Source organism: Asaia astilbis JCM 15831 (assembly GCF_000613845.1).
GTDB classification, from domain to species: domain Bacteria; phylum Pseudomonadota; class Alphaproteobacteria; order Acetobacterales; family Acetobacteraceae; genus Asaia; species Asaia astilbis.
Genome location: NZ_BAJT01000005.1, coordinates 1 through 57671, shown reverse-complemented (window position 1 = coordinate 57671; position 57671 = coordinate 1). Strand labels below are relative to the sequence as shown.

General features: G+C 58.1%; 43 protein-coding genes and 10 pseudogenes (1 of these 53 running past the window's edge). 20 read left to right on the top strand and 33 right to left on the bottom strand.

Translation table 11 applies throughout. From position 1 onward, the window contains the following. The 13 genes and pseudogenes from bamA to rpoZ all read right to left on the bottom strand — a co-directional run. Positions 1–2339, bottom strand: partial view of an outer membrane protein assembly factor BamA gene (gene bamA, locus JCM15831_RS04945; protein ID WP_025823179.1) — the 5' portion only. Its footprint begins 100 nt before the window's first position; 2339 of the gene's 2439 nt are visible here — the first part of the coding sequence; the start codon lies at positions 2337–2339; the stop codon falls past the left edge of the window. A gap of 222 nt (positions 2340–2561) precedes the next feature. Further along, a pseudogene (gene rseP / locus JCM15831_RS16740) lies at positions 2562–3646 on the bottom strand (RIP metalloprotease RseP). Then, positions 3639–4841, bottom strand: coding sequence for a 1-deoxy-D-xylulose-5-phosphate reductoisomerase (gene dxr / locus JCM15831_RS04935; protein WP_025823176.1), 1203 nt, complete (start codon positions 4839–4841; stop codon positions 3639–3641). Before dxr ends, rseP begins: the two are co-directional and overlap by 8 nt. A 19-nt stretch (positions 4842–4860) precedes the next feature. Continuing rightward, entirely contained in the window at positions 4861–5736 is an 876-nt protein-coding gene (locus JCM15831_RS04930; protein ID WP_373277611.1) for a phosphatidate cytidylyltransferase, read from the bottom strand. Beyond that, positions 5730–6418: pseudogene (uppS, locus tag JCM15831_RS16735) on the bottom strand (polyprenyl diphosphate synthase). Before uppS ends, JCM15831_RS04930 begins: the two are co-directional and overlap by 7 nt. A gap of 87 nt (positions 6419–6505) precedes the next feature. Beyond that, positions 6506–7072 (bottom strand): ribosome recycling factor, encoded by a 567-nt coding sequence (gene frr, locus JCM15831_RS04920; RefSeq protein WP_025823172.1) that lies wholly within the window; start codon positions 7070–7072, stop codon positions 6506–6508. A 50-nt stretch (positions 7073–7122) separates the two neighbouring features. After that, a pseudogene (pyrH, locus tag JCM15831_RS16730) lies at positions 7123–7850 on the bottom strand (UMP kinase). 87 nt (positions 7851–7937) lie between these two features. Continuing rightward, positions 7938–8826 (bottom strand): annotated as a pseudogene (gene era, locus JCM15831_RS16725) (GTPase Era). Continuing rightward, positions 8823–9572 carry a ribonuclease III gene (gene rnc, locus JCM15831_RS04905; RefSeq protein WP_025823170.1) on the bottom strand — a complete coding sequence of 250 codons (750 nt, stop codon included), beginning with the start codon at positions 9570–9572 and terminating at the stop codon, positions 8823–8825. Before rnc ends, era begins: the two are co-directional and overlap by 4 nt. 9 nt (positions 9573–9581) lie before the next feature. Then, positions 9582–10376: a signal peptidase I gene (lepB, locus tag JCM15831_RS04900; protein WP_025823168.1), complete on the bottom strand. Its 795-nt coding sequence runs from the start codon at positions 10374–10376 to the stop codon at positions 9582–9584. 43 nt (positions 10377–10419) lie between these two features. Continuing rightward, positions 10420–10830, bottom strand: coding sequence for a holo-ACP synthase (gene acpS / locus JCM15831_RS04895; RefSeq protein WP_025823166.1), 411 nt, complete (start codon positions 10828–10830; stop codon positions 10420–10422). Positions 10831–10838: 8 nt separating this feature from the next. After that, entirely contained in the window at positions 10839–13094 is a 2256-nt protein-coding gene (locus JCM15831_RS04890) for a RelA/SpoT family protein (protein ID WP_025823164.1), read from the bottom strand. A 75-nt stretch (positions 13095–13169) separates the two neighbouring features. Continuing rightward, positions 13170–13568, bottom strand: coding sequence for a DNA-directed RNA polymerase subunit omega (rpoZ, locus tag JCM15831_RS04885; RefSeq protein WP_025823162.1), 399 nt, complete (start codon positions 13566–13568; stop codon positions 13170–13172). Between the two features lie 281 nt (positions 13569–13849). Between rpoZ and JCM15831_RS04880 the strand changes: the two genes are divergently transcribed. The 4 genes and pseudogenes from JCM15831_RS04880 (at position 13850) to JCM15831_RS04865 (ending at position 16671) form a co-directional block, all read left to right on the top strand. Then, the gene (locus JCM15831_RS04880; RefSeq protein WP_025823160.1) at positions 13850–14458 is read left to right on the top strand and encodes a LabA-like NYN domain-containing protein; all 609 of its coding nucleotides are present in this window, start codon (positions 13850–13852) and stop codon (positions 14456–14458) included. Between the two features lie 39 nt (positions 14459–14497). Then, positions 14498–14959 carry a hypothetical protein gene (locus JCM15831_RS20010; protein ID WP_025823158.1) on the top strand — a complete coding sequence of 154 codons (462 nt, stop codon included), beginning with the start codon at positions 14498–14500 and terminating at the stop codon, positions 14957–14959. 41 nt (positions 14960–15000) lie between these two features. Then, positions 15001–15951, top strand: a pseudogene (locus tag JCM15831_RS04870) (NAD(P)-dependent oxidoreductase); the annotation flags it as partial. Between the two features lie 111 nt (positions 15952–16062). Continuing rightward, complete coding sequence (locus JCM15831_RS04865) at positions 16063–16671, top strand: superoxide dismutase (RefSeq protein ID WP_025823154.1); 609 nt, start codon at positions 16063–16065, stop codon at positions 16669–16671. Between the two features lie 73 nt (positions 16672–16744). Here JCM15831_RS04865 and yajC read toward each other — a convergent pair whose 3' ends face one another. Continuing rightward, a complete protein-coding gene (gene yajC, locus JCM15831_RS04860) occupies positions 16745–17059 on the bottom strand; it encodes a preprotein translocase subunit YajC (protein ID WP_025823152.1) in 315 nt (104 codons plus the stop codon). A gap of 122 nt (positions 17060–17181) precedes the next feature. Between yajC and JCM15831_RS16715 the strand changes: the two genes are divergently transcribed. Continuing rightward, positions 17182–18024 (top strand): ATP-binding protein, encoded by an 843-nt coding sequence (locus JCM15831_RS16715; protein ID WP_035773926.1) that lies wholly within the window; start codon positions 17182–17184, stop codon positions 18022–18024. A gap of 42 nt (positions 18025–18066) precedes the next feature. On the opposite strand, the gene JCM15831_RS04850 is transcribed toward JCM15831_RS16715, so the two are convergent. Then, positions 18067–20583, bottom strand: coding sequence for a TonB-dependent receptor plug domain-containing protein (locus tag JCM15831_RS04850; RefSeq protein ID WP_025823150.1), 2517 nt, complete (start codon positions 20581–20583; stop codon positions 18067–18069). 433 nt (positions 20584–21016) lie between these two features. Here JCM15831_RS04850 and JCM15831_RS16710 point away from each other — a divergent pair. Together JCM15831_RS16710 and JCM15831_RS04840 are read left to right on the top strand one after the other, a co-directional pair. Continuing rightward, positions 21017–22071, top strand: a pseudogene (locus JCM15831_RS16710) (Rieske 2Fe-2S domain-containing protein). Continuing rightward, positions 22068–23024, top strand: a complete 957-nt coding sequence (locus JCM15831_RS04840) for a bifunctional GNAT family N-acetyltransferase/(deoxy)nucleoside triphosphate pyrophosphohydrolase (protein ID WP_025823149.1) — start codon at positions 22068–22070, stop codon at positions 23022–23024. Before JCM15831_RS16710 ends, JCM15831_RS04840 begins: the two are co-directional and overlap by 4 nt. Here JCM15831_RS04840 and JCM15831_RS16705 read toward each other — a convergent pair. Next, positions 23010–23905, bottom strand: a pseudogene (locus JCM15831_RS16705) (SMP-30/gluconolactonase/LRE family protein). The gene JCM15831_RS04840 and the pseudogene JCM15831_RS16705 overlap by 15 nt on opposite strands. Positions 23906–24014: 109 nt before the next feature. On the opposite strand from JCM15831_RS16705, the gene JCM15831_RS04830 reads away from it, so the two are divergent. Beyond that, positions 24015–24767, top strand: coding sequence for a competence/damage-inducible protein A (locus tag JCM15831_RS04830; protein WP_025823148.1), 753 nt, complete (start codon positions 24015–24017; stop codon positions 24765–24767). 78 nt (positions 24768–24845) lie between these two features. On the opposite strand, the gene JCM15831_RS04825 is transcribed toward JCM15831_RS04830, so the two are convergent. From JCM15831_RS04825 to JCM15831_RS04815, 3 genes are read right to left on the bottom strand one after another with little or no spacing between them, the layout of a single operon-like run. Then, complete coding sequence (locus JCM15831_RS04825) at positions 24846–25802, bottom strand: acetyl-CoA carboxylase carboxyltransferase subunit alpha (RefSeq protein WP_025823146.1); 957 nt, start codon at positions 25800–25802, stop codon at positions 24846–24848. A gap of 45 nt (positions 25803–25847) precedes the next feature. Next, entirely contained in the window at positions 25848–26774 is a 927-nt protein-coding gene (locus tag JCM15831_RS04820) for a tyrosine recombinase (protein WP_025823144.1), read from the bottom strand. A 1-nt stretch (position 26775) separates the two neighbouring features. Beyond that, positions 26776–27006, bottom strand: coding sequence for a hypothetical protein (locus tag JCM15831_RS04815; RefSeq protein ID WP_051528319.1), 231 nt, complete (start codon positions 27004–27006; stop codon positions 26776–26778). 141 nt (positions 27007–27147) lie between these two features. On the opposite strand from JCM15831_RS04815, the pseudogene aroB reads away from it, so the two are divergent. Both aroB and JCM15831_RS16690 read left to right on the top strand, forming a co-directional pair. Next, positions 27148–28844: pseudogene (aroB, locus tag JCM15831_RS20875) on the top strand (3-dehydroquinate synthase). A gap of 311 nt (positions 28845–29155) precedes the next feature. After that, a pseudogene (locus tag JCM15831_RS16690) lies at positions 29156–30303 on the top strand (OmpA family protein). A gap of 417 nt (positions 30304–30720) precedes the next feature. Here the strand turns inward: JCM15831_RS16690 and JCM15831_RS04795 are convergent. Next, positions 30721–32283 (bottom strand): peptide chain release factor 3, encoded by a 1563-nt coding sequence (locus JCM15831_RS04795; RefSeq protein ID WP_025823140.1) that lies wholly within the window; start codon positions 32281–32283, stop codon positions 30721–30723. 103 nt (positions 32284–32386) lie between these two features. Continuing rightward, a complete protein-coding gene (gene rpsD / locus JCM15831_RS04790) occupies positions 32387–33004 on the bottom strand; it encodes a 30S ribosomal protein S4 (RefSeq protein WP_025823138.1) in 618 nt (205 codons plus the stop codon). A 340-nt stretch (positions 33005–33344) separates the two neighbouring features. On the opposite strand from rpsD, the gene JCM15831_RS04785 reads away from it, so the two are divergent. Beyond that, positions 33345–33815 (top strand): LysM peptidoglycan-binding domain-containing protein, encoded by a 471-nt coding sequence (locus JCM15831_RS04785; RefSeq protein ID WP_025823136.1) that lies wholly within the window; start codon positions 33345–33347, stop codon positions 33813–33815. 16 nt (positions 33816–33831) lie between these two features. Here JCM15831_RS04785 and JCM15831_RS04780 read toward each other — a convergent pair whose 3' ends face one another. Next, on the bottom strand, positions 33832–35259 hold the full coding sequence (locus tag JCM15831_RS04780; protein ID WP_025823134.1) for an MATE family efflux transporter: 1428 nt from the start codon (positions 35257–35259) through the stop codon (positions 33832–33834). 96 nt (positions 35260–35355) lie between these two features. Between JCM15831_RS04780 and cysS the strand changes: the two genes are divergently transcribed. From cysS to gloA2, 3 genes are read left to right on the top strand one after another with little or no spacing between them, the layout of a single operon-like run. Next, entirely contained in the window at positions 35356–36711 is a 1356-nt protein-coding gene (gene cysS, locus JCM15831_RS04775; RefSeq protein WP_025823132.1) for a cysteine--tRNA ligase, read from the top strand. Beyond that, entirely contained in the window at positions 36708–37505 is a 798-nt protein-coding gene (locus tag JCM15831_RS04770; RefSeq protein ID WP_025823130.1) for an RNA methyltransferase, read from the top strand. Before cysS ends, JCM15831_RS04770 begins: the two co-directional genes overlap by 4 nt. Beyond that, on the top strand, positions 37498–37878 hold the full coding sequence (gene gloA2 / locus JCM15831_RS04765) for an SMU1112c/YaeR family gloxylase I-like metalloprotein (protein WP_025823128.1): 381 nt from the start codon (positions 37498–37500) through the stop codon (positions 37876–37878). Before JCM15831_RS04770 ends, gloA2 begins: the two co-directional genes overlap by 8 nt. A 23-nt stretch (positions 37879–37901) precedes the next feature. Here the strand turns inward: gloA2 and JCM15831_RS04760 are convergent, their stop codons facing one another. The 10 genes and pseudogenes from JCM15831_RS04760 to tkt all read right to left on the bottom strand — a co-directional run bounded on the left by JCM15831_RS04760 (position 37902) and on the right by tkt (position 51476). Beyond that, on the bottom strand, positions 37902–39284 hold the full coding sequence (locus JCM15831_RS04760) for an MFS transporter (protein WP_025823126.1): 1383 nt from the start codon (positions 39282–39284) through the stop codon (positions 37902–37904). A gap of 218 nt (positions 39285–39502) precedes the next feature. Then, positions 39503–40219, bottom strand: a complete 717-nt coding sequence (locus JCM15831_RS04750) for a DUF4349 domain-containing protein (protein ID WP_198024245.1) — start codon at positions 40217–40219, stop codon at positions 39503–39505. Positions 40220–40670: 451 nt separating this feature from the next. After that, complete coding sequence (locus tag JCM15831_RS04745; protein ID WP_025823122.1) at positions 40671–41195, bottom strand: gluconokinase; 525 nt, start codon at positions 41193–41195, stop codon at positions 40671–40673. Beyond that, positions 41192–41866, bottom strand: a complete 675-nt coding sequence (gene rpiA / locus JCM15831_RS04740; RefSeq protein ID WP_035773924.1) for a ribose-5-phosphate isomerase RpiA — start codon at positions 41864–41866, stop codon at positions 41192–41194. The genes JCM15831_RS04745 and rpiA overlap by 4 nt, the downstream gene beginning before the upstream one ends. A gap of 42 nt (positions 41867–41908) precedes the next feature. Continuing rightward, positions 41909–42649, bottom strand: coding sequence for a 6-phosphogluconolactonase (gene pgl, locus JCM15831_RS04735; RefSeq protein WP_025823119.1), 741 nt, complete (start codon positions 42647–42649; stop codon positions 41909–41911). Positions 42650–42666: 17 nt separating this feature from the next. Next, entirely contained in the window at positions 42667–43530 is an 864-nt protein-coding gene (locus tag JCM15831_RS04730; protein WP_025823117.1) for a Cof-type HAD-IIB family hydrolase, read from the bottom strand. A 33-nt stretch (positions 43531–43563) separates the two neighbouring features. After that, on the bottom strand, positions 43564–45111 hold the full coding sequence (gene zwf, locus JCM15831_RS04725) for a glucose-6-phosphate dehydrogenase (protein WP_025823115.1): 1548 nt from the start codon (positions 45109–45111) through the stop codon (positions 43564–43566). Positions 45112–45244: 133 nt separating this feature from the next. Next, positions 45245–46240, bottom strand: a complete 996-nt coding sequence (gene gnd / locus JCM15831_RS04720; protein ID WP_025823114.1) for a phosphogluconate dehydrogenase (NAD(+)-dependent, decarboxylating) — start codon at positions 46238–46240, stop codon at positions 45245–45247. A gap of 93 nt (positions 46241–46333) precedes the next feature. Beyond that, positions 46334–49155 (bottom strand): annotated as a pseudogene (locus JCM15831_RS16685) (bifunctional transaldolase/phosoglucose isomerase). Between the two features lie 200 nt (positions 49156–49355). Then, positions 49356–51476, bottom strand: a complete 2121-nt coding sequence (gene tkt, locus JCM15831_RS04710) for a transketolase (RefSeq protein ID WP_025823112.1) — start codon at positions 51474–51476, stop codon at positions 49356–49358. Between the two features lie 837 nt (positions 51477–52313). Here tkt and JCM15831_RS04700 point away from each other — a divergent pair. The 5 genes from JCM15831_RS04700 to JCM15831_RS04680 all read left to right on the top strand — a co-directional run bounded on the left by JCM15831_RS04700 (position 52314) and on the right by JCM15831_RS04680 (position 56101). Then, positions 52314–52829, top strand: coding sequence for an ankyrin repeat domain-containing protein (locus JCM15831_RS04700; protein WP_025823108.1), 516 nt, complete (start codon positions 52314–52316; stop codon positions 52827–52829). Further along, on the top strand, positions 52826–53866 hold the full coding sequence (locus tag JCM15831_RS04695) for a pyridoxal phosphate-dependent aminotransferase (RefSeq protein ID WP_025823106.1): 1041 nt from the start codon (positions 52826–52828) through the stop codon (positions 53864–53866). Before JCM15831_RS04700 ends, JCM15831_RS04695 begins: the two co-directional genes overlap by 4 nt. A gap of 154 nt (positions 53867–54020) precedes the next feature. Beyond that, positions 54021–54305: a hypothetical protein gene (locus JCM15831_RS04690; protein WP_025823104.1), complete on the top strand. Its 285-nt coding sequence runs from the start codon at positions 54021–54023 to the stop codon at positions 54303–54305. Between the two features lie 60 nt (positions 54306–54365). Beyond that, positions 54366–55607: an aminopeptidase gene (locus JCM15831_RS04685; RefSeq protein WP_025823102.1), complete on the top strand. Its 1242-nt coding sequence runs from the start codon at positions 54366–54368 to the stop codon at positions 55605–55607. Further along, on the top strand, positions 55607–56101 hold the full coding sequence (locus JCM15831_RS04680; protein ID WP_025823100.1) for a hypothetical protein: 495 nt from the start codon (positions 55607–55609) through the stop codon (positions 56099–56101). The genes JCM15831_RS04685 and JCM15831_RS04680 overlap by 1 nt, the downstream gene beginning before the upstream one ends. Positions 56102–56653: 552 nt before the next feature. Here the strand turns inward: JCM15831_RS04680 and JCM15831_RS20000 are convergent. After that, on the bottom strand, positions 56654–57028 hold the full coding sequence (locus JCM15831_RS20000) for a hypothetical protein (protein WP_156938742.1): 375 nt from the start codon (positions 57026–57028) through the stop codon (positions 56654–56656). A gap of 434 nt (positions 57029–57462) precedes the next feature. Here JCM15831_RS20000 and JCM15831_RS16675 point away from each other — a divergent pair. After that, positions 57463–57671: response regulator (locus JCM15831_RS16675; RefSeq protein ID WP_232228003.1), on the top strand; the 209-nt coding region annotated here is incomplete at its 3' end.

The following is a 57671-nucleotide window of genomic DNA, read 5'->3' as shown; positions in this document are numbered from 1 at the left end:
CTCTTCCACGAGATACCAAGACCCGTCGTCACACGCGGCGTTAGGGTGTCACCCGAGACAGGCGTGTATTTCTCCTTGTCCTGAGCCGCGTTGGTATAGAGATTTTTCACACGCAGGCCGGCAAGACTACCCGCATCGACGAAGTAGCGCCCCGAGATTCCAACATCATCTCCCATGGGCAGCGGGAAGTTAAGCTGAGCAGAGGCCGTGTAGATGAAACGGCCACCGATCAGATCTTCCTGACCCGGCAACGGCGTGGTGGCGTTGGTATGGGCGGAGCGAGGGCCCGCGCCACCCTGCAAGAAGCCGCGCAGGTTCTCACCACCGAGGTAGAAGTTATCGATGATGCTGACGTTGCTGCTCTTGGACCAGTCGCCCATGTAGCCTGCACCGCCCTTGAATTGCAGACCCCAATCATGCGAGCCCGTAATGGAGTCGAGCGGGACGTAGTACTGGGCATCGAGCTTGGCGCGGAGATATTTCACATCGCCGCCAAGACCGGCGAAATCGCCGCTGACATTGATCACGAAGCCCTTGCGCGGGCGCATCCGGTTGTCACGACGGTCATATGTCAGCGTCGTACTGAGCTGAGAAAGTAGCGACCAGCCAGCAGAGTCCTGCACGTAATAAGAGGGCACATAATCGTAACCATAACTACTGATCTCACTCTGGCTGAAGATATTGCCCACGCGACGATCGATCAGCGAGTAGCTCCAAGACTGCGACAGGTAATTATTGTACGAATAACCTAGACGGAAGGTCGCACCGTACCGCCCTTCTTTATAGGACTGATAGGTCTGGTAGTTGTTTTCGACGCCAAAAATATCGATGCCGGCAACGATATTCCGGTCGAGGAAATAAGGGTCGGTCAGGGAGAGATCGACCTGCTTCTGATAGTAGGCAACCGTTCCCGAAATACCGGCATCCATGCCTGTACCCAGCAGGTTATGCTGCTTGACGGAGCCATTACCCAGGATACCGACGTCAGTCGAATAGCCGCCACCGAGCGAGAATTCGCCCGTGGGCTTCTCAACCACGTTAGCAGCCACGTTGACCTTGTCGGGAGCCGAAGCCTGGGTCTGATCGACCGAGACTGAGCTGAAATAGCCAAGATCCTGAAGAGCTGCCTTGGAGTATTTACGGTCGAACGGAGTGTACGGGTCGCCCTCGGCCATCGGCAGCGCGCGACGGATGACCTTGTCCTTCGTCACCGTGTTGCCGTTGATGTCGATACGCTCGACATAGACGTGAGGGCCTTCATTCACATCGAACAGCAGATCGACGATATGCTTCTCAGGATTACGGGCAATTTCCGAGCGCACCATCGCAAAGGGATGGCCTGTCGCCTGAAGACGCTCCTGCATGCCCGTGACGTTGTTCTGAATTGCGGTGCCATCATACCATTGATGGGGAAACAGCTCGATATACTGCTTGAGGTCTTTCGATTCCACATGACGCAGGCTCGACCGGACCTCAGTCTTGCCCAGTCGGTAACGCGGTCCTTCATCGACGGTAAACGTGATGATGAAGTTCTTGCGATCAGGCGAGAGCTCGCCCGTCGCATTGATCATGTGGAAATCGACATAGCCGTTATGCAGATAAAAGCGACGCAGAAGCTCGGCGTCATATTTTATGCGTTCGGGATTATATTCGTCCGATGACGAGAAGAAGCGATACCACTCCGTCTCTTTCGACGAGATGACCGATGCCAGTCGTGCTTCGCTGAAAGCCTTGTTTCCGACAAAAACGACCTTGTTAATCAGGGTCTGACGCGCCTCATTGATCTTGAAGATCACATCGACACGGTTATGCGATAGCTTGATGATCTGCGGCGTGACCGTTGCGCCGAAGCGCGCCTTGGAGGCGTAAAGATCGAGCAGCTTCTGGCGATCGGCAGCGGCAGCCTGCGATGAAAAAACCGCGCGTGGGCGCATGGCCACTTCCTTGCGGAGGTCCTCATCCTTGACCGCGTGGTTACCTTCGAAGGCAATACGATTGACAATCGGATTCTCAACCAGATCGACGCTCAGCGTGCCACCGGCACGGCGCATGGTGACGTCCTTGAACAGACCCGTCGCGTAGAGGGTCTTGAGCGAACGATCCAGATCGTCCTGATTAAAGCGATCCCCCGGCTGCACCACCATGTAAGACAGGACAGTGCTGGTTTCGATGCGCGTATTCCCCTTCACATCGATCGCTTCGATGACCTGGCCATCGCCAGCTCGCTCGTGCGCAGCATGATGGGAGGGAACACGACGGGTCTTCTGCGCTTCGGCGGTCCCTGTCCAGACGGGGAGAATGCATGCCGAAGCAAGGAGAACGAGACGTTTACCTGACAAGACGGACGTTCCTTAACTTCATCAAACCAGCGTGAAGGTTTATTTCAGACAATTTAGTTTTGCGCAACGAAGCCGAAGCCGCCAGCCGCGTTCATCCTCATCGGACCTATCCGACTTATACCCTGCGAGGCAAGCTCTCCGCCGCATGAAGTGTCGTAACACTCTGTATCAGGCAGCGGAATAGGCAGAGTTTTTCAATGTCTCCATCGAAGGACGGCAGCCCTAGTGAAAGAGCCCGAGATTGGAGAGATCGTTGAAGGTGGAGAACAGAAACAGAGCCGCGATAAGAGCAAACCCGGCCTGATAGCTGACCTCCTGCACGCGTCGCGAAACAGGCTTTCCCCTCACCGCCTCGGCAACATAAAAAACCAGCCTGCCGCCATCGAGCAGCGGAATCGGAAACAGGTTGATCAGGCCGAGATTGATCGACAGCAGCGCCATGAAGGACAGGATGCTTGCAAATCCATAATGCGCGACCTGTCCTGAAAGCTGGGCGATACGGATCGTGCCACCAAGTTCTTTCGCGCTGCGATGACCGGTGATGATCTGCCAGACGCCTGCAGGGTCTGAACGGAGACATGCCATGTCTCATGGAGTCCCCCGATGACGGCCCGACCAAAAGACATGGGCTTACCGGGAACAAGTTCCGCCATAACGCCGATGCTGCCCTTGTCAGGAGCCCCCAATTTTCCAGGAACGCGATCGAGCTTGATGGGTAGGCTCAGCGTCTGATCGCCGCGCTTGATGCCCAACGTCGTCTCGACACCCGGCATCGTGACAGCATGTGCCTGAATATCAGCGAAATTGAAGACGTCGAGCGAACCGAGACGCGTGATGACATCGCCCTTTTGCAATCCCGCCTTTTCGGCAGCGCTATGTGGTGCGACCTGAGCGATCTCGTTTTTCATCTCAGGCTTGCCCACCGAGGTGAAAAGCACGGTGAAAAGCAGGATTGCGAAAATGAAGTTGAACACCGGCCCCATGACGATCACCAGCATGCGCGAGCCTACCGGCTTGTCATGGAAGGTCTGACCGGGAACCCAGCTCGCTTTTTGCTCCGGCGTTGCATCTTCGGGGTCTTCGAAACCGTGCGGTTTGACAAAGCCCCCCAGCGGAATCGCTGAAATACGCCACTCGGTGCCTGTGCGGTCACGCCAGCGATACAGAGCCGGGCCGAATCCGATCGAAAAAGTGTCTACCTTTACGCCACGCCAGCGCGCCGCAAGATAGTGACCCATCTCATGCACAAAAACGAGCACACCCAGAATGAGGGCGAAGGCGAGAATGGTCACTGCAAATTCATGCATGGAGCTGCTCCGGGCGGTTCAACGAATTACTACGCTCACGTGCGACGAATATTTCAGCAACACGGCGCGCCTCGGCGTCCCAATGCAGCACATCTTCGAGCGTATCGAGCGTCGGTGCTCCAAGGGTCTCCATCGCATAGGCGATGGTATCGCCAATACCAAGGAAACCAATCCGTCGGTTCAGGAATGCCTCAACGGCGACTTCATTTGCCGCTGAGAAAATTGTTGGCGACGCCGCTCCCGCGCAAAGAGCTTCGCGAGCCAGCCTCAGTGCCGGGAACCTCACCTCGTCAGGCGCCTCGAAGTCGAGACGAGCGAGGGCGGCAAGGTCGAGACGCGGCGCATTGGTCTGCATACGATCCGGCCATGCCAGGGTGTTGGCAATCGGCACCCGCATGTCCGGGGCGCCAAGCTGCGCAATCAGGCTGCCGTCGCGGAACTGAACAAGGCCATGAACCGCCGATTGCGGGTGGACGAGCACATCGATCTGGTCGTTCGTCAGACCGAAGATCCGCGCCGCCTCAATGACTTCGAGCCCCTTATTCGCCATGGATGCTGAGTCGATGGTGATCTTTGCGCCCATGGTCCATGTCGGGTGCTTAAGGGCGTGCTCCGGCAGGGCGTCGCGCATTGTCTCGAGAGACGCACAGCGGAAAGGCCCACCTGACGCCGTCAGAATGATCTTCTCGACACTCTCGATCGGGCTGCCCGTCAGGCTCTGGAAGATCGCGTTATGCTCTGAATCGACCGGCAGCAAGGTTGCTTTGGCGGAAGCGACTTCACGCAGCATCACGTCACCAGCGCTGACAAGGGCCTCTTTATTGGCCAAGGCGATCGCATGACCATTACGCGTCGCTGCCAGCGTCGGCTCAAGTCCAGCGGCACCTGTGATGGCCGCCATCGTCCAGTCAGCTTCCATCGCTGCCGCTTCGATAACTGCCTGACGCCCTGCAGCAACCTGAACACCAGTGCCCTGCAGTCGTGAGCGCAATTCGTCGAGCAGCGCCTCGTCATTGATGACGGCACGCTCGGCACGCAGAGCGCGGGCCTGATGGGCCAACAGCGCAACGTTACGCCCGCCGACCAGCGCACGGACCTGAAAACGCTCCGGTTCTGCAAGCAGAAGATCGATTGTCGAGCAGCCGATACTGCCCGTGCTGCCAAGAATGGTGATGCTGCGCGGGGAGGAGGTCATGGTTCCAGAATACTCCAGATCAGTGCCAAAAAGCAGAAGACGACGGAAAAAACGGGTGCAAGAGAGCACCTAAAAGATCGGAAGGCATTGCAGACCAGAAAACCTGGCCCGGCACAGCCAGCGAGATGATCGCTGCCAGCGGGGCTGCTGCGAGAAGGCCGTCGAAACGATCGAGCAAACCGCCATGTCCGGGAATGAGCCAGCCCGAATCTTTCACACCGGCTCGGCGCTTGACCGCACTTTCGACAAGATCGCCCATCTGGGCGGCGCATCCGAGAACGATGCCCCAGATCGCGCCAGCAACGAGGGCGCCCTGACCGGATATTTCCGAGATGACGAGCCCTGTCAGAGCAGCTGCGACGAGGCCACCAACTGCGCCTGAGCGCGTCTTGCCCGGCGAGATACGCGGCGCAAGCTTGGGTCCGCCGAAGATACGACCAGCGAGATAAGCGCCGCTATCGCTGGCAATCACAACGAAGATGATGAACAGGACGGGGAGCGCCCCTCCCCCAGGCTGCTCACGCAGCCAGAGAAGGGCCAGACCACCGACACTTGCGACAGCGACACAGGCCCATTGCGTCATGCCGAAGACCGCTGCTGCAAGCACCAGACCGAGTGAGGCGCGCCACTCCCCTTTCATGGCCACGAGCAGTCCCATTACCGGCCAGAGCGCCAGCAGGCTTGCCCGCCAACGGGTGGTTCTCTCTTTCCAGCCAAAACCCGCCATGGACGCACCCTCATAGACGAGGCCGAGGCTGACGAGCAGGATCATGGCCCGATAAGCAACGCCCCCGAGATAGATGCACAGCACAGCAACGGGCACGATGACGAGTGCGGAAAGAAGGCGTAGACGCAGATCGGACCAGCGTGTCGAAGCAGCCTCTGCTGTCACAATGCACTCGCTTCAGCGAGGCGCTTGCCGAAGCGGCGCTCGCGACCTGCGAAATCGGTCATGAGAGCCGCGAAATGCGTCTCGTCGAAATCAGGCCACATGACATCGAGAAAAGCGAGCTCGGCATAAGCCGATTCCCACAGAAGGAAATTCGAGAGACGACGCTCGCCGCTCGTCCGGACAATTAGATCAGGGTCCGGGAATGACGCCGTCTGAAGATGCTCTGCAAAATCGTTTTCGTTTAATGCCGCCGGATCGATCTCGCCCCGCAAGGCTGCGGCAGCAACGCGCTTTGCGGCCAAAAGCATGTCGTGGCGGGCACCGTAGGAGAGCGCCAGAATGAGAGTAAGCCGCGTATTATCTGCCGTCAGCTTGCGCGCACGCTCGATCTCACCTCGAAGACCTGTATCGAACCGCGACAGGTCGCCTATGAATTCGAGCCTCACATTCTGATCATGCAGCTCCGCCACTTTGTGGCGGAGGTAAAACCTCAGAAGCGACGTGAGGTCCGTCACCTCTTCAGGTGCGCGGTTCCAGTTTTCCGAGGAAACGCGTAAAGCGTCAGAAAGGGCACCTCAGCCATGATCGCGGCCCTGACGCAACGCCTGACAGCGTCTGCCCCTGCACGATGTCCGGCCATGACGGCTTTGCCACGCGCGCGCGCCCAACGCCCATTGCCGTCCATGATGACAGCAACGTGACGGGGTACCACTGCAGGTGCGACTTCCTGTCTCACGACAGAGTTCGAACGTGAGGACGACACGTCGTTGTCTCAGACCTGCTTGATCTCGCGTTCCTTGTCCGCGAGCATGTCATCGACCTTCTTGACGTATTGATCCGTCAGCTTCTGAACGGCATCGGACCAAACCTTCATATCGTCTTGGCTGATCTCGCTTTTCTTTTCGAACGTCTTGATCTGGTCCATGCCATCACGACGCACGTTACGAACGGCAATCTTGCCACTTTCCGAATAGCGACCGGCGGCACGAGCGAGCTCGTTGCGGCGCTCTTCAGTCAGCTGCGGAATCGGCACGCGCACCGTCTGCCCGTCAGCCGCCGGATTGAGGCCCAGACCCGAATCACGGATTGCACGCTCCACAGCACCAACCAGACCGCGATCCCACACCGAAACAGTCAGCATGCGTGCTTCCGGCACGGCAATGGATCCGACCTGTGAAAGAGGGACGTCGCCGCCATACGCCTCGACACGCACTGGCTCGAGCAGGTTGGGGCTTGCACGTCCTGAACGCAGACCGGAAAGGTCGCGTCGCAGGCTTTCAAGAGCGCCATCCATACGGCGTGTTAGGTCTTCGAGCAGGTCATTCAGCTCAGCAGGCATTGTTTTCTCCTGGACGGATATTGAAAAAGGGGCGCCACAAGGCGACCGGTTCAAGCCGTTTCGATGATCCGGGTAAAACGTCCTTCACCACGCATGACCGTGGCAAAAGATCCCGGGGCGTGAATGTTAAAAACAATGATGGGCAGACGATTTTCGCGAGCAAGCGATATCGCGGTCGCATCCATGACATTCAGATCGCGCGACAGCACATCCATATAGGAAAGCTCGTCATAGCGCTCCGCGTCCGGCACGCGGCGCGGATCAGCCGAATAAACGCCATCGACCTGTGTCCCCTTGAGAAGGACATCGCATTCCATCTCATTGGCGCGCAAAGCAGCTGCGGTATCGGTTGTGAAGAACGGGTTGCCGGTTCCCGCCGCGAAGATGACCACACGTCCTTTTTCCATGTGACGCACAGCCCGACGACGGATATACGGCTCGGCGATGGACGACATCTGAATGGCCGACATCACGCGGGTATCGATCCCAGCACGCTCAAGCGCATTCTGCATCATCAGCGCGTTGATGACGGTTGCCAGCATACCAGCATAATCACCCTGAGCGCGATCCATACCCTTGGCTGCAGCGGCAACCCCCCTGAAGATATTGCCACCACCAATCACAAGGCAGACCTGCACACCGTTGCGTGAGACGGCCGCAACATCGTTGGCAATCGCCTCGACACCTGTGGCTCGATCCCGAAAGAGCCATCGCCCATCAGGGCTTCGCCCGAAACCTTGAGTAGAACGCGCTTGTAGCGTGCAAAAGTTTCGGTCATCGCATCCTCTTTCGTCGCAGCCTCATAAAGGCCTGTTCACAACCCGCGCCTCTCTTATAGGCCAAGGCCTGTCCCCACAAGGACTTCTCAGGCGTCGTCCAGCCCGATGGCTCGCAGACGCGCCTTTTCTTCATCCCAGCCAGCACGTTCACGCACATTGAGGAAAAGATGGCAGGGTCGGTCGAGCAAACGCCCCAGATCGATCCGCGCCCGCTCGCCGATACTGCGAATTTTACGCCCCCCTTCGCCGATCAAAATGGCTTTATGACCCGGTCGGGAAACGTAGATGGTCGCATCGATCCGCACCGAACCGTCAGGACGCTCCTTGAAGCTCTCTGTCTCAACAGTCGCCTGGTAAGGAATTTCCTCATGCGTCTGCATGAAGATCTGTTCGCGGACGAGTTCGGCAGCAAGCAGACGGTCTGGCAGATCGGTCAGATCGTCTTCGGGATAAAGATAGGGCCTCGGGGAGATCGGCAGCAAGGTGATCGAGCAGATCGTCCACCCCATCGCCTGAACGCGCGCTCAGCATAAAAACATGTTCGACGGGCAACTGCTCGGTGATCGTTTTTGTCAGCGGCAGGAGTTGCTGCGCACTCACCAAATCCGTTTTGTTCAGAACCAGCCAGACGCGACGCTTCTGCTTAGCCAACGTCTCAACGACGGCCTGAGCCTCTTCTCTCAGACCAGCCTTGGCATCGATGAGCAGAAGAGAGACATCAGCATCCTGCGATCCTGTCCAGGCAGCTGCAACCATAGCCCGGTCGAGCTTACGACGCGGCTTGAATATACCCGGCGTATCGACGAGCAAAATCTGGGTCGTCTGACGCATGAGGATGCCGAGCACACGAAACCGCGTCGTCTGGGCCTTTGGGCTGACAATCGAAAGCTTCGTCCCGGTCATTCGATTGATCAGGGTGGATTTTCCGGCATTCGGAGCCCCAACCAGGGCTACGAAACCACAACGTGTCGTCATCTTTTTTCCTTCGCGCCTTTGCGGCTGCGGTTCAATCTCTGGAGGAGTGCGGTCGCCGCCTCGCTCTCAGCCTGGCGTTTGCTTCCTGCAACGCCCTCTCCTGCCTCACCCATAGCAGAAACCGCCACAGTAAAGCGCGGCGCATGGGAAGGCCCTTCCATCGACAAAGTCTCGTAATCCGGCAGGGGACAGCCACGCGCAAGCAGAAATTCCTGCAAAGCAGTCTTCGGATCTTTGGGGGGCGTGATCTGCGAGACCAAGAGGTCCTTCCACTTTCGACGCACAAAGCGCCGGGCCGGCTCAAGCCCCCCATCCAGATAAAGCGCGCCCAGCAGAGCTTCCATGGCGTCGGCCTGCACATTGGCGAGACTGCGGATGCCCGCCTGCTCTTCATGCTCAGCAATCCGCAATGCCTGCGCAATGCCGATACCCTCCGCAATCGGTGCCAGTGCATAGCGTGACACCAGCGATGCATGGCGCGGCCCAAGAGCGCCTTCGGGCTCATTGGGAAACTGCTCCAGCAGCCACTCCGCCATCAGAAGGCCCAGAACACGATCGCCCATGAACTCGAGACGCTCGTTCGATCCTGTCTCAGACGTTTTCACGGCTCCACGGGGCGCCCGTCGTCCCTGTCGGGACGACACAGCAGAACGATGAGTCAGCGCCTGCTGCAGAAGAGCCTGATCGGCAAAATGGTGTCCGAGTGCATCCTGAAGCGTCTCCAGGATACTGTCATGACCGCTCATGACCCAACCTCAGTGCATCGTCGCGAAAAGATGGTTCCAGCGAATCTCGAAGGGCCATTGCCAGAACTGCCAGAAAGGATGAACAGCTTCGTAGGAGAAGAAAACAAAACGCGCCTTCCCGACCAGATTGAGCATCGGTACATAGCCCAGATCGAGACCATTATCGCGCTGGAAACGACTGTCACCGCTATTGTCGCGGTTATCCCCCATCGCAAAGAAATATCCCTCAGGCACCACGTATTCGCGCGTGTCGTTCGCTTCACCCTCATCCGTCTGCTTCAGGATCTGGTGTGTCACCGGCGCTGCACCGGCGCTTCCGGGCAGCGTTTCGAGATAGCGAATACCCGCTTGTGGAACGCGATTCTCATCCATCACGGAGTAGGCGCCTAGAGACTTGCGCGGGACCAGCGTGCCGTTCAGGTAAAGTTCACCACCACGCATCTGAATATGATCACCGGGCAAACCGATGATGCGCTTGATGTAATCGACCGAGTTGTCCTGCGTATAACGGAATACGGCGACGTCTCCGCGATGCGGCGCTGTGTTCCAGATCCGTCCGTCGAAGAGATGGGGCGAATAGGGCATCGAGAAACGCGACCAGCCATAATCGTATTTCGTGACGAAAATATAATCGCCAACCTGCAAGGTCGGAATCATGGATGCGCTGGGGATATTGAAGGGTTCAAGAAAAACCGTCCGGATCGCCAGCAGCACGATCACCCAGATCGCGATAAACCGCACGATCTCAAGAGGAGTATCTTCTTTTCGCTTGGAGGGCGTCGCCCCTGGGGTCACTTCGGTCATTTCCGGTTCTTAGCGCAGGAGAAGGGCATTTGGCGACAGCCAATCACAAATGGTCGGGCACCGATTGCACAATGACATAAGCAATCGCATAGGGCGATTCATCACTCAGACTCACGAAAGTCTCCGCTCGCTGACCAGGCAAGGCCATCGCATCGAGATACTCAGCCGCCCTGCCACTCAAATGGAGAGCTGGTTTGCCGTGCGCATCGTTACACACCTCGATATCGGTCAGGCGCAGCCCGTCACGAAAACCTGTCCCAAGCGCTTTGGCGCACGCTTCTTTGGCCGCCCATCTCTTTGCGAGAACACCGAGACGCCCGTCCCCTTTGCGGGTATTTGCATAAGCGATCTCACCGGGAGTGAAGACCCTCTCCAGAAAAACCTCGCCCGATCGATCCAGCGCTCGCCCTATACGACGCATATCGCATAAATCTGTGCCGATCCCGCGTATCATCATTCTGCTCAGTTCTTCGTGCGCTCGACCTGCATGACACCCTGCGCTGAACGCAAGGCCGCGATCATCGCCGAGAGATGCCGCACATCACGCACCTCAAGATCGACGAGGATCTCCATGAAATCGAGCTGACGATTGACGATCCTCAGATTGACGACACTGCCGTTATGCTTCGATGCCGTATTGGTCAACGTCGCGAGAACACTCGACTCGTTTGCGGCGATCACGCTCACGCGCCCGATATGAGGCGCGCCACGTTCTCCTTGAGCAAGAGCTTCGTAGTCCCAGTCGATTTCCAAGAACCGTTCAGGCGTCGATGAAAGGGCGCTCAGGTTCTGGCATTGCCGCTGATGGATGGTCACCCCCTTCCCCTGGGCGATGATCCCGACGATCGGATCACCCGGCAGAGGGTGGCAGCATCCGGCAAAATGGGTCGCGATCCCGGATCCAACTCCATTGATGACCGACCCGCTCTTCGCGCCAAAACGCGGAGGCGTCCCGAGGGCATTTCCGAGACGTCCCGAAAGACCCGGAACCATACGGGGGGCCCGATGGGTCTGGCGCAATTCGGGATAGGCCGCATTGACGACATCACGCGGACCGAGCTGTCCGTTACCCACTGCGACACAGAGATCCTCGATCGTCGCCTGACGGAGATCCCGAAGCAGGGTCTCGAGAACCTTCTCACTGCCATCGACACCCTCCTGACGGAAGGCCTTGGCCAGAGCGGTTCGTCCTGTGTCGAGATTGACCTGACGCTGCTGCAATGAGACGTGACGACGGATACGCGCCCGCGCCTTGCCGGTAACGACAAAACGCTCCCATGACGCAGAGGGCGTGCCGCCACGCGCCGTCATGATCTCGACCTGGTCGCCGTTCTGCAATTCGTGGCGCAGTGGCATCAATCGGCCGTTGATCTTCGCCCCAACGCAGGCGTCACCGACCTGACTGTGCACAGCATAGGCGAAATCAACCGGCGTCGCTCGGCGGGGGAGAGAAATGAGCTGCCCCTTCGGGGTGAAGCAGAAAACCTGATCCTGATAAAGCTCGAGCTTCGTGTTTTCGAGAAACTCGTCGGGCGCCTCGGAGTCCTCAAGGATCTCGAGGAGATCCTGCACCCAGCGCAGCTTGTTCAGGCCCAACGCGGCAACTTCGGAATTCGAGGCCTGCGCCTGATCGCGCTCCTTATAAGCCCAATGCGCCGCCACACCATTTTCGGCGAAATCATGCATGTCCGACGTGCGGATCTGGATCTCGATCTTCTGGTTACGCGGCTGCCTCAGCGTCACCCCGGTGTGAAGACTTTGATATCCATTTGCTTTCGGCGTCGAGATATAGTCCTTGAACCGCCCGGCAATCATGGGATAGGCGCCGTGAATAGCGCCCAACGCAGCGTAACAGGCGTCGCGGCTCGGCACGAGAACGCGGAATGCCATAATATCCGACAACTGCTCGAAAGCGACATTACGCTTCTGCATTTTTGCCCAGATCGAATAGGGCGACTTTTCACGCCCTGTGACGTCGATCTGAGGCAACCCGACCTCGGCGCAAAGGGCTTTCAGCTCCGATTTGATCTGCTCGATGATATCGGCGCCATGGCCGCGCAGGAAGTTGAGACGCGCCCTGATCGTGGCGTCGGCTTCTGGCTCGAGCTGCTCGAAGGAGAGATTCTGAAGCTCGGTCTTGACTCGATCCATACCTATACGCTCAGCAAGAGGCGCATAGATATCCATGGTTTCACGCGCGATGCGTAGACGTCGATCCTGACGCTGCACATAATGCAGCGTGCGCATGTTGTGTAGACGATCTGCCAGCTTGACGATCAGGACGCGGATGTCGCGCGACATAGCCAGCACGAGTTTGCGGAAATTCTCCGCCTGCTTGGTGCGATCAGACTGGAGCTCAAGCCGGGTCAGCTTTGTCACGCCATCGACCAGACTTGCGACAGAATCGCCGAAACGCTCCTTCAGGAAAACCTGAGTGATACCGGTGTCTTCAACCGTATCATGAAGAAGCCCCACCATGATCGAGGGAACATCCATACGAAATCCAGCGAGGATGTTTGCGACCGCGATCGGGTGGATGATGTAGGGCTCGCCATTATCCCGCTTCTGCTCACGGTGCGCCTTTTCGGCAACGCCATAAGCTTCTTCAATGCGGGAGAGGTCTGCCTGCGGGTCGTAACTCGCCACACGACGCAGCAAACCGGCGATTGAAGGCACTGCGGCGGCCATTTCAGCGCCAGGGAGAAGGGTGTCAGACATACCGGAACTCTCTCCCAGATCTTCTTTAATCAGATGACGATACCGGACCTTAGATAGGTCCGATATCGCAAGAGATCAGCGGCGGTTGCGCCCTCCGAACTCCGCTTCGAACGACGCATCCATTTCAGCCGGTGACATTGTCTCAGCCATGTGGGCGTGCTCTTCTTCGGACGAGACATCCTGCAGACCGAAAATATTCTGATCGGTCGGGATGAGGTCCATCACCTCCTCATCGACAGGCTCTGGCTCAGGTGCACGGGCGAGAGAACGAACAATTCCGTCCTTAAGCGCGCCTAGATTAACTTTCTCGTCAGCAATTTCGCGCAGAGCAACAACAGGATTCTTGTCGTTATCACGATCGATGGTCATTTCCTCGCCGCGCGAGAGACCACGAGCGCGCTGGGCGGCAAGGAGAACGAGCTCGAAACGGTTTGGAACCTTCTCGATGCAGTCTTCAACGGTTACGCGTGCCATTAACTCTTCCACCAATATCCGCAATTCCACAGGAACTTTACAGACTATCACAGCAGCCCACCCTGAGCAAACAAACTGAAGCGTGCCGCAGCACATCGGCAACTTAGTTCAGCAACTCTGAACAGCTAAGACCGAAACATGGAGATTATGGTAGTACGATGACAAAAATCACAGAAACAATGATACCACTATATTCCTGATTGAGAATTCGTTAAGAGTTCACATGAGACTATTCTTGCTGAAACGTATACTGAACGTTACAGCATTTTAAACATGGGTAAATTATGCTCGACAAGAATGCACGAACAGCCGTATTTATAGATGGATCGAGCCTCTATTATACCGCCAAGGCACTTGGATTTGAAGTGGATTATCGGAGACTCCTCCGGTACTTCAAGACCAACACGCGACTTCTGCGTGCCTGCTACTATGCCGCTATTCCGGAGACAGAGGAATACTCTCCTCTGAAGCCGTTAACTGACTGGCTCGCCTATAATGGATTCATGCTCGTAACAAAAAACGCGCGCGAATTTACCGATCAGTCCGGCCGCCGCAGGCTCAAGGGCAACATGGATGTCGAACTTGCCGTCGACCTCATGGAACTGTCCGATCGGATCGACCACGCGATCATTTTCAGTGGCGACGCTGATCTTCGTCGCGCCGTCGAAGCCATTCAGCGTCGAGGCGTCCGCGTGGTCGCGATTTCGTCGCTCCGCTCGTCTCCTCCTCTTATCGGAGATGATCTGCGCCGACAGGTCGATCTTTTCGTCGAGCTTGGCGACATCGCAAGCGAGTTCACCCGCCGTCAGGGGGATCCGGTCTCGCGCCCACGCTCCAATCCGATACGGCACCCCGCTGACATCATGGCCGATGACGACCTCGATGATTGATCCTGAGAGACTGGTGAAAGAGCAGAATCAATCGTTGAGATGCTAGGCACTGCCTCATCTAACGAGGATGCACGCATCCTCGTTGTCAGTCTCATGGCGTTCTCCGAGGATAAACGACCCTCCCTCGAGACGAACCTGCGTCGAGAACTGTCGAGGACCGCTAATGCGGAGCTGATCTTTCACGAGCTGGGGCACGCAGCCACCGGACAAGTCGTTTCTCGATTCAGTCAGGAGAGCACACTTTCCAGTCTAAGCGGTTTGCTAAGCTCACTGAAAGCGCTCAGGCTGGTGATCACGGTCGGCGTCACGGCCCATCTTTCGACAATCGACGCCTACGGCATGAGCTGGGCACGTGTCCCCTACAGGCCAGGAGAAGTCACGGCTCTTCCTGATGGTCTTTTGCTTGCAAATCTCTCTTCCGAGGGAGGAAGTCGCCTCGGCACATTCCTGCCGCTTCTCGAAAAAATGAAGCCAAATTTGGGGGCTGTAATCCCAGTTTAGCACCTCTTACTCCGCAACCTGCGTTGTGACGGCGCTTTAGTGAGCAGCAACATGCAATTCAAGGTGGGACAATTATGACGGTACAGAACTCTGGGACTGAACACGCCTCCTGCACGATCGGCTTTGTAGGCTTTGGTGCGATGGGGGCACTTATGGGCCATAATCTTCGCAAAGCTGGTTATGCGCTTCGCGCCTACACGCCTTCCGGGCGTCAGCTCGACGCGGCTACACCCATGGTCGACACAGCGTGCCGTCTGGCGGAACAATCGGATATCGTTATCCTCTGCGTTCCCAATGATGCCGCCATTTCTGCTTCTGCCTCAGGCGAAAATGGTTTTCTCGCGGGCGCACGCCCGGACACGCTTGTCATCAACACGAGCACGATTTCTCCCGAAGCAACCGAAAAGCTGCATGAGCTCTCGCGAGAAAAAAATCTGCGCTTCGTCGATGCGCCGATGTCGGGCAGCACACCAGAGGCCGAGAAGGGCGAACTGGTCATGCTTGTCGGCGCCACGAGAGAAGATTTCGAAGCCGCTCGACCGGTGCTGAGTGCCATCGGTAAAATGAGTATCCATGCGGGAGATGTCGGCGCGGGCACACGCCTCAAACTGGTCATCAACGGGATCATGGGCGCAACATTGACCGTCATTGCCGAAGCCGTGGGATACGGGCTTGCAAGCGGACTTGATCGCACAATGCTTTACGATGCGCTTGCTCAGGTCGCTGTGATCTCGCCCCATCACAAACGCAAACTTGCCAGCGCCGAACAGGAAGATTTCAGCGCACAGTTCCCCACACGTCTCATGTCGAAGGATATGGGGCTCCTGATTTCGGCGGCGCGCAGCACGTCCAGTTTCTGCCCAGCCATCGCCGTTGCCGATCAGGCACTCGGTCTGGCGAATAAACGCCACGCAAATGACGATTATTCCTCGCTCCTCGGCGCGATCGAGAAGAGCGTCGTCAAGCTTCCGACCCCGCCAGAAAAACCCTGACCCTTCAGACAGGCTTCGACGGGTTGACGAAACCCGTCCAGCACCATAGCTGCCTTGAGAGACCAAGCAGCTCCGCTTTGTCCCCACCATGATAGTCCAGGAGACGCGACCATGGCTTTCGAATTGCCGTCCCTCCCCTACCAGACCAGCGCCCTTGCCTCTTCGGGCATGTGCCAGGAAACCCTAGAGCTGCACCACGGCAAGCATCATCAGGCTTATGTCACGGCTCTGAACGGCTTTGTCGACGCCAAGCCGGAACTGCAGGGCAAGAACCTTGAAGAGATCATCCTCGCCGTGAAGGGCGATGCGGCTCAGGCCCCTGTCTTCAATAACGCTGGCCAGCATTGGAACCATATCCTGTTCTGGAAGAACCTCACCCCCAAGGGTGGTCAGGTTCCCTCCAAGCTTGCAGCCAAGATCGACTCCGATCTCGGTGGCCTCGACGCTTTCAAGGCGGCGTTCAAGCAGGCAGCGATCTCGCAGTTCGGCTCAGGCTGGGCGTGGCTTGTGCTCGGTTCCGATGGCAAGCTTGCCGTCACCAAGACCGCCAATGGCTCGAACCCGCTGGCCGAAGGCCAGGGCCGCGCGCTTTTGGGCCTCGATGTCTGGGAACACGCCTATTATCTGGACTTCCGCAACCGTCGTCCGGACTACATCACGAACTATCTCGACACGCTCGCCAATTATGAGTTTGCCGAAGCGGAACTTCTCTCCGCCTGAACCCGCAACGGGCTCAACAAAAAACTGGCCTCCTCGCGGAAGCCGGTTTTTTATGTCTGACGTCGATCAACTCTTACGTAGAAGACTTGCCACCATCATTGGCGGGCTTGGCCGAGCTGGTCAGAACCTTCGAAACGTTTTCACGCATCAGCTGGATCTTCACCCCCGAGGCAATTTCAACCTCGATTTCAGCCGTGCCCTCACGCGCGAGCTGCACCACGCCGACGATGCCACCGGTGGTGACAATGCGATCACCACGACGCAGCGCGTTAAGCTGAGCCTTGAGCTCACGCTGGCGCGTCTGCTGCGGGCGAATGAGGACGAAATAGAAGACGACGAACACGAGGATCATCGGGAGGAATGAGATAATCCCGCTGTTGGCGAGCATGCGTTTATTCCATATGTCGATACAAAGAGACCGGACGCGCCCGAAAGCCAGCCGGATTGGCCCCGGACCATAATTGGTCGCGCCTGCACGTCAAGCACAGGCCAAGGAGGAAGAACGCCACCATGACACCCGAATTGCTCGAAAAGATCGACCGCATTGCGTCAGCGCTGGAACGTCTCTCGCCTCCGCCAGCCTCTTCTTCCACGCTCGAGACGCATGACGCCTATATCTGGCATGGGAGCTCCGGCGTGCTGCGGCCCGTGGAGCATGTTTCTGGCGTGGATCTGGCCCTCTTGCATGGCATCGATCGCCAATCCCGCCTCGTGCTTGAAAACACACGCCATTTCGCTGCGGGACGCACGGGCAATAACGTCATGCTGTGGGGCGCACGCGGTATGGGCAAATCTTCTCTGGTCAAGGCATGCTTTGCCGAAGCCAATCGGGACACACCTCACAGCCTGGTACTGATCGAGATCCAGCGGGACGATCTCTCCACCCTGCCCCGACTTCTCGACATTCTGCGTTCGCAGCCCAGACGCTGCATCGTCTTCTGCGACGATCTCTCCTTCGAGACACAGGATGCAGACTACAAATCCCTGAAATCCGTCCTCGATGGCGGAATCATGGGGCGTCCTGAAAACGTGCTTTTTTACGCGACATCGAACAGGCGTCACCTGATGCCGCGTGACATGATGGAAAATGAAAGTGGGAGCGCCATCAATCCGCAGGAAGCCGTTGAGGAGAAAGTGTCTCTCTCAGACCGGTTCGGGCTCTGGATTGGCGTGCATGGCTGCAATCAGCAGACTTATCTGGCCATCGTGGACGGCTATGCGGCTCATCGTCGATTGGACATTGCTGCGGAGTCGCTACACCGTCAGGCTCTCGCCTGGGCAATGGAAAGAGGCGGGCGCTCGGGCCGTGTTGCCGCACAGTTCATCGATCATCTGAGCGCAACACTCGGATGACCGGAAACCCGGGCCAGAATGAATTTGACCCGGGGAAGGTACTTAGAAGGTCGCGTTCAGACGACCGTAGTAATAGGCGCCATAAACCGGCACACCGGACGAGTTCGTATCATAGATTTTCGGCCCGAGATAATTGTTGATCGGGTTTACGTGGCGCGGGCGAACATTGAAAATATTGTTCGCGCCGATTGCCAAATGCCAGTGATCCGTGAAGCGATACCCCACTTCGAGATCGGTCAGCCACGCTGGCGTGTTCTTGAATTCTGCCCACTGGGTGTTCGAGTATTTGATCGCAGCCGGGGCAAGATCCTGATAGCTAAGCAACGTTTTGGTCTCACCATAACGGGTCTGACGCAAGTTCACGTCCCACTGGTGATAGGTCCAGTAGGCATTCAGGATGAGCTTGCTGCGCGGCGACCCTGTTGTCAGGTAGCCAACCGTTTGCGCGTTAGCGGCAGGATTACCGAACGCATTGGTGTTGATATGGCTGATGCGTGTCCGGTTGAGGTTCAGCATCGCGCTCAGATTGAGCGTCCCATATTTGTGCAGATGCAGCAGATAATCCGTCTGTAAGTCCAACCCCTGAGTACGTGTGCTGGCCACATTGGCGAAGTAGTTCGCCGTCACGTTTGAAGAATCGATCCCGCTCGGCAGGTTGACGCCCGTCAATGCAATCGCATCGAGAGCGGTCTGACCATTGACCGTCGCCGAGCCGATAATGCGATCACGGATGTTGATCTGATAGACATCAACCGAAAGATGCCAGTCCTTCAGCGGCTCAGCAATGATGCCGCCCTCCGCACTGGTCGAGCGCTCAGGCTTCAGGCGCTGCGCACCGATCGTCTTGCCAGCGGCGCCAACGGTCTGAAGCAGCCCCGAAGCACCGGTCGGTGAAACGTTGAGCGCGGAGTAATATTGCTCAGCCATCGTCGGCGCACGGAACCCGTTACTGATGGTCCCGCGAACGGCCAGCTTGCTGGTAATATCGTAGCGCGTCGTCACCTTGCCGGTCTCGGTATTGCCGACATCGGTGTAATGCTCGAAGCGACCCGCAAAATCGAGATCCCAGTGCGGCAGAGGATGGAAGTCGCCATCCAGATAGCCCGCCCAGATGTTACGCTGCCACTTGCCCGCATTCTGCGGCGTGAGACCAGCAAAGCCCTGGGTTCCACCAAGCTGATAGGAGGCCGGCTCGCCTTCCATGATGTGGTACATTTCGAGACGATGCTCAGCGCCGAAAGCGAGCGTCATCGGAACCACATCCGCGATACGGAAATTGCGGCGCGCATCGAAATTGTTTGTCCATTGAGCCAGAGAATAGCTCTGGGCGCGCACGGTGGTCGGCGAGAAGCCATAGGCCTTGTAGTAATTCGGGTTGAAGGTGTTCTTGTTCCCGATGTCGTTGTCATCCTGGCCGTAAAGCGTGCTCAGATCCCAGCTGAAGCCAAGGAGATCATCGCCTTTGATGCCTAGATTGGCCTGAAAGTCGTTCTCCTCAATCGTCTCGATTGGTGAGAAGCCATACGGATAAGCGCTCGGCGCAACCGTCGGCACACGGTAGTTCTGATAAGACTCAGCGTGGCGATGGGCATAGGTGATCAGGCCGTAAGTCTCGAGGCCTTCCGTGATGCCTTTGCCCCACTCGATAGAGAGGTTTTCGCGCGTCTCTTCGGGATTGGAGAGGATCTTGTTCGAATTGGCAGGCCATGACGCACCGGTCTTCCAGCGGTGGTCGTTCGTGCTCTTGAGGTTCGAAACCCAGTGATCGGTGTGATAAACCTGTCCGCTCAGATGGACAAAGCCGTCATTGCCCCATTTGAGGCCGCCATCGGCGCCGACCAGATACTGCCAGCCATCGCCATTATAGGCATTGGCGCCCGTCTGGGCGACGGTGTTGATCCCGTGGCTGGTTTTTTTGGTGATGACGTTCACCACGCCAGCAATCGCATCCGAGCCATAAAGAGCCGCAGCGCCATCGCGCAAGATTTCGATATGGTCGATCGCGCCCGCCGGGATCATGTTGAGATCGACCGGGGTCGAGCCTTGCTGTGGGCCTGCATCGGCATAGATATTGGCGGTGGTGTGGCGTCGCTTGCCATCGACCAGCACCAGCACTTCATTCGGATTGAGACCGCGCATCCGAATGGCAGATGTCAGGGCACCCGCATCGGCACCATTCGCCGTGACCGTAATCGACGGGTCAACACGCGTGATCGCATCAGCCAGATTGAGCTGACCTGAACGGCGCAGCGTGGCGGAAGAGAGAACCGTAACGGGAACCGAGCTGTCACGGGCCTTGCGGTTGAAGGCATGGGTTCCCGTTACAATGACCGACTCACCGCTATCACCGCTCGCGTCACGCGCCTTTTTCGTGCGGATCTTAGGGACCGACGCCAGGGATTGAGGCGAACCGATTGAGGTTCGCTGATGGGCAGCACTCGCCTTCTTGACCTTCTGCGCAGTCTGCTGTGCCGGCTGTGTCGCAGCCTGAACATAGCTTACCCCGAATGGAAGGGAGAGAAGGGTCGCCGCAGCCAGTATTCTTCGTTTCGTAAGCATCGTTCGAGCTGTCTCTCCGTGGGTCTTCAACTACGGACAGTCTAGGCAGCTCTCCAAAATCGTTACAATATCGAAAAGGATATTTTCTTTCGACAACGGATCGATTGCGGCAAAAAAAACACAGTTCGTGACATGGAGCCAGCATAAAAAGACCTTTGCGCGCAATATTCTTACTCAAACCTCCATTGCGAAAGGTGATTTTGATCCAACATCACTCTCGACCGAGAAAGGCTCTGTTCCCCGTCGGGACAAGCCTGCTAGTGTTGGGCCGAGCGTAAGTGTGCATACCCTCCGGGCCGCAGCTTCCCAGAATTTACGAGTTCTGAGGCAAGCCTGAGTCAAAAGAGAGGTCACGACAGGAATACCCATGACGGAAAGCCTTCTTATCGACACTCCTGCATCTTCGACACCGATCCAGCGCAGCTCCGATGCCATGAGATTAGGCGACGATGCGGCCGATTTGCGTCGGATCAAATGCGATCCCAATCACTGGTACCCCGTTGCCTGGTCGCGTGAGCTGAAGAAGGGCAAGACGATTGCCACCCGTTTTGCGGGTCAGCCGATTGCCCTTGTTCGTCCGCAAGAGGGCACTGTGTTTGCCTTGGAAGATCGCTGCGCTCACAGGCAGGTGCCTCTAAGCAAAGGTCGTGTCGAAGGAGAGGCTGTCCAGTGCTGTTACCATGGCTGGGCGTATGGGCGCTCGGGGCGCTGCATCGACGTGCCATATCTTGGCAAGGGTAAGCTACCCAACGGCGTGAGAACCTATCCCTGTCGTGAAGTTCAGGGGCTGATTTTCGTGTTTCCCGGAGACCCGGAAAAAGCAGAAACCACGCCGTTTCCCAGACTGGGTTCGGCGGCCGACCCCGCCTACAAGACCCGTCGGTTTGGCGCGCAGGTGAAGTGCCATTACAGCTTCATGCATGAGAACCTGATGGATATGAACCATCAGTCATGCACTCCAAAGAGATGGGCAAGATGAAGCCGCGCTATCTCGGGGGCGAAAACGAACCTAACATGGTCGAGGCCCGCTACAGCTTCGCCCGCGTCGGCGGCAAACAGCCTTTGGGAGAGGCGCTCATTTTCGGCGAACGCCGCAAGGACGGCGCGAAATTTGCTCATCGCGATGTCATGACCATTCGCACCCTTTACCCTCACCAGACGCTTCATATTCGCGCGGGTGAAGCCCCTCCGGTCATGGATCTCTGGATCACCTATGTGCCGCAGGACGAGGATCAACTCACCTGCCGTGTCTTTGGTCTGCTCTCGATCCGACGTCCTAAGCTGAAAGGCGCCCTTGAGCTGGCCTGGCCATTGCTCGTCGCGTTCACCAACCGCATCTTCGCCGAAGATCGCGAGATCGTGGAGCTGGAGCAGCGCGCCTGGCAGGAGCTGGGTGGAGATCGCAATCAGGAAATTTTCCCGGTGATCAATGCCTTGCGTGATCTTCTGCGTCGTTCAGGCATCCAGCCCACCGCGCCTGCGGAATGAGTCTCTCGCTCGACGTTGCGCCCTACACGCTGCGCGCACTCAGGCCGACAGACGGTGCCGACGTACATCGTCTGGTCAATGACTGGAGTGTGGTGCGGATGCTGAGCCACCTGCCCTTCCCTTACCCGAGGGAACTGGCGGATCAGTGGATTGCCAGTACCATCGAGCGCCAGACTCTGGGCAAGGCCTGGCACTTTGCCATCTGTGACGGTGAGACGCTTATTGGGTGTATCGGCCTGTCTCTCGGCCATCCTGACCAGGCCGCCAAGATCGGCTACTGGATCGGGCGGCCTTACTGGCAGAAAGGTATCGCAACCGCCTGCGTGAAACCTGTGGTCGAGTGGGCTTTCTCGACACTCCCGATCACCCGGATCGTCGCGGACGTTGCCGAAGATAATCTGGCCTCGATTGCCTTGCTCGATAGACTTGGCTTCGAGCGCTCAGGCGCCTCGCGCGTTCCTTTTTTGTCGCGCGGGCCGGACCCTCATCCGGTTCTGACATTCAGCAAGACCCGCACCAGCCGTCCTGAGACAACGCAAACCGCGGCGTCACGCATCCTCCTCGTCGTCGCTGGCGTGCTGGTGGATCGCGAAGGACGCATTCTGCTCGCGCGCCGACCGCCCGGCAAACCCCTTGCGGGTCTCTGGGAGTTTCCCGGAGGCAAGGTCGAGCCGCATGAATCCCCTGAGCAGGCACTCATCCGTGAACTCGATGAGGAGCTTGGAATCGATATATCAGGTGGATGCATCGCCCCCTTTACCTTCGTTTCCGAAAATATCGGGGCCAGGCATCTGCTGATGCCGCTTTATCTCTGCCGTCGCTGGCGCCACGAGCCGAAGCCCCGGGAAGGACAGGAACTCCTCTGGGTCACCCCGGAAGAGCTCGATGCCTACCCAATGCCCGCGCCGGACCGCCCTCTGATTCCCCTCCTCAAAGAGCTACTTCTGGCCTGAGAGCTTCAGGCGATGCTGGGGTTGCCCAGCCTTGTCTGCCTGAAACGTGAAAAGACCGCCCGATTGCGGATCACGGGCAAGCTGCTCCTCTGACAGGCCCTTACGAGCGCTCGTCACATAGGCCGTCCTGAGGTCGTCACCGCCGAAACAGACTTTGGTCACATTCGGCGCAGGAATTCTGAAAGCCGCACGCTCGACGCCCTCGGGCGTGAAGCAACGGACATGACTGCCATTCCAGGTCGAGCACCAGACATTCCCCTCGCTATCGGCCACAACCCCGTCTGGATAACCCTTCTCTTCCGGCAACCGCACGAAAACGCTCTTGTTTTCAAGCGAGCCATCTGGGCTGATGTCGAAACGATAGATCAGACCATTTGGGGTGTCGCACGCATAGAGATGCTTTCCGTCGGGCGAAACGGTCGGACCGTTGGAAACCGTGTAGCCTGTGTCGTGGCGCCGCAGGATGAAACCCTCTGGGCCATGCTGAATGCTGTAAAGCGATCCGGAAGGCGATGACTCTGAATCGTCCATCGTGCCGAACCAACCCCGACCATAAAGATCGACGCAGCCGTCATTCAGACGGTTGCCGGGAAGGTCGTTTTCGACGTCCAGAACTTTCGTGAAGCTGCCATCGAGCGGAGCGAAACGATAGAGCCATCGGGCAGACCTGCCAGAAACGAACCATCATCGGCAGGCATGAGAAAGGCGACCTTGTTGGGTGCGATCCAGTGCGCCGTCTCGCCAAGTCCCGGGCTGAACCGGTGGATCTGATGATCGTTGATATTCACGAAGTAGACGGCATTTTCGCTCGAGATCCAGACAGGACCTTCACCGAGACCAGCGCGAAGATCATACACACAGGTCGCGCCCGGCTCGCTCATCGGTTCAGTCATTCGTTTTCTCCTGCGCAAAGTCTTAAAATCACCCGGGCCTAACGCAGTGCGACGCAATAAGGTTGTCCCTCTGCTCTCACCCTCAAGGGAGTTTCCCATGCCACCAACAGCCTGTCTCCTCATCATCGGCAACGAGATTCTCTCGGGGCGCACCCAGGACGCCAATATCCGCTTCATCGCAACGGGTCTCGCCCAGGCCGGCATCGCGCTTGAGGAAGTGCGCGTCATTCCCGACAAGGCAAAACGAATCGTCGAGACTGTCGCCACCTGTCGAACGCAGTTCGATCACGTCCTGACGACAGGCGGGATCGGCCCGACACATGACGACATCACGGCTGGCTGCGTTGCTGAGGCGATTGGGGTACCTCTGGAGTGTCATGCGGAGAGCTACAAGGCACTCGAAGATCATCTGGGCAAAGAAAAGTTCAACAAGGCGCGACAGCGCATGGCCTGGTTGCCGCGTGGGGCGGAACCGATCCGAAACACCGTGTCGATCGCGCCCGGGTTCAGCATCGCCAATGTCCACGTCATGGCAGGCGTACCTTCCATTATGCAGTCGATGTTCACCGCGCTGCTCCCCACTCTCAAAGGGGGCACTCCGCTTAGCTCTGTCGCATGGCACGCTGATTTGCGCGAAGGAACATTAGCGGAAGGCCTTGAAGCGATTCAGAACGATTTTTCTGAACTCGATCTGGGGTCTTATCCTTTCGAAAGAGCTGATGGACGCAAAGGCGTCTCGCTTGTGGCAAAAGGATATGATGCGCAGCAGGTCGAGGCTGCAGGCGAACGCATCCGCCTCCTGATCGAAGTACTTGGCGAGACCCCGCTACCGGGAGAACCTGCAGCCTGAAAACAACAAAGCGCCCGGCACAGGACCGGGCGCTTTGAAAATCGCGCTAACATTTCCGCCTGAGCGGATATGTTGCGCCTAGAGCGTGTCGCGACCCATCGCGAGGAACTTTTCCCGACGCTTGGCAACGAGGTTTTCGCCCTCGAAAGGCACAAGCTCACCCAGCACGGAGCTGATCGCATCACCGACTGAAGCAATGGCCTCTTCAGGGAAGCGCTGCGCGCCACCGATCGGCTCCGGGATGATCTTGTCGATCAGACGAAGCTTCAAAAGATCCTGCGCGGTCAGCTTGAGCGCTTCTGCGGCTGTCGATGCCTGCTTGGGATCGCGCCACAGAATCGATGCGGCACCCTCGGGCGCGATAACCGAATAGATCGAATGCTCGAGCATCAGCACGCGGTCGCCTGCACCCAGCGCCACAGCGCCGCCTGAACCACCTTCACCGATGATGATCGCAATCAGTGGCACCGGCGCGCGAAGGCAGCAATCTGTAGAACGCGCAATGGCCTGAGCCTGACCGCGTTCCTCGGCATCGATACCGGGCCATGCCCCCGACGTGTCGATGAAGGTCAGAATCGGCAGACCGAAACGTCCAGCCATTTCAACGAGACGCTGCGCCTTGCGATAGCCTTCCGGCTTGGGCATGCCGAAATTGTGACGGAGACGCGACTCCATGTCGAAGCCACGCTCGGTGCCAATCACCATGACGGCCTGACCACGAAAGCGTGCGAGGCCTCCGACAATAGCCTGATCGTCATGGCCCAGACGGTCACCCGCAAGTGGCGTGTATTCCTCGAGCAGGCCCTTGAAGTAATCGAGGGCGCGAGGACGCTGCGCATGGCGGGCAACCATGACTTTCTGCCAGGGTGTCAGCTTTGTATAAGCGGCCCGAAGCTGCTTCTCCGCCTTGTCGGAGAGCTTGCCGATTTCGTCGGCAATGTTGATGCCTTCGCCGTCCTTCGCCATCTGGCGGAGTTCGGCAATCTTGTTTTCAAGCTCGGCTACCGGCTTTTCGAAATCGAGATACTGACGCATGTCCCGCCGATAGCACGGCTTGGCGCCCGACAACAATCCGTTGCTTCACGAGGATGCATCGTCAGAAAGCGGGTGATGCTGGGTCAGCACCTGTTTGAGCCGCTCCTGCATGACATGCGTATAGATCTGGGTCGTCGCGATGTCGGCATGACCAAGCAGCATCTGGAGCGCACGAAGATCGGCACCACGCTCCAGAAGATGGGTCGCGAAAGAGTGACGCAGCACATGCGGTGACACCAGAGCCGGATCGATCCCTGCCTTGAGGGCCACATGAAACAGGATCTTGTCGAAACCCTGCCGGGTGAGCGGCCTGGCAGGATTCCGTCCGGGAAAAAGATAGGGACTATCCAGATCGCGATCATGATGCAGCAAAGCCAAAGCAGCACTTCGCGCGCCGTAAGAGACAGGAATCAGGCGCTCACGCCCCCCTTTTCCCCGCACCAGAACCATCGGCGCTTCGCGCTGCACGACGCGTGCAGGCAACGCCAGCAGCTCCGAGATTCGCAATCCCGTCGTATAAAGCCACTCCAGAGCGGCACGACTGACCAGATCCCGACGCTCATTGTCGTGACCGGTGCACCCTCGATCAATCAGAGCCGTCACCTGCTCTTCAGAGAGCAATCTCGGCAGGGCAGCACTGTGCCGTGGCATGGTCACGCTCTCTGTCGGATCGCTCAGACACCAGCCCTCTCTCTGGGCAAAGCGATAAAATTGTCTGAGGCAGGAAAGCCGACGCGCCGTCGTCCGGGACGAGAGTCCCGCGTCGTTTTGCATCGCGCCGTAGGCGGCAACGTCCTCACGCCTGACGTGAAGAAGAGCCATCGGCTCCGGTGATCGAAGGCGGAGAAAGAGGATAAAATCTGTCAGGTCAGCTGCGTAGGCCTGACGGGTACGGGAAGCAGCGTTACGTTCAGCCGCGAGCATTTCGAGAAAAGCCTCTGCCGCAGGCGGCAGGGCACTCTCTCGTCTCATGTCAGTGCTGAAGTGTCGGTGCTGCGACCGGTTCAGGCATGGCAGGCAGGGCAACCGCTGCCTGAGGCGCCTGCTGAGTGGCCGCAAACTGCGTGCCGGGCAGATCCTTGTGAACGATGACCTGCACCGGCAAGGGCGGGTTCATCCCCAGCTTCAGAAAGGCACCACCAAGACCCAGCACGATGAGAAGGAGAACGGCCAGGGCAATCCGTGGAAAGCTCAGTGACGACATGGGGGCTCCTGACAAAGGGCGCGGCTACAAGATTTCGACCCGACGCAGAACCGATAACGGGCCAGTCGGTGGCGAGCCGCTTTTCTCTATGTTAGCCTAGCGAAAATGTCACGCCCTCCTCTTTTTGATCGAAACCTCACGATGTCTGACCTGCCTGATCCTGTCACGGGATCGGTCTCCTCCTCGCCCGCCCCGCAGAAAACGACCGATCAGGCTAAGATGATTGTCCTCGTCGGATTAATGGGTGCCGGGAAGACGACGATAGGACGACGCTTGGCCAGTCGGCTCGGCCTGGAGTTCGTAGACGCAGATCAGGAGATCGAACGCGCCGCAGGATGCACCATCGCCGAGATCTTCGCCCGGCACGGCGAACCGGCTTTTCGCGATGGTGAGAGACGGGTCATCCAGCGCCTGTTGCAAGGCCCGCCCAAAATTCTCGCAACTGGCGGCGGCGCCTTCATCGACCCTCACACGCGCAGGCTTGTTAAAGCGCACGCCCGCTCGGTCTGGCTCCGATGCCCGTTGCCGATTCTGGTACGCCGTGTGTCGGGTCGGACCGGCCGGCCGTTGCTCGATAAGGGCAATATCGAATCAACCTGGCGGCGCTTCAGGCGCAGCGTCACCCCATTTATGCAGAGGCCGATATCATCGTGGATTGCGGAGATGACACTATCGATCATGGCACGCATCGGATCGTGGAAGCACTCGATGCTCACACTCAGCCGCTCAGAGTGCCCGTCAGGCTGGAGTCCCATCAATACGAGGTGCTGATCGGCACTGACCTCATCAGCCGTGCAGGCGCCTGGCTGGCCCCTATCCTGCCCCAGAAGCGCGCCGTTGTGATTACGGACGAAACCGTCGCGAGGCTACACCTTCCCCGCCTCATGGCAGGTCTTGAGGAGACGGGGATCCAAGCCAAGGCTTTCGTGGTTCCCGTTGGAGAAGAGTCGAAATCTCTCACCCGTTACGCCGGGCTCATCAACGAGATTCTCGACCATGGCGTGGAGCGGCGCACGACAGTGATCGGCCTCGGTGGTGGCGTGGTCGGCGATCTTTCCGGCTTTGTGGCGTCCAGTCTTCTGCGCGGCGTTCCTTTCGTGCAGATACCGACGACCCTTCTTTCACAGGTCGATAGTTCAGTTGGCGGCAAAACAGGGCTTAATGCGCGCGCAGGGAAAAACCTGGTCGGGGCCTTTTATCAACCACAGATCGTGCTGGCCGACAGTTCTGCTCTGGCAACGCTTGCCCGTCGCGAACGCGTTGCGGGCTATGCGGAAATTGTTAAAGCCGGCCTGATTGCCGACCCGGAACTCTTTGCATGGTGTGAGCGCCATGGTGCGGAAATCCTCAACGGCGAGCCTGCTGCGCTGGCTGAGGCGGTCAAACGCGCCTGCGCTTTCAAGGCACGGGTCGTGATGGACGACGAGAAGGAAACCGCAGCTCAGGACGGGCGGGCCCTCCTCAATCTCGGACATTCCTTCGGACACGCGCTCGAAGCCCATTTCAAGTACGACGGCCGCCTTCTTCATGGTGAAGCCGTCTCGGTGGGGCTTCACCTTGCGGCAGCCCTTTCGGTTGCATTGGGGCACTGCCCGGAGGAGGATCTGGTGCGCATCGACAGCCACCTCAGAAAGCTGGGCATGCCGGCAGGCCTCGACTGGTTCGACGAAACCCTGAGCGCCGATGAACTCATCACCTCGATGGCACGAGACAAAAAAGTTCAGGATGGAAAACTTTCTTTCGTTCTGCTTCGCGGGATTGGCCAGGCGTTTACGAGCCGCGATGTTGAAATGGACACGGTACGTGACGTTCTGATGCAAGAAGGCTGCGCTCTGTAAGTCCGGAGCGGCATCAGTTCCCCTTTTGGGCCGAAACCCCTCGGCTCACCTCACGATCCGTTGATGACGCACCCAACAAATTTATCACTACAATAAGGAGTTGCTTAAGAGATCGTTAATTTGACGGAATGAAGTGTTGCAGTTTTGACACGGCTATTTCGCCTAATCGTCAAATACCGTTGGAACTGACTTCCTGAACCGGAACCGACGGCTCTATACGCACTTATGCATCGCGCTGAGGTTGTTGTTCCTTCGCCTCTCTGGAGGGAAGACAGCAGGCTCGAATGGATGAATTTATGAGGACGAAACTAATGCGTCTCCGCACGACACTTCTGGCCATGACGTCGATGGCAGCCGCCCCGACGATCGCCATGGCGAGCACCATCACCGGCCCGTATGTCAACATCGGCGGTGGCTATAATCTGGTTCAGACCCAGCACGCCCACTTCGCTCCGACGACGCAGGCCGACGGCACGACCGGCAACGGCAGCACCAGCTCCAAGTTCCGTCACAAGGACGGCTTCACGGGCTTCGGTTCGTTCGGCTGGGGCTTTGGCAACGGCCTGCGCGCTGAAGTCGAAGGCGTCTACAACTACTCCCAGATCAACCACCGCGGTGGCACCGCAGTCGCTGGTTCGACGAGCGGTTCCGACCAGTCCTACGGCGGCTTCATCAACGTCCTGTATGACATTGATCTGGCTCAGTTCGGCATAAACGTGCCCGTCACGCCGTTCGTCGGTGTCGGTGCAGGTTACCTGTGGCAGCATTACAACCCGATCACGACCTCGTACACCAATGGTGCAACGAGCCGCGTCGGTGGCACGCAGGGTGGCTTCGCCTATCAGGCATCGTCGGTGCAGCTTACGACATTCCGGGCGTCCCGGGTCTCGCGCTCACGACCGAATACCGTATGATCGGCCAGACCTTCACGGATGGTGCATACCGCTCGACCGCCTACAACAATGGCGGAACAGGCCCTCACAAGGGTAACGTGAACTTCGGCAACGACCGCTTCAACCACCAGTTCATCCTGGGCCTGCGTTATGCGTTCGACACAGCTCCCCCGCCGCCGCCGCCGGCTCCGGTCGTTGTGCCGCCTGCAGTTCAGCCTGCTCGCACCTACCTGGTGTTCTTCGATTGGGACAAGTCGAACCTGACGGGTCGCGCTCGTGAGATCGTTGCTCAGGCAGCTCAGGCTTCCACGCACGTCCAGACGACGCGCATCGAAGTCAACGGCTACACAGACAACTCTGCTGCACACCCCGGTGCTCGCGGCCAGAAGTACAACCAGGGCCTCTCGGTCCGTCGTGCACAGTCGGTCAAGGCTGAGCTGATCCGTGACGGCGTTCCTGCCGCTGCGATCGACATCCACGGCTATGGCGAGCAGCACCCGCTGGTCCCGACGGGTCCGAACACCCGTGAGCCGCAGAACCGTCGCGTCGAAATCATCCTGCGCTGATTTCTACCTGATTTTGAGATCGCCCTCGGCGGTCTCAGGATTGGTTCAAGAGAAAAGGCCTTTTGGCATTCGTGCCAAAGGCCTTTTTCTTTGTCCGTTGAGTCGAGAAAAACTCGGCGAGCGGCCATCTACAATCTAGGAACGAGATTTGGATCGCTGGCGAGCAACTATCACTCGTCAATGACCAGCTTTGGTGTGCGGCTGATCGAAAGCTGTACAGGATCCTGCTTTCCACCTCCTCAAAACTCACCAGCGCAGCAGGACTTTCTCAAGACTACAGAGACTTCCGGACGTGGTGGCACGGTTTCCCGCCTTGAATTCCGAAGCCGTCTTGCTGCGCCCAGTGGAAGCGACTCAACCCGACAATAAAAAACCCCGATCTAGCCGGGGCTTTTCAACATTCAACGGAGCAATGTTTTAGCTGCTTAATCCGATCTGCTTGATATCATGGAAAGCGAGATCAGGATTCATCTCAACGGTTCGGCGCATCATGAAATTCGAACTCGCCAGCAAAACCGGGTCTCCGTCCAGATCATCTGCCATCGCCGAGCGGTTGACCATCGAAAAGGCCTCGATTTTGGCGTGCTCACCCGTCACCCAGCGGGCAATTGTATAAGGCGTCGATTCAAACCCGATCGCGACGCCATATTCCCCTTTGAGCCGTGACTGAAGCACGTCGAGCTGGAGCGTTCCCACCACCCCAACAATAGGGGGCAGGCCATCCTGAGGGCGGAACAGCTGCACCACCCCCTCTTCGGCGAGTTCCACGAGAGCCTGACGGAGCTTCTTGGCTTTCATCGCATCGTCAAGACGCACACGACGCAGGATTTCCGGTGCAAAATGCGGCACGCCGGTAAAACGCAACTCTTCATTTTCCGAGAGTGTATCGCCGATGCGCAGAGTGCCATGGTTCGGCAAGCCGACGACATCGCCCGCAAAAGCTTCCTCAGCAAGCTGACGGTCTCGAGCGAAGAAGAACTGCGGGGTGTGAAGCGCGAATTGCTTGCCGGTGCGGACATGTTTCAGTCGCATTCCACGGGTCAGTTTACCCGAGCAAACACGGGCGAAAGCCATGCGATCGCGATGGTTCGGATCCATATTCGCCTGGATCTTGAAGATCAGCGCTGTGACCTGCTCTTCGTCAGCCTTCACTTCGCGCGTCTCGCTGGGCTGAGCACGAGGCTCCGGACCATAAGCGACGAGCGCATCGAGGAGATCAGTCACACCGATCTCCTTCATGGCGCTGCCAAAGAACACAGGAGTGAGATGTCCGGCATCGAAGGACTCACGGTCGAAAAGCGGAAGGGCAGCCTCTGCCAGTTCCAGCTCTTCGGAAAGGGCGATCATACGCGCATCAGATTGTGGTAGCGCGGACGCCTCACCGCGTATCTCGCGCGTTCTCATATCGTAGGTGCCTGCAAAATGTGCAGCGCGTCCGATGGGCCAGGTCGCAGGAGACGTATCGAGCGCAAGCGTCGAGGCAATTTCGTCAAGCAGACCGAAGCAATCCTGTGCCTCACGATCCATCTTATTGATGAAGGTCACGATCGGAATATCGCGCAGTCGGCAAATCTCGAACAGCTTGCGCGTGCGATCCTCGATCCCTTTTGCCGCATCGATCACCATGACGGCGCAGTCGACGGCTGTCAGCGTACGATAGGTATCTTCAGAGAAGTCTTCGTGACCCGGCGTGTCGAGCAGATTGAAGACACAGCCACCATATTCGAAGGTCATGACGGACGTGACGACCGAAATACCACGGTCGCGCTCGATCCCCATCCAGTCCGATTTGGTACGCCGACGCTCGCCCTTGGCACGCACGTTACCCGCGAGCTGGATCGCGCCACCGGCACGAAGGATGCGCTCGGTCAGAGTGGTTTTACCGGCGTCAGGATGCGAGATGATGGCGAAGGTCCGGCGGCGCCGGATCTCATTGACAAGACCGGGGGCTGAAACGGGGGCGGACGCGGCTTCGGACATCAGAAAGACCTTCGATAAATCGACAAATACCAGAAACGACAAATGCCGGACCAGGGGCGACCCCGATCCGGCATTCGCCAGAAACACCCGGTAGACCCGGTGTTTAGCGCGAGTAGAACTCGACCACGAGGTTCGGTTCCATCTGCACGGGGTACGGCACATCGGACAGACGCGGGCTGCGAACGAACTTGCCCTTCATCTGACGATGATCGACCTCGATGTATTCCGGCACATCACGCTCAGCGGACTGGGCAGCGTCGAGAACAACGGCGAGCTGCTTGGAGCGCTCACGAACCTCGATCACGTCGCCATCGCGAACCAGATACGAAGGAATGTTCACCTTGCGGCCATTGACCGTCACGTGACCGTGGTTGACGAACTGACGCGCTGCGAACGGGGTGATCGCGAACTTGAGGCGGTAGATCACCGCATCCAGGCGACGCTCCAGCAGGTCGATCAGGTTCTCAGACGTATCGCCCTTACGACGAACGGCTTCGTCATAATACTTGCGGAACTGCTTCTCGCTGATGTTGCCGTAGTAGCCCTTGAGCTTCTGCTTGGCCATCAGCTGGATCGAGAAGTCCGAAGGCTTCTGCTTGCGACGCTGGCCGTGCTGACCGGGTCCGTATTCCCGCTTGTTGACCGGCGACTTGGCGCGGCCCCACAGGTTTACGCCCAGACGGCGATTGATTTTATACTTGCTCTCTTGGCGCTTGCTCATGTGCAAGAACTCGCTTCGACTTCGGGCTGTCCTGTTGCTGCGTGACAACCGCTTGTTGCGCCGGTAGGCCTCTCCTCGAATTAGAAGAGACGGGCGCATACCTCGAGCCGCAACCACGGAATGCAGATCCCGATCCGGTTACGGCCGGTACGTCCACGTTCCCGGCAATAGCGGCGGCAGGTATAGGACCCACCCCGGACTGTCAATGGAAATTGCACGGACCGGGAACGATGATCCGGCTGGAACGTCATCAAAAGACAGGCGCTCGCCCTTGGGACTTCCCCCTCGCTTCGCGCGCTCGCCTCCCTTATGTACCCGACAACTTCAAAGGAGGGCCTTCATGTCTATTTTCAAATTCAATCGCGCTGCCGGTCGCAAGCTGAACGACAAGGCGGAAGTGGAAGCCATCAATCATGCAGGCAATCCGGCCCCAAGCGCCCCGCATGAAGGGCTGATCAAGCGGGCTTTCAAACAATACGGACTGTCGCAGCTTTCCGTCTCGCATATCGCCGTGCGCGACAGGACCGTTGCCATCAAAGCCACTGCAGAGACAGCGACAGAACGCGACGCGATTATTCTTGCTGCAGGAAACATCGCAGGCATCGACACGGTACACGCCGAGATCGCCGTGCCGGAAGGCACACCTGCTCCTGTCTTTCATCAGGTCGCGCCTGGCGAAACATTGGCCCACATCGCAGAAAATACGGAAGCCGATATCACGGCCAAGGACCTGCACACCGCCAATGAGACCGAAATGGCTCATAGCAAGGAAGTCTATCCGGGGCAGACCATCAGCATTCCCGAAGCCTGAGCCAGCACTCCTGCCCTCAGGCAGGATCGGCGATGGTCGGGGCGAAAGGCGGTTTCTGGTGAGCCAGAAGCCGCCGGAACGTCATGAACAGACGGGCTGATAACAGAACAGAGAGAATGCCAAGCCCGGCCGCCAGCCCCATCCAGAGACCAATGGCGCCGTAGCCTGCCTTGAAAGCAAGCCAGTCCCCCCCGAAGATCGCAACGGGCACATAGGTCAGCACCATGAGCACCATCGGCATCAGGGTGTCATGACACCCTCTCAATGCTCCTGAACAAATGCATTGCACCCCGTCCAGGATCTGAAACACCCCCGCAATCTTGAGCAACGAGACGGCAATCGGCATGACCTGCACCGCGTCCGCGCTATGAGCGTCAATATAGAGCCCGGCGATATACTCGGGGAAGAACAACAGAACCGTTGCCGTAAAACAGGTCCAGACAACGACCAGAGAGAGTGCGCCCAAGGTCGTGCGCAAAGCTGCCGCCGGAGCCCCCGCACCGAGCCAGTAGGCCACACGGATATTGACGGCCTGAGAGAGTGCAAGGCTAATCATGAAGGCCGTGCTGGTCACGCTCAGCGCAATCTGGTGCGCGGCTGAGGAGACCGCGCCGAGCGACCCGGCATGGAGCCCGGTCATCTGGAAAGCGAGAAGCTCGGCACCGGTTGCCCCCATCATGGGCAGCCCAAGCCGCAGCATCTCGATCATCGATTTGTAATCCGGCCTCGTGAGACGCAGATGGCGCTTGAGATGCGCCTGTCGACGCGCCAGGACGATCAGCAGGAAAGCAACCGACCAGCCTGTGACAATTGTGGCGCAGGCTGAGCCCCAGAGCCCCAGCTGCGGCAATCCGAAATGCCCGTAAATCAGACCCGCATTGAGGAACCCGTTCATGACGGCCATACCCGGCATGGTCCAGAGCAACAGGCGCTCGCTTCCGAACGCAGGCAGAATGATGCGAAGCATTCCGATCACGACCAGATTGGGGAGCAACGCCCAAAGGAGCAGATGCATGAAATGACTGCCCTGCGACACGATCTGCGACGGCTCGTTGAAGAACTGAAGGACGGACCCGGCGGGCAGCAGTATGGCCAGAACAGGCAGGCAAAGCAGCAGCGCCAGAACAACGCCAGAGGATACAATTCCTGACAGGTCCTCGACTGCGCCTTGCGCAGCAAAGGCACGCCCTCTGGCTCTCGAAATCAGAATACTTGCGCCACCGAGCGCCGCCTGAAAGGTAATGAAGGTGCAAAAGAAAAGATTGGTGGTCATCCCGCCGACAGCGAGGGCGGTGGCACCAAGACCACCGAGCAGCACCGTGTCGGTCACATTCATGGCCATCTCACTCAGCTGCGAAAAACTGAGAGGAGCCGCGATCTTGACCAGCGCGCGCAAGTGTTGACCCCAGCCAGGTGCCGTCGTCGAGGGATGAATTTCTTCCATGGCACTCTGCATATACAAACAGACACGGAAAACCAGCGTGGAAAGTCGTAAATTAGAGTTGCGCTGAACGCGGGGGTGACGCATCTACTCTGAGCTATGGCCACCCCTCCCTATTCTCTGTCGCTTCATGACAGCCATACACGTCAGAAACAGGTTTTCACGCCGTTGGATCCTGCCAATGTGAGCGTCTATTACTGTGGCCCCACGGTCTACGATGCCGTGCATATCGGCAACCTGCGCGCTATGCTCAGCGCCGATATTCTGGTGCGCCTGCTGCGCCGCCTTTATCCGCTGGTCACCTTCGTCCGGAACATCACCGATGTCGATGACAAGATCACCGCGCGCGCGCAGCAGAACGGTGAAGACATCGCCAGCCTGACGGCGCGCACGACAGCGGCCTTTCATGAAGATGTCGCCGCTCTGGGCGTGCTCCCCCCGGATATTGAGCCCCGTGCGACCCAGCATATCGACGATATGCTGACGATGATCGGACAGCTTGTTGCCAGCAATCATGCCTATGAAGCCGAGGGGCATGTTCTGTTCGCCGTCGATCGGTGTGCGAGCTATGGCAGTCTCTCAGGCCGCAGCCCCGACGACCTTCTGGCTGGCGCCCGCGTCGAAGTGGCACCGTATAAGAGGCATCCGGGTGATTTCGTGCTCTGGAAGCCCTCGACACCCGAGCAACCCGGTTGGGAAAGCCCCTATGGACGTGGGCGTCCTGGCTGGCACATCGAATGCTCGGCCATGTCACAACGTTATCTCGGTGCCAGCTTCGATATCCATGGTGGTGGCGACGATCTGATGTTTCCGCATCATGAGAACGAGCGCGCGCAGTCTCTGTGCTGCCATCCTGGGAGCAGCTTTGCACGCTACTGGCTGCATAATGCCATGCTTCTCTCCAACGGCGAGAAAATGTCCAAATCCCTGGGCAATTTCTTCACGATCCGTGAAGTCCTGACACGCGCACCGGCTGAGGCTCTTCGCTTTCTGATCCTGAGCGCTCATTATCGCTCGGTTCTGGATTTCACCTGGGAAAAGCTCGAAGAAGCAAAGCGGATCCTTGATCGTTTCTACCGCGCGCTCGAGAAGACCCCCCCTGCCGATAACGGCACTGTGCCTGACACCTTCATGCAGGCGCTCTGCGACGACATGAACACGCCGCTTGCCCTGTCCAGCCTCCATCCTCTCGCCGATGCCGCGCTCGCAGGGGATCGGGAGGCAGCCTCATCGCTCAGAGCGTGCGGCAATCTGATCGGACTTCTCGATAATACGCCGGAAGGCTGGTTTCGCTCTGGCTCGGATGACGTCGCCATCGATGCGCTCATTGCCCAGCGTGCAGTCGCTAAAAAGACCCGCGATTTCGCTCTCGCCGACAGTATTCGCGCTCAACTTGCAGAACAGGGCATCATTCTTGAAGACACGGCACAAGGCACCAGCTGGAGGCGCGCATGACCGGACGTGATGGCGGCGCCGATATCGGGCCAATTGGAGAATTCAGCCCGGTTGTCATTCTGGTGCGCCCTCAGCTTGCCGAAAATGTCGGAACGACAGCCCGCGCCATGGCCAATGGGGGGCTGTTTCATCTGCGTCTGGTTGCGCCCCGCGACGGCTGGCCTCAGGAACGCGCCTGGCACGCCTCATCTGGCGCGCATCGTATTCTGGATGCAGCACAGGTCTTTGAGACGGTCGATGAGGCGGTTGCCGATCTGCACCATGTCATGGCCACCTGCCCTCGCCCGCGTCATATCGTCAAAACGGTCATGACTGCTCGGGGCGCTGCGTCGGAATTGAGGGCGATAGCAGACAGGAAACTCAAAGCGGGTCTCCTTTTTGGCCCAGAGCGCGCCGGGCTCGATAACGAGGACATGGCACGCGCGGATGTGCTGATACGCTATCCGCTCAATCCGGATTTCATGTCGCTCAATCTGGCGCAGGCTGTCCTCATCATGGCCTATGAATGGTGGATGGCGTGCGATACCACACCACCGCGCACGCTCATGACAAATGAAACCCATGTTGCAACCAAAGGTGAGCTTGAAAATTTCCTGGGGCATCTGACGCGCGATCTCGATGAATGCGGTTTCCTCCGCAACGAGCAGAAGCGTCCGGGCATGGTCCGTAATCTGCGCCATCTCTTCCAACGCGGAGAGGTAACGGAGCAGGAATTGCGCACATTGCACGGCGTCGTCACCGAGCTGTCCAACGGACGCAAAGCCCGCCAGAAGCAGGTCTCAGACAATGTTTAACTGCGTCCATCATATTGCAATCATCGCGTCCGACTATCAAAAGTCGCGCGCTTTCTACACCGAGATCCTCGGGCTGGAGATCATCCGGGAAGTCTGGCGCGCCCAACGGCAGTCCTGGAAATGCGATATTGCCATCGGCGAAACGCAGATCGAGCTGTTCTCCTTCCCAACGCCGCCGTCACGACCGACACAGCCGGAAGCTGCGGGCCTGCGTCATCTGGCCTTCGGTGTGGAGAGCATGCAGGACGCTGTCGAGCATCTGAAGCGGAACAATGTGACCTGCGAGCCCGTCAGGACCGACCCTTATACGGGCAAGCTCTACACGTTTTTCTGCGACCCCGACGGTCTTCCGCTCGAGCTTTATCAACGCTGAGAGGTGCTTGAGGGAGAACACCGTCATGCGGTGCGCTCCTCCTCGCGAGCGTAGAACTCTGACAGCGGGGGAGCGATTTCTTCCAGCGAACGGTTCTCTGCATCAACGCCCCAGCACCAGGCAACACCACTCGCAGCCAGCATCAGCACTGCGGCGACACCATATCCCATCACGAGCAGGGAAAGCCGCCCGGTGCCGATCAGATGTCCGAAAATAACGGGGGCCGCGACCCCACCAAAGAGCGTCCCGACCGCATAAAAAACCGCAATCGCAAACGCCCGCATCTCCAGCGGGAAGAGCTCGCTTGCGGTCAAATAGGCGGAAGACGCTGCGGCTGAGGCAAAGAAAAAGATCCCGCACCAAGCCAGGGTCTGTGTTGTCGCCGTCAGGAGATGCGCCCCCATCGCATAAGCAACCGCCAGCATGAGCAGACCTGAGATCGCGTAGCTCGACCCGATCATGCGTCGCCGTCCCCAGGTGTCGAACCACCGGGCGAGAATCAGCGGGCCAAACAGATTGCCGATCGCAAGCGGCAGGATATACCATCCGACAGCGCGCGGAGAGACACCATGATATTTGGTGAGAACCATGCCGTAGGTAAAGAAAACCGCATTATAAAGAAAAGCCTGCGAGATCATCAGAACAAGCACATAAAGCGACCGTCCACGATAGCGACTGACCATGATCCTGATCATTTCCGCCGGGCTGAACACGCCAGCCGGATAGATCAACACGGTTGGCAGTGTGCGCCCCCATCCTCCTTCCGGCTCCCTGCAATGGGACTCAACCTCGCTGACGATTGCGTTGGCCTCCTGCTCGCGGCGGTGAGTCATGAGCCATCTCGGGCTCTCCGGGACGAAGGTTCGAAGCAAAAGAACTGCGAGGCCCAGCAGGGCACCGAGCGCGAAAGCCACACGCCAGGCAAGCCAGACCGGAAAGACCGTCGTGTTCAAAAGCCAGACAGAACCAAGAGCCCCGAACGCGGCCCCGGCCCAAAACGTGCCGTTGACCATGACATCCACCCGCCCCCGCAATCTGGCCGGTACGAGCTCGTCAATCGCTGAATTGATCGCTGAGTATTCGCCGCCGATCCCCATGCCGGTCAGGAAACGGGCGACGGCAAAGCTCGTCAGGTTCCAGGAGAACGCGGACGTCCCGACACCGACCACATAAAGAGCAAGAGTAAGAAAAAAGATCTGCTTGCGACCGAGCTGATCGGTCATCCAGCCAAAAACAAGCGCCCCCAGAACGGCACCGGCGACATAGGCTGAAGACGCGAAACCGACCCCATCTGCGGTGAGGCCAAGCGTGTCGCCTCGCTGAAGCGACGGCGCGAGCGAGCCGATGATCGTGACTTCGAGCCCATCCAGAATCCAGGTAATGCCGAGCGCAACCACGATGAGCATGTGGAAACGGGACCAGGGAAGTCGATCGAGACGAGCGGGAATATCCGTCTCAATCGGCCGCCCTTGTTTTTTCACATCGTGAGAACGCACTCGATCGGTAGCGGGACACTGCAAAAGCTCGGCCTCTCTCGCATTACAAAAAATTCATCCTTTGATATCTATGATGAGTGATCTCAACGGCAAGGGGGCGCAGCCTCACAATTCCCTGAGCGGCGCGCCTAAGATCTGCTGAACCATCCGCGACGAACGGCCCGACGCACCAGCAACAGCCCGACCACGACGAGGGGAGCCCATACGAGCGCTTGGATGAGAAAGGCCCAGACGTCGGCCAGGCTCTCGCTAAAAAGTACGCCTGTCTGCTTCCAGCTCCGTCTCAGCGGACCGAGATTTGCGCGCGCACTCTCATAATAAGTTGTGATCTCCTCGGTAGCGACCTGACGCGACAGCCTCTTCTGCTCCCTCATCCCGCTCTCCAGCTCAGTCTGGGCCTCCGAGAGTTCCTTTGCGACTTTGATGAGATCCTCGGGCTTGCTGGCGCTTTTCTCCTCGAGTGCCTCAAGCCGATCACGATATGCCGTCATCTGGGCTAAGCGACGTCCGACATCAGCCATCTCTGCACTTAAGTCGCGCTCATTGGTTTGGAGAGCTTGCGTTACGACCGAACCACCGGTTTCTCCCGTTACCGGCGCCGCTGCATCTTCAAGAAATGCATCGACCTCGTCATGAGGCACGCGAGCAGAAAGACGGGCATGACGTCTGTCCTCCTCCTCGCTGCGATCATCGGCATCCTCGGTCGCGGAAATCAGTTCGCACCCCACTTGGGAGAGGCAGAAATCACGTAAACGGGTCAGATGCGCGCCAACCTTATCTGCGGGCACCGTAAGAGTCAGACTATGATCGTAGGCGATGGCGCCTTGTCTGAGGCCTCGAGCCAATGAAAGACGCGAAAATCCCGGTCCCGGCATTACTGCCGGCGCAGCTAACAAAGGAGGATCACTGATTGTTTCCTCACTCCGCTGCTCGTGATGTCGGTGCTTGCATCCACTGATGGGTGCTCGAAACCATGCCGAGCGCCAATAGGCAGGCAAGCCGCCTAGCAAGCTGTCTCGCGTATTTCTGCGTCATCACTCTTCCCTACTTAAATCGGTGGAGAAGAGGACCACGTATGAGGGCGGGGTCATAGAGCGTGAGATGAGCAGTTCCATTCAGATCCGGCTGCCACCTGCCCACCCCACCATCGCAGCACCGAAACTTATCCCCAGATTCAGGGAACAACTCTGCGGATCAGGTTGTGCATAAGCTGTTGATGGAGCGGGATAGTTTGCTCGTCCGGTGTTTTGGATCGATCTATCAAGGTGTCAAAAATCGATCCAAAACTGGAGAATTTCAGACAGCGCGTGCTTTCAGAGAGGCGAGAAGCTCCTCCATCACGATTTCCGGAGACCCTGCACTATCCACAGCGATAAAATTCTCGTCTTTCGTGGGTGGCTCCAGCGTCGCAAGCTGACTCGGGAGAAGGCTGGGCGGCATGAAATGCCCGACTCTGCGCTTGAGACGCTCGGCGATCGTCTGTTCGCTTGTCTCAAGGTAAACGAACGTCACATCGAGCCCTTCGCGCAGCACGTCGCGATATTTTCGCTTGAGAGCCGAGCAGGTCAGGACGCCGCCCGTATCCTTATGCATCTTGAGCCATTCGTGGCAGATCTGAAGCCATGGCGCACGATCGGAATCGTCCAGCGGAATGCCCCCATGCATCTTGGCGACATTGGCCGCCGGATGCAGATCATCGCCTTCCTGAAACGGTGAGCTGAAGTAATCGGCAAGCCCCTGGGCAACGGTCGTCTTGCCGCAGCCCGAGACACCCATCACGACGAACAGGCCCCGGCTAGCCCGGGATAATGTCGTGTTCATGCTTTCAACCTTTGCAGGCCCGAGGCCCCGGCAACGAGGACCTCCGTCGTGGTATCGAGAAAGAGGCCGTGATCGACGACACCCGTGATCGAGATGATACGATCTGCAAGTTCACGCGGAGACTCGATACGTTCGTAATCACAATCGATGATGATGTTGTGATTATCGGTCATATACAAAGAGCCATCGTCGTTTCGACGCGCGACGCAGGATTTCGCACCCGTCTTGCGCAGCAGGTTCTCGACGCGCTCCCATCCCCAGGGAATGGTCTCAACCGGAAGGGGCAGATGCGTGCCGAGATCGGTCACGATCTTGCTTTCATCCACAATCACGATGAACTTGCGCGACGAGACGGCAACGATCTTCTCACGCAAGAGCGCGCCGCCGCGCCCCTTGATGAGAAAGAGCGAACCCGTCTGAACTTCATCGGCCCCGTCAATCGCGACATCGAGATAGGGATCGTTGATGAAATTGGTAATCGGAATGTTCAGGCTCTGCGCCTGAGCGGCGCTCGCCTCCGATGTCGGGATGGCTCTGATTTTAAGACCCTCGCGACGGACGCGCTCACCGAGCGCATCGATCATGAGTTTTGCCGTACTGCCCGTTCCGAGTCCGACGGCCATGCCATCTTCGATATAGGAGATCGCATGCGTAGCCGCTTCACGTTTCAGTTCAGCGACCCGGGCGCAATCTCAGCGGCGTTATCAGCCATATTAAAGCTCTCCTGCTGCTGCCTTATCAACGAGGAACACGACCTCGCCCTCGGAGGTGATATGTGAGGCCGGCAGCGACTCCTCACCACTCCGGACCCGTGCCAGCATCTCCGCCTTGCCTGCGCCTTCAATCAGAAAGACAACGCTGCGGCTCGAATGGATCGCGGGATAGGTCAGAGAAACTCGGTCATGCGGGGCATTATCGGGTGTGCAGGCAGCAACCCATTTGGTGCGTTCCTGCAGAATTGGCTGACGCGGAAAAAGCGATGCCGTGTGCCCATCTGGCCCCATCCCCAGCATGACAACATCAAAGAGCGGCTTGCCTTCCGTCAGGGTTTCGCTTCCGTAGAGTTCCTGCAACGTCGCCTGATAGGTCGCCGCATCTTCCTCGGTCGTGGCCTCGGACGGGATCGGATGCATGTTGGCTGTCGGGAGATCGATATGCTCGAGCAGGATCTCATCCGTCATGCGGTAGTTGCTGTCATCATGCGTAAAAGCGACGTGGCGGTCGTCGCCGAAAAAGATATGGGTCCGACGCCACGGAAATTTCGAGGCGTAGTCCGGCTCAGCCATCATCTTGAACAGGCGCTTGGGCGTCGAACCACCCGAAAGCGCCATGACGAAAGGACCGTCGGTCTTCGCCAGGGCCTGATCCAGCAGCCACTGCGCCATTTTCTGGGCAACAGCCTCGCCATCATCCAGGACAACCACTCTGGCTGAAGTCACATCATGTCCGCTCATTGTCTCATTCCTTCGTGTCAGGCCGCAGCCGGAGCGCGGGGGAGGACGAAGCGCGTCATGGCCTCCGCCCATCCATCCGCATCATTGCGTCCCGTCTTAACATGGGCATGCGCGCTGACATCATCTGTCGCATTGCCCATGGCAATGCCAAGCCCGGCACTATCGAGCATCGGCACATCATTGGACATGTCGCCGATACAGGCAACCTCGCTCATCGAGATGCCCAAACGTTCGGCAAGCGCGCGTGCGGCAAAGCCCTTATTGGCGTCTTTATGCGTAATATCGAGATAGTAATTCGCTGAGCGATGCACACTGGCCTCGCCACGCAGCATAGCGTCAAGCTCGACTTCCATGCGCTGAAGCAGAGGAAAGTCGCTGCTCGCACTCATGATTTTCCCTACCCCCTCATAATAGGGCTCGAAATCGGGCACGACGACCGGCTCGATTTGCACCGATTTCCGTTCATGCTCGACATAGAACGCCCCCGGATCGCGAATGAGCCATTCATGGCCGCGAAACAGCCAGGTGTCGATCCGATGCACTGAAAGCGTGGTGCAGGCCGCCTCGACCGCTGAGGCCGGGAGCGACAGACTGGCAAGAATGTCGTCCTCGGCGCTGAGAATCATGCCCCCGTTGAGGGCGCCATAAGGCGTCTCGAGTGACAGCTCACGGTGAAAGCGACGCATTCCCTCGGCCGAGCGGGAGCTGACAAGGCAAAGTGCAATACCAGCCTCGCGCAGCTGCTGAGCGGCCTCAAGCGTCGCCTCCGTCAGCCTTTTTTCGGCGCCAAGGAGCGTTCCGTCGATATCCGACACGACCAGTCGGATTGTGGACGCCATCGGGGGCAAGGCTGCGTGGATCGCATCCAGATCGAGTGTCATCGCAAAATCCTGTCGGTCTGCTGAAAGGCGCAATCAGTTATTCAGGTCGAGCCAGCGGCGACCGCTACGTGCCAGCAGCTCGTCTGCTTCACGCGGGCCGTCGAGACCGGCCGGGTAGAAGCAAAGCGGAGACTTGTCGGCGATCCTGTCCGTGAATGCGGGCTCCACAATGCGCCACCCCTCTTCAATCGTATCGGCACGCTGGAACAGCGTCTGATCACCGATCATGCAATCGTAGATCAGGGTTTCGTATCCGGTGCTCGGGCCTTCGCTGAACCAGTCAGAGTAATCGAACTTCATCCTGACACCGCCCAGCCGTACGGACGGACCGGGTACCTTGGCGGAAAACTGCATGGTCACGCCTTCTGTCGGCTGGATATGCAACACCATGATATTGGGCGTCAGCTTGTCGACTGGCGTATCTCTGAACAATGCAAACGGCGCCTGCTTGAAATGGATGGCAATCTCCGTCTTGCGACGACGCAGACGCTTGCCCGTACGCAGATAGAAGGGCACGCCTGCCCAACGCCAGTTATCGATGCGCAGCTTCATGGCAACATAGGATTCTGTCTGGCTGCCCATGCCGACATCCGGCTCCTCGCGATAGCCCCGAAGCGCCTCGGCTTCGTCTCCAACGCCAAAAGAGCCGCTGACATATTGTCCGCGGACGACCTCGGCGAGATCGACAGGCTGGATCGCACTCAGGACCTTGGCTTTCTCGTCGCGCACAGCCTCGGCGTCGAATGACGTCGGCGCTTCCATCGCGACCATCGACAGCAACTGCATCAGATGGTTGGGCACCATGTCACGGATCGCACCGGTGCTTTCGTAAAACCGGCCACGGCGTTCAACACCGACGGTCTCTGCGGCCGTGATCTGGACGTGATCGATGTTCTGGCGATTCCAGAGCGGTTCGAAGAAACCATTGGAAAAGCGAAGGGCCAGAATGTTCTGAACCGTCTCTTTGCCGAGATAATGATCGATACGGTAGATCTGGTTTTCATCAAGCGAGCGCTGCAGCCGTGCATTCAGCGCCTTCGCCGATTCAAGATCCGCACCGAAGGGTTTTTCAATGATAACCCGGCGCGACACCGTCTCTGTCTGTCTGGCGAGACCGGACTCGCCCAGAAGATCGACAATCGGGCCGAAGAAACGGGCGGCGACGGCAAGATAGAAAACGGCAGAGCGCTCACCCAGCTTTTCGTTCAGGGCCTCATAGGTGGAGAGTTCTTCGAAGGATCCCCGCAGATACGAGATGCTCCTGGACATGCGCTCCCACACATCCTGACGCAGCTTCGTCGCACTGGTGCCGCGCTTATTGACGAAGTCGTCAAGCGATGCCTTCAGCTGTTCCTGAAGAGCCTCGGTCGTCATCTCTGCCCAGTCGACCACGATGATCGAAAAATCTTCGCTGAGCAGACCAGCCACGTCCAGATTATAGATAGCCGGAACCAGAAGACGTTTCGTCAGATCGCCGCCGCCGCCGAAAATGACCAAGGAGCCCGGAGGGGCTGGGCGTACGCCGCGCGTTGCTTCTGAATTGGACAGTGCCGCACGTGCTGAGGCGGAAATCTCGACCATATGCCAAACCTTTTTAGTCGATAAACTGAAAGTCGGAGTGCAAGCGGGAACGTGGACGCTCCCGCTGACAATCAGGCCCAGAGTTTAGAGTAAAAAAAAAGGCCGGGACCAGATACGGTCCCGGCCCTTATTGTCACTTCTTCTCGACGTGACCGCCAAAGCCGAAGCGCATGGCAGAGAGGACTTTCTCTGCGTAGTTGTTGCCGCTGCGTGAGCGGAAACGTGTGAACAGCGATGCCGTCATGACGGGGACAGGAACCGACTCTTCGATCGCTGCTTCGATCGTCCAGCGACCTTCACCGGAATCAGCCACCTCGCCCGAGAACTCGGACAGTGATTCATTCTTGGCAAGAGCATCGGCGGTCAGGTCGAGCAGCCAGGACGACACGACACTGCCACGACGCCAGACTTCAGCGATGTCAGCCATGTTCAGGTCGAAACGCTGATCTTCCTGCAGAACAGGCGAGTTCTTCGACTTCATGACGTCGAAGCCTTCAGCGAAAGCCTGCATCATGCCGTATTCGATGCCGTTATGGACCATCTTGACGAAGTGACCCGATCCGGCCGGGCCGCAATGCAGATAGCCTTCCTCGGCGCGGGGATCGAGACCGTCACGGTCACGGCCGGTCGTGCGCACAACGTCGCCCTTGCCCGGTGCCAGCGCCTTGAGGATCGGATCAATGTGATCGGCCGAATCCTTGGTGCCGCCATACATCATACAATAGCCACGCTCGAGGCCCCACACGCCGCCGGACGTGCCGACATCGATGTAGTGAATGCCCTTTTCCATCAGCTCATGGGCGCGACGGACATCATCCTTGTAGTAGCTGTTGCCACCATCGATAACGATGTCGTCCTTGCCGAGCAGTCCACGCAGTTCCTGCACGCAGGCTTCGGTGATTTCACCGGCCGGCAACATCACCCAGACAATCTTGCGTTCTGCCGTCAGCTCGCTGACAAGATCAGCCACCGAGTTGGCAGCGATCGCGTGGCCCTTTTCGGCGCGGTCGAATGTCTTGGTAACAACTTCCGGAGAACGGTCGAACAGCACAACGTCATGACCATGACGGCTCAGACGCACTGCAATGTTGCCGCCCATACGGCCGAGGCCAACGATACCGATTTGCATCTTTAAAACTCCTGCACAGCCTGGCTGTGCCTTCTTGCAACGACGTCATAAAAACAATCCGCCCCGTTTGGGTGGGGCGGATTGAGGTCAGTCTCAGACGGCCTTCTTGATGAGAGCTGCCAGTTCTTCAAGGCCTGCTTCAAGCGGGCCCTTGATATGCACGCGCAGGGCACGACGGCCGCGCTCGGAGAGCACATCGAAATCGCCACGTGCCTGCGCCGCCTTGACGACACCGAACGTGAAACGCTCGCCCGGTACGGCAAGATCCGCATGATCGTCGAACGTGATCTGCAGGAACACGCCGCTATCCGGGCCACCCTTATAAGCCTGACCGGTCGAATGCAGGAAGCGCGGACCGAACTCGGCGGCCGTTGCAACTTTCAGCTGGTCACGCAGAGTGAGGCGAACCTGCTGGATCCACTCGCGGGTCTTGAGATCGCGCTCGACATAAGCCAGCACGCCCACGTAATCACCCGCCTTCACGCGGCCGAAATGCGCCTTGAGAATGGCAAGAGCATCCTGCCCGCCGAGAGCCTTGGCATTGGCCGCATCTGCAAAGAACTCGAAAGCCCCCGCAGTCGCGAACGGCGTTTCAGCCGGCAGCTTGCCTGTCTCGTTGAACGCGTCGTAAGCTTCTTGGTCTCGATCTTGCTGAACTCGACGTCCGGCTGATCGAAAGGATCGATCTCCAGCACCGAGCCTGCAACCGCCGTGGCGTATTCCCAATGGAAGAATGCCTGGGCGACATCCAGCTTGTCAGCCAGATCGATCGTCACCACCGGCTCGCCAGCAGCGACTAGAGCCGCGATGGCTTTCTCCTGGTTCGGGCAGGCTTCACCCTTGAGGCGCAGATAGGCGAAGACGCGATCCTTGCCATAAACGCCCGGAGCCCCGAGGGTCTCGTCGTCAATGGGGATCAGGCCTGTGCCCTTCTTGCCGGTCGACTCAGCAAGAAGCTGCTCGAGCCAGGCGCCAAGATCGTAGATCGCAGGCGAAGCCACGATCGTCACCTTGTCACGACCGAACTTGGTCGCGGCAGCACCGAGGATTGCACCGAGCTGCAGAGCCGTGTTCTGGGCCGGCGGTGTGCTTGCTGATGCTTCCTTGACCGAGCGCAGAGCGGATTCAAGGAACGCACGAACATTCAGACCGCTCGCCGCTGCCGGCACGAGACCGAAATTCGACAGAACCGAGAAGCGGCCACCGATCTGCTTCTCACCGTAGAAGATCTTCCAGAAGCCGTCTTTCTTAGCCACGTCTTCCATGTGTGAACCGGGATCGGTCACGGCAACGAAATGCGCGCCGGGAGCCGAACCGAGAGCCTTTTCGGCTGCGGCGAAGAAATAGGCCTTCAGAATGTTCGGCTCAAGCGTACCGCCCGACTTGGACGAAACGATGAACAGCGTCTTCTTCAGATCGACCGCATTCTCGTAGGTCTTGACCTGTTGCGGGTCGGTGCTGTCGAGCACATGCAGCTTCGGGAAACCGGCAATGTGACCGAAAGTCTCGGCGATCACTTCCGGACCGAGGCTCGAACCGCCCATGCCGAGCAGCAGGACGTCGCTGAAGCCCTTGGCCTTGACTTCACTGGCAAAGGCTTCGAGTTCGGACACATGAGCAAGACGCTCATCGACGATATCCAGCCATTTGAGCCATTTGGTTTCTTCGCCACCGGTCCAGACAGAAGCGTCCTTGGCCCAGAGCTTGCGGCCCTTGCCCGTCTTGCGCCAGTCTTCGAGCACTGCGTCTGACGCAGCTTTCAGATCAGCCGGAAGGTCGGCCTTCTGCTCGATCAGTTTGCTCCCGAGAAACGTGGCCTGCTTGTTTGCTACCGCCCCGAGCAACTGGTCAAAAGCGTCACAGAAAGAAGCGCACCCTTCGATAACGAGGGTCTTGGTCACGCCGTCGAGGTCCAGTCCCAGCTTGGCCTGCTGTTCCATCACCTTGACTGCGTCTTCGACGTTTTCAGTCAGGCTGGCGCGCAGCTTGCCATGGTCACGGAACGCGTCGAAGGTTGCGGGCGGAATGGTGTTGACCGTGTCTTCACCGATCAGCTCTTCGACATAGAGGACGTCGGAGTAAGCCTTGTCCTTGGTGCCTGTGGAGGCCCAGAGCAGACGCTGCGGCTGTGCACCGGCTGCGGCAAGCTTCTTCCAGCGCTCGGAAGCGGTCACTTCGAGATAATGCTGATAAGCGACCTTGGCGTTGGCGATGGCAACCTTGCCGCGCAGCGCCTTGAGAGCTTCTGCGTCCTTGTCGCCTTCCTTCACGCGACGATCGATCGCACCGTCGATCTTGCCGTCGATACGCGAGACGAAGAAAGAAGCCACGCTGGCGATCTTGCTGATGTCCTTGCCCGCTGCATGACGGATTTCGAGGCCCTTGATATAGGCTTCGAGAACAGCCTTGTAGGCATCCAGCGAGAAGAGAAGCGTGACGTTGACGCTGATGCCCTCGGAGGTCACTTCCTGGAACGCCGGAACGCCCTCAGCCGTGCCCGGGATCTTGATCATCAGGTTTTCGTCGCCGACAGCCTTCCAGAGGCGACGGGCTTCATCAGCCGTGCCCTTGGTGTCGAACGCGAGATAAGGAGAAACTTCGAGGCTTACATAACCATCGAGACCCTTGGTCTTGGTGAAGACCGGGTGCATCACCTTGGCAGTCGCCTGAATGTCGGTGATTGCCAGCTTTTCATAAAGCTCGCCGGGGGAGAGGATTTCCTTAGCCAGCAGATCTTTCATCTGGGCATCGTAATCCGTTCCGTAACCCATGGCCTTCTCGAAGATCGCCGGGTTGGAGGTGACGCCACGCAGGCCGTCCTCGTCCACAAGCTTCTTGAGGCTGCCATCGGCAGTATAGGATCTCTGGATGAAGTCCAGCCAGGGTGACTGGCCAAAATTGGAAAGGTCACGCAGCGGTTCCCGCTCGTAGCGGCACCCTGCTTCTGATCGACGTCCATGACGTACTCCTGTCTGTCCCACTGACGGGTTCCCTATGGACACCCGCCTCAGCTCAGGTCGGCCTTCCGACCCTGACCTCATAAGAGGGGGCCAAAGCACGCTATGGCCCCCAGGAGCCTGACCGCCGGGAGGCAATCAGGCCCCGGTAGTCTGTCTTACTTGCGAGCAGCCTGCTCGCGGGCGGCGTCGTACACCTTCTCCGGCGTAAAGCCGAATTTGGTGAGGAGGCTCTTGAGCGGTGCCGAAGCACCAAAGCTGTTCATGGCGATGATCGCGCCACCGATGCCGGTGTAACGATCCCAACCGAAGGCTGCAGCCTGCTCGACGGCCACACGTCCTTTAACGTCCGGCGGCAGTACGCTGTCGCGATAGGCCTGATCCTGCTCTTCGAAGAGATCGAAGGACGGGAAGGAGACCACGCGGGCCTTGATGCCCTCTGCCGTCAGCTTCTCATAGGCGTCGACCACCAGAGACACTTCCGAACCCGAAGCCATCAGAATGACATCCGGCTTGCCTTCACAGCTGGCAAGAACATAGGCGCCCTTGGCGACACCTGATGCGCAGGCATACTTGCTACGATCCAGCGTCGGCAGGTTCTGACGGCTGAGGATCAGCACGGCAGGCTTATGCGTCTGCGGGATCAGGGTGCGCCATGCTTCCGACACTTCGTTGGCGTCGCCGGGGCGGATGGTCATGATACCCGGCGTTGCGCGCAGCTGCGCAAGCTGCTCGATCGGCTGATGGGTCGGACCGTCTTCACCGACACCGATAGAGTCATGGGTGAAGATATAGATGACCGGCAGCTCCATGAGAGCTGACAGACGGATCGGCGCCTTCATGTAGTCGGAGAAGATCAGGAAGCCCGAGCCATAGGTACGGAGACCGGCAAGCGCCAGACCGTTACAAATCGACCCCATTGCATGTTCGCGAATGCCGAAATGGACATTGCGACCGGCATAGGAACCACCCCATTGCGGCGGCTGGAACGAGCCAGCGCCTTCAAAGGTGAGATTCGTCTTGGTCGACGGCGAAAGATCGGCCGAGCCACCCATCATCCAGGGGATGTTCTTGGCAACAGCATTAATGGCCTTGCCCGAGCTGGCGCGCGAGGCGACACCCTTGGCATCGGCATCCCATTTCGGAATATCCTTGTCCCAGCCTTCCGGCAGGCGACGTTCGAAGATCGCGCGCAGTTCTGCGGCTTCCTTCGGATATTCGTTTGTGTAGCGGTCGAACAGGGCATGCCATTCAGCACGAGCGGCCGCACCACGCTTGCCGAGACCTTCCTGGAAATGCTCCAGAACACCCTCAGGTACATGGAAAGCATCGCTCCAGGGCCAGTTATAGGCCTTCTTGGCGCCAGCAATTTCTTCCTCACCCAGAGGCTCGCCATGGGCCGAAGCCTTGCCAGCCTTCTTGGGCGCACCGTAACCGATGACCGTATGCATAACGATCAGGCTCGGACGATCCTTGACGGAGCGGGCTTCTTCGAGCGCCTTGCCGACAGCAGCAAGATCGTTCACGTCATTGACCGTCACGACGTGCCACTTATAGGCACGGAAGCGCTCGGCAACGTTTTCGGTGAACGCCAGATCGGTCGAGCCTTCGATCGAAATCTGGTTGGAATCGTACAGCCAGATCAGGTTACCCAGACCCAGATGGCCGGCCATCGAAGCAGCTTCGGAAGACACACCTTCCATCATGTCGCCATCACCACAGAAGACATAGGTGTGATAGTCAAACAGATCGAAGCCAGGGCGGTTGTAATGGGCGGCGAGATACTTCTCAGCCATCGCCATACCGACCGAGTTGCCACAGCCCTGACCGAGCGGGCCGGTTGTGGTCTCGATGCCAGCCGTGTGACGGTACTCCGGGTGACCCGGGGTCTTGGAGTTCGCCTGACGGAACTGCTTGAGGTCCTCAAGAGTCAGTGACGGCGTGTCGAGAACCTTGTCCTTCACGACATCGCGGATGCCGGTGAGGTAGATCGTCGAATAAAGCAGCATCGACGCATGGCCCACGGACAGCACGAAGCGGTCGCGACCAGGCCAGATCGGATCAGCCGGATCATATTTAAGGTCGTTCTGCCACAGGGCATACATAACAGGAGCCAGCGCCATCGCCGTTCCCGGATGGCCTGAATCGGCCTTTTCCACACCATCCATCGACAGGGTGCGGATCGTGTTGATGCTCAGCTGGGCGATGTCAGAGACACCGGCGCCGGCCGCTCCACCGGTTTCCGCACCAAATGCGGACGGGTTGCTTAAAGAACGCATCGAAAATCGACCTCCGAATTAACTCTCTGCGATGGATAACCATCTGTCGGACAGACACCAACGTTCAAGACCGGTTTGCTGTCTGAGACAACCCCTCAGGGATCCTTTTCGCGAAGGCGACCACGCAGGGTTTACGACCACAATAGACCGACATGGAAATCCATGGGCAGTGATCGCCAAACTCCTTTTCCATACGTCTGCGATCAGACGATGTTCCGCGTGTCCCGCGCATATTGCCTCAAAATCCCGACAGCATTGACACCAAACTCAAACCTACCGTCCCGGCAATACATTGCGTTGGGCATAAGACGCCCATTGCCCACATTGTGCTAGAGCCAAAAACTTCACGACTCCTCGACTGCACGAAAATTTGCGATATTTGCCCCATTCGTCCCGACGCGGTGGGGTCATTCCGATACTCAAACCTTTTAAAACGCAGCCGGTTATCGTCCCTTCCTGAGAGATTCCTCCGCGACGACAGGCGGCTGATCTAGCTGCGCGATGAAGCCCTTGAGCCTGGATTTCTGATTTTGATCGCACCAAGAGCGTCGAGACGCTTTCATAGTCACGATTGACCCAGACCCGCGCACGACGCGCCCATAGCCTGCCGTCGCAAGTTGGGAGGTTGTTGAGGTCATCGAAAATGATTCCCACAACCAGATTTCTGCCGCAGGTAAAGGCTCACCGATTTGCGTTCCCGAGCCGGGAAAGACGCACATAAACTGCCGGACCCGCTGAGCATGCCCATGACTGCACGCAATAAAAACGGGTGCCATGCTTTCGGTCCGATCCCGGCTCAGCTATTATTTGATGACTATGACAGGTTCAGGCTCACAGATGACCGAGATGATGCCAGCAGGCAGTTTTTCGTCCGAACAGATCACTGCGCTCTTCATCGACGCCGCCCGTCTGGGCGATACGGACATGCTGATGCAGTTCCTCGATGCGGGCATGGAAGTCGACGCTCAGGACAGCCGTGGATACACGGCGCTGATCGTCGCCGCCTATAATGGCGTTCTTCCCGCGACCGGCCTTCTTCTCGAACGCGGCGCCGATCCGAACATGCAAGATGCAAAAGGGGCAACTGCGCTGTCAGGAGTCGCTTTCAAGGGGCACCTTGCGGTTGCCGAGCTTCTGGTGAGTGCGGGAGCCAAACTCGACATCGCCAGCCATCTCGGCCGCACGCCCCTCATGTTTGCCGTCATGTTCGGACGACAGGACATGGTGCGGTTTCTGTTAGGCCAAGGCGCCGACCCACACCAGCGTGACGTTGAAGGCCTCTCGGTTCTGGACATCGCGGAGACCCATGGCCAGAGCCATCTTTTCGCCTCCGAGGGAGCTCCCAATCGATGAGCCGTTTCTGGAACCCCCTTGTCGCGGGCCTGCATCCCTATATCCCTGGCGAACAACCCCAGTTCAGCGACATTCTCAAGCTCAATACGAACGAACTTCCCTATGGCCCGAGTCCACGCGCTCTTACCGCCATGCAGACCGCCTGTGATGACAGCCTGCGCCTGTACCCGGATCCGACCGCACTGGAACTGAGAAAAATCATCGCCTCAACTTACGGGACGACGGAAGACCGCGTCTTCGTTGGCAACGGTTCGGACGAGGTGCTCGCCCATGCGTTTCGGGCTCTAATCGCCCCGGAGGCACCGCTTCTTTTCGCAGATGTCAGCTACGGTTTTTACCCCGTTTACTGCAGCCTCTTCGGACAGACTTATCAGGAAGTTCCTCTGAACGACCGCTTCGAGATCGACGTAGAGGACTACGCCGTGCCTTGCGGCGGAATCGCCATCGCCAACCCCAACGCGAATACAGGCCACGCCGTCTCACTCGAGGCGCTATCTCGTCTGGCGACACTGCAACCGGACCGAACGATTATCGTCGACGAGGCGTATGTCGATTTCGGCGCTGAGTCAGCCATCCGCCTCACCGAGGAGCATGACAATCTGCTGGTCGTTCAGACACTCTCCAAGTCACGGGCCCTCGCAGGCCTGAGAGTCGGCTACGCCATCGGCCATCCCGACCTCATCGAAGGGCTTGCGCGAGTCAAAGACAGCTTCAACTCCTATCCACTCAGTCGACTTGCCCAGACTGGCGCCGCTGCAGCCATTGCAGACGAAGCCTGGCTCAAACAAACAACGAGCCAGGTCATGTCGACGCGTGAGCGATTTGTGCAGCGCCTCGCCGGGTTGGGCTTTGACATTCTGCCTTCCTGTGCCAATTTTGTTCTTGTGCACCATTCGGCTCACGAGGCCGGTGCTCTACTGGCCGGACTGCGAGAGCGCCATATCATTGTGCGCCAGCTCAGTGCGCCTCGTATTCGAGACTGGTTGCGCATCACGATCGGGACGGACGAAGAGATGAACCGACTGATCGAGCGCTAACCTCCATGGGCCTAACGCCGCGCTGATCGCGAGGCAGCCTCCCGCCCATTCGATTTTAACAAGAACGGTCCCGCGGTAGCGCACGTACGCTTCCGCCGGGTGCCGCGCCGTGACAATTTCTGGCTCGGAGCCAGAGTGAAGAAGAGACTTGATTATGCGTTCCCACACCGGACAGCTTTCCGACAACCAACCGATCCGTCGCAATCTCGCTGAAAAGCAGAAGCAGTTGCGCGATCTGAAGGAAACGCTGGCCACCATGAAGCCGCATACTTCCCCCTCCCTCAAGGAGAGCATCCAGCGACGCATCCGAGAGCTGGAAGTGGAAATCCGCACCGCCCTGCGCGACACTGCCTCTGCCAGCCAGGACAGAGCTCCGCGTCAGGAGAGAACACGCCGCGCGCCCCGGCGAGCTCACCATGCCGAAACTTTCGGCGAATAAGACCCCTGCCCTCGCCTCTGCTGTGCGAGAAAGTCAGCGTAGCCTTATTGGAGAAACGTGATGTCTGGAGCCTCTCTCACCTTCGCCGAACGCCTGGACAGGCTCGGTGAGGTTGCCGTCAAGATCGGCCTCAACCTGCAGGCCGGACAGGAACTGGTCATATCGGCTCCGCTCGAGGCCGTGCCATTGGTGAGGCGCCTGACCGAACACGCCTACAAGGCAGGCGCGAGCCTGGTCACCACGCAGTATAGTGACGACGAAGCGACGCTCGCCCGCTATCGCTTTGCAACAGACGACAGCCTCGACACGAGCGCGTCATGGATGGCGGATGGAATTGCCCGCGCCTATCGTGAAGGTGCTGCACGCCTTGCGATTACTGGCGGCAATCCAACCCTGCTCAACGGTCAGGATCCGACACGCGTGTCACGTGCCAGCAGAGCGGCCTCGCGCGCCAATCGTGAGGCGATGGAGATCATTACCCGGTTCGACACAAACTGGACGATCGTCGCTTTCGCGACAGCGAGCTGGGCAGCTCAGGTGTTTCCGGATCTTGCAGGCGAGCAGGCTCAGGCAAAGCTCTGGGACGCAATCTTCGCATCGTCCCGCCTTGACACGCCCGATCCGGTTCTGGCCTGGAAACAGCATAATGCCGCCTTGCACGCCAAGGCCGCCATGCTGAACGAACGGCGTTTCGACTCCCTCCATTTCAGCGGCCCCGGCACCGATCTGCATGTCGGCCTGGCCGATGGGCATGCCTGGGCTGGTGGTGCGGAACACACGACAAACGGCATCGAGTGCAATCCGAACATCCCGACGGAAGAAGTCTTCACAACACCGCATAGCCACCGGGTGAGCGGTCACGTTGCCAGCACGAAACCCCTCTTTCATCAGGGTACGCTGATTGACGAAATCCGCGTGACTTTCGCAGAGGGACGTATCGTTGAAGCCCATGCGAGCAAAGGCGAAGATGCTCTGAGGCGTATTCTCGATACTGACGAAGGCGCTGCACGACTGGGTGAAGTCGCCCTTGTTCCACATGCTTCTCCCATCTCCGATACGGGCATCCTGTTCCGCAACACGCTTTTCGATGAGAATGCCTCTAGCCATATTGCGCTCGGGCAAGCCTATACGAAGTGCATGCTTGACACCGACGGAACATCGCCGGACGCCCTTGCAGCACGCGGCGCCAATAGCAGCATGATTCACATCGATTGGATGATCGGGTCCGATAAGATCGATCTTGATGGCGCCTATCGAGATGGCACAAAAATACCGCTGATGCGTAAAGGAGCATGGGTCTGATGCGTCGCTCAATTCTTTGCAACATCACCGCACTCGGTGTCAGCATCTTCCTGCTCGCGACACCCAGCCGAGCTCAGACACAGCCGGAAACGCAGCAACCCGCCCTTAATCCGGCCATGCAACAGGATTTGAAAGCTGGCCTTCAATATCCCCTTCCTCAGGACTTCATGGATCGGGCGGCCCAAACATTGCAGGCTCTTCAGGCGGCCAATATACGGCCGCCCGATTCAACTCGATTAACCCTGAGGCAGACGATTGCCCAGATCGCATCCACTCCGGGCGTCCCTGAAATTCTGAATGCTCACGGCTTCACGCCAGAGAGCTTCACGATGGGCATGACGGCGTTCGGTATGACGCTCGCCGCAACCAACGGGCAACCCGTCCCGCCTGGATTACCGGCGGCCAACCCTGCCAATATCTCGCTCTTTCATGCTCATCCAGATCAGGTCACGGCGCTAATGCAAGCCATGGGCACGCCCCCAAGCCAGAATTGAGTGTTCCGTGACAGAGCAAAGCCCACCAATGGACGCACCCTCCCCGGCCTCTGAGATCTCATTGGATCCGTCCACACTTCCGCCAGCCGACATTATAGCATTGGCCAGAGTGGCCTCTTGTGTCGCGCTGAGCGCGACACACCAGATGGTGGCGTGCCAGTCTTCATGACGAAGGTCGACTGGGACACCATCTCAGAGCGCTTTTCTGTAGAGACGTCTTCTCCGAACGATCACATTGTTGCCGTTGAACGCGCGGTGCATCATCTCCTCGGCCACGCGGCAGAGAGTCTCACAAAGTGCCCTGCAGGAGAGATCAGTGCCGTGCTTAACGTGAAAACTGACCTCTTCGCGGAAAACGGGGAAACCTTCCTCTCATTCGTGAGAGATCGTACTCACTCTGTTGTCTGCGTCATTATAGGCACCCTCTCTTGGGATGTTCTTAAAAGCGTGCACGCTTTTTGAAACGGTCGCGATGAGGCTAACCCGACTGAAGATAAAAAGACGCAAAACGGAATTTTTCTGATCAGTCCTTTAAGCTGGACGTCAAGTTTCTCAACCAGACGCCGGAAGCCACACTCCTACACCGCTCTCGCGATGCGTCTCCTTATCATCAGGGCGCTTTGCAGCGCTTCTAGCGAGAATGAAGGCCTGGTAGGCAACCGCGACATCAATGGCAACCTCGCGTTCTGCGCTTCGCGCGCGATCGATGGCTCGACGCGCCTCAGGCAACCAGCTTACGAATCCCTCGACTGCTCGGTCGTCATCATTCGAGTCCAGAATAGCGCGTTCGGCACTAACGATTTCAGCCTCGGCATTCCTGCGTGCCATGCGCACGCCGGTCTCACGGCGCAAAACAGCCGTCAGCGCCTGCGCGCGGTCAAGTAGCTCGTGCCAACGCTGTATCCTCGTGTTTCTTCTGATCCGCACGACGCTCACTCTTTTATTTCTGCATATAGTCAAATAATGCCGACTCCTTGACGGACAAAATCCACATCGGCGCATTTTATAAAAGAACTTTCTAAGGTGTTCCGTTCTTTGATGTTTGCCTTATGAGAACCTGGGGAGATTACAACCTAAGCGAGCATTCGGTGTCGTAGCGATCCCGCGTGGCGCTTAAGACCCTGCTCTCCACGTTAAAAAACGTCAACAGAACATTCCTACCACTTGAAGATTAACCAACCATCTGACTCCCAACCTCTTCTAAAAATCGGGCTTTTTTGCATACGAAAGCTAAAGGTCGTTAGAAAATTGTAGGCTGTAAACGTTAAAAACTCGTTACTGAAGGGGCGAAATGTTTTCGTTTAAAGAAAGTATTTTGCTTGCTGATAGCAACCTTAGGTAGTACCAAACGATTATCAACCGTGGAGATTGATGAAATGCGCCTCCTTCTTGTGGAAAGCGACCAAGCTACGGCTCTTTCGCTGATCAAAACCCTTAAACAGGGCGGTATTACTGTCGACCATGCTCGCACTGGGCATGAAGCGATAGATATGCTCCGCCACTACGATTATGATCTGGCGCTTACAGAGCTAACGCTTGAAGATCTTGAGGGTTATGAAGTTATTCGGCG

Coding starts and splice junctions, on each gene's coding strand:
- JCM15831_RS04890 (WP_025823164.1), bottom strand. CDS start 13,094: ATGTCTGACACCCTTCTCCCTGGCGCTGAAATGGCCGCCGCAGTGCCT.
- JCM15831_RS04850 (WP_025823150.1), bottom strand. CDS start 20,583: ATGCTTACGAAACGAAGAATACTGGCTGCGGCGACCCTTCTCTCCCTT.
- rpsD (WP_025823138.1), bottom strand. CDS start 33,004: ATGAGCAAGCGCCAAGAGAGCAAGTATAAAATCAATCGCCGTCTGGGC.
- frr (WP_025823172.1), bottom strand. CDS start 7,072: ATGCCTGCTGAGCTGAATGACCTGCTCGAAGACCTAACACGCCGTATG.
- cysS (WP_025823132.1), top strand. CDS start 35,356: ATGGCCACCCCTCCCTATTCTCTGTCGCTTCATGACAGCCATACACGT.
- dxr (WP_025823176.1), bottom strand. CDS start 4,841: ATGACCTCCTCCCCGCGCAGCATCACCATTCTTGGCAGCACGGGCAGT.
- JCM15831_RS04780 (WP_025823134.1), bottom strand. CDS start 35,259: ATGGAAGAAATTCATCCCTCGACGACGGCACCTGGCTGGGGTCAACAC.
- JCM15831_RS04825 (WP_025823146.1), bottom strand. CDS start 25,802: ATGCGTCAGTATCTCGATTTCGAAAAGCCGGTAGCCGAGCTTGAAAAC.
- acpS (WP_025823166.1), bottom strand. CDS start 10,830: ATGATACGCGGGATCGGCACAGATTTATGCGATATGCGTCGTATAGGG.
- JCM15831_RS04770 (WP_025823130.1), top strand. CDS start 36,708: ATGACCGGACGTGATGGCGGCGCCGATATCGGGCCAATTGGAGAATTC.
- JCM15831_RS04795 (WP_025823140.1), bottom strand. CDS start 32,283: ATGTCCGAAGCCGCGTCCGCCCCCGTTTCAGCCCCCGGTCTTGTCAAT.
- JCM15831_RS04830 (WP_025823148.1), top strand. CDS start 24,015: ATGCCACCAACAGCCTGTCTCCTCATCATCGGCAACGAGATTCTCTCG.
- JCM15831_RS04840 (WP_025823149.1), top strand. CDS start 22,068: ATGAGTCTCTCGCTCGACGTTGCGCCCTACACGCTGCGCGCACTCAGG.
- JCM15831_RS04685 (WP_025823102.1), top strand. CDS start 54,366: ATGTCTGGAGCCTCTCTCACCTTCGCCGAACGCCTGGACAGGCTCGGT.
- JCM15831_RS04680 (WP_025823100.1), top strand. CDS start 55,607: ATGCGTCGCTCAATTCTTTGCAACATCACCGCACTCGGTGTCAGCATC.
- JCM15831_RS16715 (WP_035773926.1), top strand. CDS start 17,182: ATGACACCCGAATTGCTCGAAAAGATCGACCGCATTGCGTCAGCGCTG.
- JCM15831_RS04760 (WP_025823126.1), bottom strand. CDS start 39,284: ATGCTCATCGTGGTTGCGCTCGGCATTACCTGGATTCTGGATGGGCTC.
- lepB (WP_025823168.1), bottom strand. CDS start 10,376: ATGACCGAAGTGACCCCAGGGGCGACGCCCTCCAAGCGAAAAGAAGAT.
- gnd (WP_025823114.1), bottom strand. CDS start 46,240: ATGCAAATCGGTATCGTTGGCCTCGGCCGTATGGGCGGCAACATTGCA.
- JCM15831_RS04730 (WP_025823117.1), bottom strand. CDS start 43,530: ATGACACTCGATCTGGATGCGATCCACGCAGCCTTGCCCCCGATGGCG.
- JCM15831_RS04700 (WP_025823108.1), top strand. CDS start 52,314: ATGACCGAGATGATGCCAGCAGGCAGTTTTTCGTCCGAACAGATCACT.
- JCM15831_RS04785 (WP_025823136.1), top strand. CDS start 33,345: ATGTCTATTTTCAAATTCAATCGCGCTGCCGGTCGCAAGCTGAACGAC.
- rpoZ (WP_025823162.1), bottom strand. CDS start 13,568: ATGGCACGCGTAACCGTTGAAGACTGCATCGAGAAGGTTCCAAACCGT.
- JCM15831_RS04690 (WP_025823104.1), top strand. CDS start 54,021: ATGCGTTCCCACACCGGACAGCTTTCCGACAACCAACCGATCCGTCGC.
- pgl (WP_025823119.1), bottom strand. CDS start 42,649: ATGAGCGGACATGATGTGACTTCAGCCAGAGTGGTTGTCCTGGATGAT.
- JCM15831_RS04865 (WP_025823154.1), top strand. CDS start 16,063: ATGGCTTTCGAATTGCCGTCCCTCCCCTACCAGACCAGCGCCCTTGCC.
- tkt (WP_025823112.1), bottom strand. CDS start 51,476: ATGCGTTCTTTAAGCAACCCGTCCGCATTTGGTGCGGAAACCGGTGGA.
- JCM15831_RS04820 (WP_025823144.1), bottom strand. CDS start 26,774: ATGAGACGAGAGAGTGCCCTGCCGCCTGCGGCAGAGGCTTTTCTCGAA.
- gloA2 (WP_025823128.1), top strand. CDS start 37,498: ATGTTTAACTGCGTCCATCATATTGCAATCATCGCGTCCGACTATCAA.
- JCM15831_RS04745 (WP_025823122.1), bottom strand. CDS start 41,195: ATGAACACGACATTATCCCGGGCTAGCCGGGGCCTGTTCGTCGTGATG.
- rnc (WP_025823170.1), bottom strand. CDS start 9,572: ATGAGCGGTCATGACAGTATCCTGGAGACGCTTCAGGATGCACTCGGA.
- JCM15831_RS04815 (WP_051528319.1), bottom strand. CDS start 27,006: ATGTCGTCACTGAGCTTTCCACGGATTGCCCTGGCCGTTCTCCTTCTC.
- JCM15831_RS04695 (WP_025823106.1), top strand. CDS start 52,826: ATGAGCCGTTTCTGGAACCCCCTTGTCGCGGGCCTGCATCCCTATATC.
- yajC (WP_025823152.1), bottom strand. CDS start 17,059: ATGCTCGCCAACAGCGGGATTATCTCATTCCTCCCGATGATCCTCGTG.
- zwf (WP_025823115.1), bottom strand. CDS start 45,111: ATGGTCGAGATTTCCGCCTCAGCACGTGCGGCACTGTCCAATTCAGAA.
- JCM15831_RS20010 (WP_025823158.1), top strand. CDS start 14,498: ATGCTAGGCACTGCCTCATCTAACGAGGATGCACGCATCCTCGTTGTC.